The organism is Catenuloplanes sp. NPDC051500 (genome assembly GCF_044454585.1).
Classification (GTDB): Bacteria; Actinomycetota; Actinomycetes; order Mycobacteriales; family Micromonosporaceae; genus Catenuloplanes.
Map to the genome: position 1 here is coordinate 1 of NZ_JBITDX010000019.1, position 55,070 is coordinate 55,070.

Sequence of the window (55,070 nt, forward strand, 5' to 3'; positions counted from 1 at the left end):
CGTTCGTCCTGAGCCAGGATCAAACTCTCCAACGAAATCTAGAGAAAATCTGTCCCGGCAGTTAATCAAAACTGCCAAAGGAATCCCACCAGAAACCACGGACCCCGAAGAATCCGAAAGCCCTGGCCGGGTATCAATCATAAATTGGCACTGGCTTTTCAAGCACCCTGTTGAGTTCTCAAAGAACAACCACACACCGCGCCGTGATCGGCTAAGCCGTACCCCGGCGTGGGGTATTTCGTTCGCATTCGCACCCTTTGTTCCCGCCGGGCACTTGGTGTAACCTACCAGGTTGTTTCCGTATCGTCAACTTGATGTTTCCAAGTTGTAAACCCGAAAGCCACCCGCCCACGTCACTAGACACACCACGTTGTGATGTGATTTCGTTCAGTAGGTTTTCGACGAGCCGGCCGCGGCGAAGTATCGCCAGCGCGCCCGGTTCCCCGTCGCTCGTTCAACGTTACCCGGTCGTTCCCGCGGCGCCAAATCGGCCCGCCTCGCCCGGTGGAGCTGAACTACCCCTCGGCTCCGGCCTCCAGCGAGTGTCTCGCTGTCTCCGTCCGGTTCCCCGTGGGCAGAGAGAACGTTACGTGGTGGACATGTCGAGCGCCAAACCGGGGTGGCTTGACGCCCGTCACACCATCGACCCTAACTTATCCGAGCAGCTCAACGCCCGCGAACGATTTTTTCCCCCGGCGCAGCACCAGAAAACGTCCGTGCAGGAGCGCATCCGCGGGCACTGTCGCCTCGTTGTCTGTGACCCGCTCGTTGTTCACGTACGCGCCACCCTCGGAGATCGCCCGCCGGGCCTCGTTCAGCGAGGCGACCAGGCCGGCCTCCTTAAGCAGTGACGCGACCGGAGTCAGCGTCTTGACCTGCACCAACCCGGCCTCGGCCAGTGCGGCGCGAAGCGTCCCCTCCGGCAGGTCGCCGAGCGAGCCGCGGCCGAACAACGCGGCGGACGCCAGAATCGCCGCCGAAGCCTCGTCCGCGCCGTGCACAAGCGTGGTGAGCTCCAGTGCCAGTGCCTTCTGCGCCTCCCGCGCAAACGGACGTTCCGCCGTCGCCGTCTCAAGCGCGGTCAGCTCGTCCCGGCTCTTGAAGCTGAAGAACCGCAGGTACCTGTTCACGTCGCGGTCGTCCGCGTTGAGCCAGAACTGGTAGAACGCGTATGGGCTGGTCATGGTCGCGTCGAGCCAGATCGCGCCGCCCTCGGACTTGCCGAACTTGGTGCCGTCCGCCTTCGTCACAAGCGGTGTGGTGAACGCGAACACCGGCCCGGCCCCGCGGCGGCGGATGAAGTCGACGCCGGCCGTGATGTTTCCCCACTGGTCCGAGCCGCCGAACTGAAGCGTGCAGCCGTGCCGCTCGTGCAGCTGGTAGAAGTCGTTCGCCTGGAGCAGCTGGTAGCTGAACTCGGTGAAGCTGATCCCGGACTCGAGCCGCGACTTCACCACGTCGCGGGCGATCATCTTGCTGACCGGGAAGTGCTTGCCGACGTCGCGCAGGAAGTCGATGACCGACGTCGGGCCGGTCCAGTCCAGGTTGTTGACCATCCGCGCGGCGTTGTCACCGTCGAAGCTCATGAACGGGGACAGCTGGTCCCGGATCGAGCCGACCCAGCCGGCCACCACCTCCGGCGGGTTCAGCGCACGCTCGCTGCTCTGCCGGGGGTCGCCGATCTGGCCTGTCGCGCCGCCGACCAGCAGCAGCGGGTAGTGCCCGGCGAGCTGGAGACGGCGCGCGGTGAGCACCTGCACCAGGTGACCGACGTGCAGGCTTGCCGCGGTCGGGTCGAACCCGACGTAGTACGTCACCGGCCCGGCGGCCAGGCGGGCGCGCAGCTCGTCGATGTCGGTCGAGTCTTGAATCAGGCCCCGCCACCGCAGGTCGTCGAGGAGATCCTCGCCCACGGCCGGGACACCGTTGCCATCCGTCACGGGCCAATTCTATGGTCGTCGCTCCGCTCCTCCCGGCTCGGCGCCACTCCCGGCGAACGCGGGCCTCACGTGGGCGGTCCCGTCGGTGGGGGGACCAAGCAACAACCACGCCTATCGGTACGGCAGGAGCTCCGCCGGACCTGGCCGGGCGCGTTCCGTACCCCGTGATGGTGTGGGTGTTGAAGAATTCGGTCATGGAGTTCACGACGGAATTGCAGCTCAGCGGGAAGTCGGCGACCGGGCTGGTGGTGCCGGACGAGGTGATCGAGGGTTTCGGGGCGGGGCGGAAACCGCCGGTCAGCGTGACGATCAACGGATACACCTACCGGAGCACGGTCGGGGTGATGGGTGGTGTGTCGATGATTCCGGTGAGTGCGGAGCACCGGAAGGGCGCGGGCATCTCAGCCGGCGAATCGGTCACGGTGTCGGTGGAGTTGGACCAGGCGCCCCGCGAGGTCGAGGTGCCGGACGATCTGGCGGCGGCGCTGGCCGGCTCCCCGGGCGCGAAGACGGCGTTCGAGGCGCTGTCCTACAGCAGGAAGCGCGCGCTTGTCCTTCCGGTGACCGACGCGAAGACGGCCGAGACCCGGGCGAAACGGGTCGCCAAGGTCATCGAGACGCTTGCGGGGTGAGCCGCAGCCCGGCGCGGAGCACCTCGGTGGCCTCGTCCCTCTCCCGGCGGCTCACGGCGGCCGGGATCCTTGTCGAGCCGTGGAACGTGCCGGGGAACAGGTGCAGCACCGTGCCGGGTACTCCGAACGGGGTAATCTCCCACATCACCGCAAAGGGCCGAGATGCAATTTGCACATCCGAGGGCCATGGCGAGTTCCGTGCATTCACCCCGGCCGCTAGCATCGGCATTGGCGGGCACCCGCAAACCGATAGACGTCGAGCAATAGGTGGTTTCCCGTGGTCGACACCTACGAGTACCTCGACAGCAGCCCCGCTGAAGAGGCACGACGGCTGGCCGCAGTGCGTCGTTACCAGCTGGTGGACCGGCCCACCGAGGCCGCGTACGACCGGATCGCGTACATCGCCGCGACCATCGTGGACACCCCCATAGCGTCGGTGACCATGGTGGAGGAGAACCGGATCTGGCTGGCCGCCTGCTACGGACTGGCGGTGCGGCAGCTCGGAAACGAACCCGGGCTCTGCGCGTCCGCGATAGGGCAGGACGGCATCTACGTGGTCCGCAACGCGGCGAAGGATCCGCGGACCGTCGCACATCCGCTGGTCACCGGCGAGATGAAACTGCGGTTCTACGCGGCGGCCCCGATCCGTACCCGCGACGGTTTTCGCCTTGGCACGGTGAATGTGATCGACAGGAAGCCGCGCGATCCCGATCAGAAGCACCTGAAATCGCTTGAGTACCTGGCCGAGATCGTCGCGGACGAGTTGGAGCTGCGCCTGATGGCAATCCGTGGGGCGTTGAGTTAGCTGGTGGCGCGATGGTTCGCCCGGCGGTGGCCGAGCGCGGTGACCAGGTCCTCGCGCGCCCGGGCCACCCGGGAGCGGATCGTGCCGATCGGGCAGCCGCACACCTCGGCCGCCTCCTGATAGCTGAGCCCGAGCACCTGGGTGGCGACGAACGCCTCCCGCCGCTCCGGGTCGAGGCCGCGCAGCAGGTGATCGAGAACGACGCCGTCCGCCACGTCAGCGGCCGGGGCGGTGGCGTCCGCGGCCAGTTCCCAGTTCTCAAGCGCGGCGGTACGCGGCCGGGCCACGAGCGACCGGATGTGGTCGGCGGCAACGCGGCGGGCGATCGAGAGCAGCCAGGTGCGCGCTGACGAACGGGCCGCGAACGACGGCAGCGCGCGCATCGCCCGCAGATAGGTCTCCTGCGCGAGATCCTCCGCCTCACCAGGGCTGACCAGGTGTGCGAGGAACCGGTGCACGCCCTGCTGGGTGGCGCGGATGAACTCCGACGCGGCCGCCCGATCGCCCTTTCCGGCACGCAACGCCCAGGTCGTGAGCTCCGCCTCGTCCGGCCCGCTGGTATGCATGGGAGGCAGGCTACCCGGTCCGGCGGGAACTTTTCTCCCGGCATACGCGACCATAGGACCGGACGGGTGGGACCGGGTGTGCAGGGACGGTGGGGTAATGGGTGGCGGTTGCGAGACGTTCCGGGAGGCGGTCTCCGCGCGCCTCGACGGTGAGGACACCGGGCTGGGCGGCGCGCTGGACCGGCACCTCGACGGGTGCGCGGAGTGCAGGGCGTACGCGGACGACGCCGCGCTCGTCACCCGGATGGCCGGGCTGCTCGGCGGCGGCGCTCCCCCGTTCGCGGGCGTGGACGACTCGGTGCTTGACGCGCTGCCCGCGCCCCGGCGCCGTCTCCGCATGCCGGTGCTCCCCGCCGGCGCGCGGCGTTCGCTGGCGCTGACGCTTCGGGTGCTGCTCGGCGTGCTCGGCGCCGGCCAGTTCATCCTCGGCGTGGCACAGATCGCCGGGATCGCGGCCGTCGGGCACGCGCACACCGATCTGGCCGGCGCCAGCCCGAACCATCTGATCAACGAGTCCGCCGCGTGGAACCTCGCGGTCGGCGCCGGTTTCGCCTGGATCGCCATGCGCCGCAGCCGCCCGAGCGGCATCCTGCCCACGCTTACCGTGTTCGTGTCCGTGCTTGTGCTGCTCTCGGCCGGCGACCTGATCGCCGGCCGGGTGGAGACGGTCCGGCTGCTCAGCCACGCGCTGGTGCTGGCCGGCTACCTGGTGGTGGTCGTGCTGACCCGCCCCAGCATGGATCAGGGCGAGCCGCCGTCCGGCCACCGCGACGGCCGTTCCCGCTGGCGCCTCTCCCTGGACACCGAGACCGACCTGCCGTCCGTGCCGTCCGCCCGCCGCCTGCGCGCGATCCCGGGCGGCGCCGCCACCGCGGAGACACCCGCGGCCCGGCGCGCGGCGTAGGAGGGCCGGCTCCCGTCCGGCCGTGAGCACGAGCAGGCCGGTCACGCGGGTCGGCGTGGTGCGGGGAAAGCTGGTTAGCTGTCCCGCGTGGTAGGCGGGAAGTTGCTTGCGGACGCAGCGCTGGAGGCGTCGTCGGTGGTCGCGGACGACCGGGCGGGCGCCGGGTACACCGGGCAGCCGTCGGTGAGATCGCACTACGTGAGGACGTCATGACTCTGCCGGAGTTTCAGCGGCTGGAGGCGCCGGACGGGATCCGGTGCTGGGGGACGGAGGCGCCGGCCGTGCCGTGGGCCGGCGGACGGGAGGTGCGAATCTATGTGGTGCGGGAGCGCGACGAGCCGGACTTTCCGGACGGCCTCGATCAGGAGCTGATCCGGGACGTGGTGGCGGACCTTGAGCGGTACGTGCACGCGGCGCTCGGCTACCTGCGCGCCTCGTTGCTGTCCGACCCCGGGTTCTTCGGGTTGACCGACGACGACGTGGCCGCGTACGAGGCGCTGGAGGCGCATGAGCTGCCGCTCTCCGAGCCGGATCTGACGTTCCGCACCGGCGACGAGTGGGATCTGCGGTTCGCGGAGGGGAGCCTGCCGATCTGTGAGCCCTACGGCCTGATCGTCACGTTTGACCGGGACCGGCCGGTACGCGTCGAGAATCTCAGCGGGGCCGACGACGTCGATTACGAGAGCTGATCCTTCGCCCGCTTCAGTTCTGCGTCGGAGGCGCGGCGCTCGATGCCGACGCCGTTCGCGCCGTGGCCGGACACAAACCCCTGCTCAGGGCCTGTCGACGATGTGGACAGCCGCCTCTTCGGCCGAGGCCGCGCCGCCGTCGATGCCGACGTCCTCGCCCCACGACTCGGCCTCCTCGTCCTCGCCGAGGCCCTGGTCAGGCGCGACGAGACGGCCGGCCCGGCGGTCGCCGGACTCCTGCTCGTCGTAGAACTCGTCGGTCTCCTCGCCCTCGCCGTCGTCGAGCGCGTCGCGGGTCGGTGTGTCAGCGGACACGTCCGGAACCTCCTGGCGAAGGCGGTCCTCGATGCTCTCGCCCTGGAGCGCCTCCTCCGCGGTCACGCCGAACGCGGTCGCGCCCCGGTAGCGCTCCGGCGGGCTGTAACCCTCGTCGAGCGCGTCGTCCAGGCCGCGGTCGCTCAGCGTGTCGGCGGCGGACAGCTGGCCCTCGTCGTTCTCCGGCAGCCAGAACTCGCGGTCGGCCTGCTCCTGCGTGGGTCCATCGGTCATGGTGATCAGCCTACCCACGCCTGCCGGACGGGATGGCGCACGCCCGCGTGCGGGGGCAGACTTGGAGGGAATGTTCTTAGCAGCTGGGGAGTCTTCCTTGAAGTGTGAACACCTCGCCGAGGCCGGATCGCCGGCGCCACAGACCGGCGACGGCTGTCAGGACTGCCTGGCGAACGGCCGTCACGACTGGGTCCACCTGCGGGAGTGCCTGACGTGCGGGCACGTGGGGTGCTGCGACTCGTCGCCGGGCAAGCACGCGACAGCGCATTTCCACGAGACCACGCACCCGGTGATGAAGTCGATCGAGCCGGGCGAGACCTGGCTCTGGTGCTTCGTCGACGAGGTCGGGGCGCAAAAATGATCAAAATTCAGCGGGGGTACGGGCCATGGTGAACTCCGCGATCCTGACCGTGGACGATGATCCGGCCGTGTCCCGGTCCGTCGCGCGGGACATCAGGCGCCGCTACGGTGACCGCTACCGGGTGGTTCGTGCCGATTCGGGCGAGTCCGCGCTCGAGGCGCTCCGGGAGATCAAGCTGCGCGGCGAGCAGGTGGCCGTGCTGCTCGCCGACTACCGGATGCCGCACATGAACGGCATCCAGTTCCTCGAGCAGGCGATGGACCTGTTCCCGCGGGCACGGAGGGTGCTGCTCACCGCGTACGCGGACACGTCCGCCGCGATCGACGCGATCAACGTGGTGGACCTGGACCACTACCTGCTCAAGCCGTGGGACCCGCCGGAGGAGAAGCTCTACCCGGTGCTGGACAGCCTGCTGGAGGCGTGGCTGTCGACGCCGGAGGCCGCATCCACGGAGACGCGGGTGATCGGTCACCGCTGGTCCCAGCCGTCGTTCAAGGTGCGCGACTTCCTGGCACGGAACCTGGTGCCGTACCGCTGGCATCTCTCCGACGACCAGGAGGGCAAGCGGCTGCTGGCGGCCGCGGGCGCCACCGAGGACGACGTGCCGGTGGTGATCACGCCGGAGGGCAAGGCGCTGATCAAGCCGTCCACGGCGGAGCTGGCCGGGCACGTGGGCCTCTCCACCACGCCCGCGTCCGACTTCTACGACCTGGTGGTGGTCGGCGGCGGGCCGGCCGGGCTCGGTGCGGCGGTCTACGGCGCGTCCGAAGGGCTGCGCACAGTGCTGATCGAGCAGCGGGCGACCGGCGGCCAGGCAGGGCAGTCAAGCCGCATCGAGAACTACCTCGGCTTCCCGGACGGCGTGTCCGGCGCGCAGTTGACCGACCGGGCGCGGCGGCAGGCGCTCAAGTTCGGTGCGGAGCTGTTGAGCACGCGCGAGGTGACCGGGCTGGAGGCGGCCGGGCCGACAAGGGTGCTGCACTTCAACGACGGCACGAAGATCGCGGCGCACACAGTGGTGCTTGCCACAGGTGTGTCGTACCGGCTGCTCCAGGCACCAGGGCTCAGCGAGCTGGCCGGGCGCGGCGTGTTCTACGGCTCCGCGGCCACCGAGGCGCCGTCCTGCACGGACAGCGACGTCTACATTGTCGGCGGGGCGAACTCGGCAGGTCAGGCGGCGCTGTACTTCGCCAGGTACGCGTCCCGCGTACACATGATCATCCGGGCGCCGGACCTGACCAGTTCGATGTCCAGCTACCTGATCGACCAGATCGCGGAGAACGAGAAGGTCGTCGTCCACCCGTGCACCGAGGTGACCGCGGCCGAGGGCGACGAGCACCTCGAACGGCTCACGCTCCGCGACCTGCCGACCGGCGAGATGCGGACGGTGGAGACGTCCTGGCTGTTCATCTTCATCGGCGCGGAGCCGCGCACGGACTGGCTGGACGGCGCGGTCGCCCGCGACGGGCGCGGCTACATCGTGACCGGGCCGTCGCTGATCTCCGACGGGGAGCGGCCGCACGGCTGGACGCTGCCGCGCGACCCGTACCACCTGGAGTGCAGCATGCCGGGCGTGTTCGCGGCCGGTGACGTGCGTGCGGAGTCGGTGAAGCGGGTCGCGTCCGCGGTCGGCGAGGGCGCCATGGCGGTCTCGGTGATCCACCGCTATCTGGAGGCACAGTGAACGTCGGGGAGATCAGATGAAGCTGACCGTGGAGGAGCTGCGGGGGCTCTTCCTGTTCGAGAAGCTCGACGACGAGAAGCTGGCCTGGCTGGCCGAGCACGGAACGATCGAGACCGCGTCCGCGCGCGAGACCGTGTTCCGCGAGGGCGAGCCGGCCACCTGTTTCTACGTCCTGCTCGAGGGCACGGTCTCGCTGACCGCACTGGTCAACGGCGATCAGGTCGAGTTCACCCGCAGTGATCAGCGTGGCTCGTACGCGGGCGCCACCCGGGCGTACGTGGGCGAGACAAGCGAGCACACGTACCCGCACAGTATGCATGCGGTCACCGATCTGAAGCTGTGGGTGCTGCCCGCGGAGACGTTCGCCGGCATCATGCGCGACTGGTTCCCGATGGCCGTGCACCTGCTGGACGGCCTGTTCGTCGGCCAGCGCGCGGTGAGCACCGTGGTCAGCGAGCGGCAGCGGTTGCTCGCGCTCGGCGCACTCTCCGCCGGCCTGACCCACGAGCTGAACAATCCGGCCGCGGCCGCGGTCCGGGCGACCGAGGCGATGCGGGGCCGGATCGCCGGCATGCGGGACAAGCTCGCCAAGATCGCGGACGGCCGGATGGACGGCTCGCGCCTCCACGAGCTGGTCCGCTTCCAGGACGACGCGGTCAAGCGCGCCGCGCACGCGGAGGAACTGTCGCCGCTGGCCACCGCGGACGCGGAGGACGAGCTCGGCGACTGGCTCGAGGCGCACGGCGTCGAGGGCGGCTGGGACCTGGCGGGCGTGCTTGTCGCGGGCGGGATCGACGCGGACTGGCTGTCCCGGGTGACCGCGGCGGTCGGCGACGACTATGCGGAGCTGGCGGTCCGGTACATCACCTACACGGTCGACACCGAAATGCTGATGGGCGAGATCGACGACGCGGTACGGCGGATCTCCGGGCTGGTCACGGCCACGAAGCAGTACTCGCAGCTGGATCGGGCGCCGTACCAGACGGTGGACGTGCACGAGCTGCTGCACGCCACGCTCATCATGATCAAATCGAAGATCCCGCCGGGCGTGACGCTTGTGAAGGAGGTCGACAAGAGCCTGCCGCCGGTGCCGGCCTACGCGGCCGAGCTGAACCAGGTCTGGACGAACCTGATCGACAACGCGCTCGGCGCGATGGGCGACCACGGCACGCTCACCGTGCGGACCGAGCGCGAGGGCGACTGCGTGGTCGTGACGATCGGTGACACCGGCCACGGCATCCCGCCGGAGAACCTGAGCCGCATCTTCGAGCCGTTCTTCACCACCAAGCCGGTGGGCGAGGGCACCGGCCTGGGCCTGGACATCTCCTACCGGATCGTGGTCAACAAGCACGGCGGCGACATCCGGGTGACGTCGGAGCCGGGTGACACGCGGTTCCGCGTCTACCTGCCGCTGACCCCGCGGACGCTGCCGGAGTAGGGCGTCACGTGAGCATGCGGGTGACGTCCTCCGGCGGTACCGGCTGGGCGAAGCGGAAGCCCTGACCGAGGTCGCAGGCGAGGCGGCGGAGCACGGCCGCCTGCGCCTCGGTCTCCACCCCCTTCGCCGTGACCGTGAGGCCGAGGTCGTGGCAGAGGCGGATGACGCCGGCCAGCAGCGTCGGCTCGTCCAGGATCCGGTCACCGGGCCGGCCGTGGAGGAGCTGCGGGGCGAGCTTGACGCCGGTGACCGGCAGGTCCGCCAGGTAGGCGAGGCTCGAGAAGCCGGTGCCGAAGTCGTCTATCGCGATCCGCACGCCCAGGTCCGCGAGGCCGCGCAGCGTGTCGTGCCGGTCGTGGAGCGCGCTGGTCTCGGTCAGCTCCAGCTGAAGGCGGGACGGCAGCAGGCCGCTGCGGTCCAGCGCGGCCGCGACCATGGCGACCAGGCCCGGGTCGGCGAGCTGCACCGGGGACAGGTTGACGCTGACGAACGCACCGGACGGCTGCCACCGGGCGCCGTGCGCGCAGGCCTCGTCCAGCAGGCGCAGGCCCAGCTTGTGGATCAGGCCGGTCCGCTCGGCCAGGCGGATGAACTCGCCCGGCGGCAGCAGCCCGGTCACCGGCAGCCGCCAGCGGGCCAGCGCCTCCACCCCGGCCACCCGGTGATCGAGCAGGTCGACGAGCGGCTGGTAGTGCAGCAGGAACTGGCCGTCGTCGAGCGCACCGGGCATGGCCGCGGTCAGCTCGTGCCGGCGCACGTCGGCGCCGCCACGATCCGGGTCGTAGACAGCGATCGGGCCGGCCTCGTCACGCTTCGCCCAGCCGAGCGCGATCGTGGCGGAGCGCAACAGCGCCGCCGGGGTGAGGCCGGCGGCCGCGGCCTCCGCTATCCCGGCCCGGCCGGTGACCGGCATCGCGTGACCGTCCGCCACGAACGGGTTCGGCAGGGCGCGGAGCAGCAGGTCGGCCGCCTTGATCAGGTCGTTGCTGCCAGGGCTTCCGGTGATCACGGCGGCGAACCTGTCGTCGCCCAGATGGTGCAGGTAGTAGTGGTGGCGGTGGGCGACCGCACGCAACTTCCCCGCGACCAGCCGCAGCAACTCGTCGCCGCGCGCATGGCCCATCGTGTCGGTGACCGCGCTGAACCTGGTGATGTCGAGCAGGCAGAGGCCGACCCGCTCGCCGGGCAGCGCGCCGGTGGCGACCGACCGCAGGCCGTCGAGCAGCTTGGACCGGTTCGGCAGGCCGGTGAGGGGGTCGTAGAGCAGCGCGTTCTTCAAGCGGCGCTGGATGCCGGCCTCCTCCCGGCGGCGGGTGGTGTCGAGCGCGCGGCGCAGGCTCTCGGTGGCGTCCGCCCCGCGCTCGCGCAGCGTCTCGGTGAAGCCGGTCGCGAGCCGGCCGAGCAGCGCGCCGACCCGGACGCCGTCACCGAACCGGCTCAGTCCGGGAATGAGCACGCGCAGCGTCTCGCCGAGCGCGGCCGGGCCGGCGATCCGCGCGTCGACAAGCTCCTCACCCACCCGGTAGCCGGCCTCGGCGTCGAACGGCTCCTCGGCGAGCGCGCCGGTGAGCCGGACCGTGAACGACTCCAGCAGATCGAGCGCGCGCCGGCGTGGCCCGGGCACGAATGTCACCGCGGCGACCGCACGCATCCAGGCGTGCGCGAGACGGACCGCATCCGCCGTCTCGTCGGGCTGGCACATGAGTCGACCTTTCCGCGTGCGGATCTCATGAGGGGTGAGACCCAGCGACGACGATTATGGCCGTTGACGCATTCGGAAATCCACCTCGCTTATCCTTTCGGATGCTTATTCACGATTTTCGGGCCACCGCGACGAGTATGGCCGGCAGTGACGTCTCACCGGTCAGTGGCTCCGGATGCCAATCGGTCGCCGGCACCACGCCGGGCGGGACGAGCGCGAGACCGTCGAGCAACGCGGCGATCTCCGCGGCATCCCGCGCCACGGTCACGGCCTCGCCCGGCAGTGGCGGCGCGAACGCCCGGCCCTGGTCCGGCGCCGGGTGCGAGACCACCAGGTAGCTGCCGGAGACGCAGGCCTCGCCGAGCCGCCGGACGATCTCGCCGGGCCGTTCCAGGTCCGCGAGGAAGTGCAGCACGTCAAGCATCAGCACCGCGACCGGCTCCGAGAAGTCGAGCAGTTCCAGCACTTCAGGGTGGTAGAGGATGTCCTCGGGGCGGCGCAGATCGCCCTCCACCGCACGGGCGCGCGGCTCGCTCTCCAGCAGCGCGCGGCTCTGCACCACAGCGACCGGGTCGTTGTCCACGTAGACCACCCGGGCGGCCGGGTCCGCGTCGCCCGCCACCTCGTGCACGTTGCCGAGCGTGGGCAGGCCGGAGCCGATGTCCAGGAACTGGCGCACGCCGCGCCCGGCCAGCCACCGCACCGCACGGCCGAGGAAGCCCCGCCGGGCGTACGCGATCGGGCGCGCTTCCGGGGTGAGCGTCTCGGCGCGACGCCAGAACTCACGGTCTATCGCAAAGTTGTGATGACCGCCGAGCGCATAGTCGTGAATGCGTGCGGCGTTCGGCACGGAGACGTCGACGCCGGACGGGACCCAATCGGGAAGCTCACTCACGGAGATCCACCATTCCGTGCGTTCTCCCGTCGGTCAAGGCGCAATTAAGGTGAAAAAACGAATTGCACCGTAACCGCCGATGCTCTTATTCGTTGAACGTCTACCGTCGTTCGGTGACGGGGCGGTCGGGGCCGCACACGGGCGGGTCCTCCGTGCCCACGGCGGCACCGGCGGCCCGCGGGAGCGTGCGGGCCGGACCACCGCGGAAGCGGGAAGATCAAGGTTTTCAAGGACGGCCGGGGAACGCTGCCGGCGCGATCATGGCCCTCGCCGCTCGGAGCCGTCCGCACCGCGGCCGGTGCGGGCGCCGGACGGGTGGTGATCTCGGCCATGCGCCCTAGGGTAGGACGATGGCGATCGACTTCACGGATCGGGAGCTGATCAACGATCCCTATCCGGCTCTGGCCCGGCTGCGGGAGAGCGGCCCGGTGGTCTGGCACGCACCCTCGGAGATGTGGCTGGCCGCAAGCCACGCGACCGCGCAGACGGTGCTCCGGGACCGGCGTCTGGGCCGGATCTGGCGGGATCGGGAGCCTGCGGAGAGGTTTGCCCCGTTCAACCTGCTTCATCGGAATCAGATGATGGAGAACGAACCGCCGGCGCACACCAGGCTGCGGTCGCTTGTCGCGTCCGCGTTCGGGCGCGGGCACGTGGCGCGGCTCGGGCCGTCGATCACGGCGCGGGCGCGCGGGCTGCTTGAGGCGCGGGACGGCGAGTTCGACCTGCTTGCGGACTTCGCGGAGCCGCTGGCCGTGGACGTGATCGCGGAGCTGCTCGGCGTACCGGCGGAAGATCGTCATCTGTTGCGGCCGTGGTCGGCCGCGATCGTGCGGATGTACGAGCCGTCGCGGTCCGCCGAGGTCGAGACCGAGGCGCTGCGGGCCTCTGCCGAGTTCGCCGACTACCTTCGTGCACTGGCCGAGGAGCGCACGCGCCGACCCCGGGAAGACCTTGTGACCCATTTGACGGGGGTACGGGACGGGAGCGACAGGCTGACCGGGGACGAGCTTGTGGCGTCCGCGATCCTGCTTCTCAACGCCGGCCACGAGGCGTCGGTGAACGCGCTCGGCGGTGGGTGGGTGGCGCTGGCCCGGCACCCGGAGCAGCTGGCCAGGGTGCGCGCGGACCGGTCGCTGATCCCGTCCGCGGTGGAGGAGATGATCCGGTACGACCCGCCGCTGCACCTGTTCGTGCGGACCGCGACCGAGGAGGTGGAGGTCGGCGGCGTGACAGTGCCGGCCAGCGGGCAGATCGCCGCCCTGCTCGGCGCCGCGAACCGGGATCCGGCCGTGTTCACCGCACCGGACCGGTTCGACGTGGGCCGCGATCCGAATCCGCACGTGGGGTTCGGGGCCGGGTTGCACTTCTGCCTGGGTGCGCCGCTGGCCCGGCTGGAGTTGCAGGCGGGGCTGACGGCGTTGCTCGATTGTCCGGTGGAGTTGGTGGCGGAACCGGAACAGCGGCAGACGTTCGTGTTGCGAGCCTTCGAGAGGGTCGTCGTTCGTAGATCCACACACTTGAATATGCAGGTTAACGGATGTTAAGTTCCGCTTCATGCCGAGCGTCGCCATCATCGGGGCCGGACTGGGCGGGATCGCGGTCGCCGCGCTCTTGCGCCGGGCCGGGTTCACCGACGTCGTGCTGCTGGAACGCGCGGCGCAGATCGGCGGCGTCTGGCGGGACAACCGCTACCCCGGGTGCGCCTGCGACGTGCCGGCGCCGCTCTACTCGTACTCGTTCTTCCCGAACCCGCACTGGTCACGACGATTTCCCCCGCATCACGAGATCCTCGCCTACGTGCGCCGCTGCGCGGACGAGCTCGGCGTCACCCCGCACATCCGGCTGAACACCGAGGTCACGTCCGCGCGCTGGGAGTCCGGCGGATGGCTGCTGACCACCGCCACCGGCGAGGAGATCGCCGCGGACGTGCTGGTCCCGGCCGTCGGCCAGTTGACGAAACCGGTCGTACCGGTGCTGCCGGGCTCGGCCTCGTTCGCCGGCCGGGCCCTGCACACCGCCGCCTGGGACGACACGGTCACGGTCACCGGCCGGCGGGTCGCCGTGATCGGCACCGGCGCCAGCGCGATCCAACTCGTCCCCGCGATCGCCGGCGACGCCCTGCATGTCACGGTCTTCCAGCGCACCGCTCCCTGGACCATGCCCAAACCCGATCGCCGGTACGGCCGGGCGCGGCGGTTCCTCTACCGCCGGCTGCCAGGCGCGATGCGGCCGGCGCGCGCCGCCACGCTGGTGCTGGCCTGGTTCGCGACCCGGGCGATCACCGGGGACCCGGTCGCCCGCACGCTTGTAAGCGCGCTCTCCGCCGCGCAACGCCGCTGGCAGGTCCGCGACCCGGCACTCCGCGCCAAGGTCACGCCCACCATCCCGCTCGGCTGCAAACGCACGCTCTTCACGAACGCCTGGCTGCCCTCGCTCGCCCGGCCCGACGTCGACCTGGTCACCGAGAAGATCACCGCCGTCGAGCCGCGCGGCGTGCGGACCGCCGACGGCGCGCTGCACGAGGCCGACCTGCTCGTCTACGGCACCGGCTTCACCGCCACCGAGCTGATCGCCCCTCTGTGGGTGACCGGCCGCGACGGCGTGACGCTGCGGTCGGCCTGGCGCGACGGCGCCCACGCCTATCTCGGCATGACAGTCCCGGACTTCCCCAACATGTTCCTGGTCTACGGCCCGAACACGAACACCGGCACCACCTCTGTCGTCGTCTTCCACGAGGCCCAGGCCCGCTACATCGTCCAGGCCGTGCGTCACCTGTCCACCGGCGCCGCGCCGCTCGTGGTCTCCCCGGTGCGCGCCGCCGCCCACGACGCGGAGATGCAGCGGCGATTGTCCCGAAGCGTCTGGACCGGCTGCGAGAACTGGTACACCGGCCCCGGCGGCCGCATCGTCACCAACTGGCCCGGCTCCGGCGGCGAATACACCCGCCGCACCGCCCGCCTCGATCCGGCCGACTACGACAGCTAGCTCACCGGGAGCCGAAGGTGATGTCGAAATCGGCGAGGGTGAGCGTCAGGAGGGGGCGGTGGCCGGACAGGTAGGAGAGCGGGCCGTCCGGGGCCGGATCCCATTTTGCCCGGCCGAGGTGGATCGCTGTCGTTCCCCGTACCCCCGTGGTCTTGGGTTGGCCGTGGAGGAACTGGAGGAGGCGGAGGGCGACGGGCCAGCGGCCGGGGATCGTCCGGCCGGGGTGCAGGACGGCGCCGGCGATGCCGGGGGCGGACATGGGTGAGTCGGTGACCAGGGCGGACAGGTCTTTGGGGATGCCCCAGAGCTCGCGGCCGCCGTCGCGGGAGGCCTCGCTGTCGACCCAGATCTCGGTGATCGAGGCGCGCAACCGGCCCCGATCGCGGACCAGGCGGGCGGCGAGCAGCTCGCGGTAGCTGAGGACGCCGCCGGGCTCGTAGCTGACCCAGGCGGCGCCGACCGGGACGCGGCCACCGAGTCGCAGCGGCGGCGCGGTGAGGCCCTGCGGGTGCGGCGGCAGTGCGGCGGCGGGCAGGAGCCAGACCGAGACGTGCATGCGGCCGCGGAGGTGCCACGGCTCCGGCGGGTACGGCATGCGATTCACCGTGTCAGGTGGTTTCCGGGACTACAAGAGAACGTTGTGACCGATCGGGCGGTTTCCGGGTCCGCGGGGTCGGCCGCTGTCGGTGCGGGTCGGTAGAGTCGCCGCCGTGGACGAGGAGTGGCGCGACTGGCCGGTGGACGAAGAGCCCCCGGCCGACGAGTGGGCAGATGACGAGGATCTGGGCAGCTGGGAGGAGGCGACCCCGGCGGCCGGCACGACGGCGCCGCCACCGGATGCGCCTGATCTCACCGGCGCCGGCCCGGCCGAGGTGCTGCGCCGCATCTTCGGTTACGACTCGTTCCGCGGCAGCCAGCAGGACATCATCGAGACAGTTGTCGGCGGCGGTGACGCGCTTGTCCTGATGCCGACCGGCGGCGGGAAGTCGCTGTGTTACCAGATCCCGGCGCTGGTCCGGCCCGGCACCGGCGTGGTCATCTCCCCGCTGATCGCGCTGATGCAGAACCAGGTGGACGCGTTGCGGGCGCTCGGCGTGCGGGCCGACTTCCTCAACTCGACGCTGACGATGGATCAGCGGCGGATGGTGGAGCAGGAGTTCGTCGGCGGCCGGCTGGACATGCTCTACCTCGCGCCTGAGGCGCTCGGCACGGCCGGTGTGCAGCAGCTGCTCGACCGGGGCAAGATCTCGCTGTTCGCGATCGACGAGGCGCACTGCGTGTCGCAGTGGGGGCACGACTTCCGGCCTGACTACCTGCAGCTGTCGATGCTTCACGAGCGCTGGCCGGACGTGCCGCGCATCGCACTTACCGCGACCGCCACGACCGCGACGCACTCGGAGATCGCCACCCGGCTGAAGCTGACCGACGCGAAGCACTTCGTGGCCAGCTTCGACAGGCCGAACATCCAGTACCGGATCGTGGCGAAGGACGGGCCGCAGCAGCAGCTGCTCGAGCTGCTGCGCACCGAGCACCGGGGGGACGCCGGCATCGTCTACTGCCTGTCCCGGGCGTCGGTGGAGAAGACCGCGGAGTTCCTGTCCCGGGAGGGGATCCCGGCGCTGCCGTACCACGCGGGGCTCGACTCGGGCGTTCGCGCGCGCAACCAGTCCCGGTTCCTCCGCGAGGAAGGGCTGGTCATGGTGGCCACCGTCGCATTCGGCATGGGCATCGACAAACCCGACGTGCGGTTCGTCGCCCACCTGGACCTGCCGAAATCGGTGGAGGGCTACTACCAGGAGACGGGCAGGGCCGGGCGGGACGGGCAGCCGTCGACGGCCTGGCTGGCGTACGGGTACAACGACGTCGTGCAGCAGCGCCGGATGATCGAGCAGTCCGAGGGCGATCTGGCGCACAAGCGGTCGCTCTCCACCCACCTGGACGCCATGCTCGCGCTCTGCGAGACCGTGCAGTGCCGCCGCATCCAGCTGCTCAACTACTTCGGCGAGGACGCGACGAAGCCCTGCGGGAACTGTGACACCTGCCTGGCCCCGCCGGAGCAGTGGGACGGCACCGTGCCCGCACAGAAGCTGCTCTCCACAGTGCTGCGACTGCACCGGGAGCGCGGCAGGAAGTACGGCGTCGGCAAGGCGGTGGACGTGCTGCTCGCCCGCGAGACGGACGACACCCGCCGGGGCCGGCACCAGGAGCTGTCCGTGTGGGGCATCGGCGCGGACCTGTCCGAGGCGCAGTGGCGCAGCGTGGCCCGGCAGTTGATCGCGCAGGGGCTGCTCGCGGTCGAGGGCGACTACAGCGTGCTGGTCCTGACTGACGGCAGCCGGGAGGTGCTGGGCCGGCAGCGCACGGTCATGCTTCGCACCGAGCCGAAGAAGGCCTCCCGGTCGAGGTCGTCCAAGTCCACGTCGAGCGGCGCTCCCAAGGCCGCACCCGTCGACCTGGCTCCGGGCGATGCCGCGCTGTTCGAGAAGCTGCGGACCTGGCGTGGCGCCGAGGCGAAGGAGCAGGGCATGCCGGCGTACATCGTGTTCAACGACGCCACGCTCAAGCAGATCGCCGCCCGCAAGCCGACCTCGCTCGCCGAGCTGTCGTCGGTGAGCGGCGTCGGTGAGGCGAAGCTGGCCCGGTACGGCGAAGCGGTCCTGGAGGTCCTCGCGGCGAGCTGATTTTATTTTCTGTTCACCTGCCCCCACCTCGCCAGATACCCGCCGTTCACCCTCCGTTCTCAGCGATCCGCAGCTCGGCTCTGAGCCTGCTTCGAGCGACGACCGGTTTCCTCATGCCGCCGACGTACGGCAGAGGACGGAGGGTGGTCGATGCGCCTCAGGTGGCGGCGTGCGGAGAAACCGCGCGAGCCGGAGCAGCACCCGGACGAGCCGGGGCATTCGCTACGGGCACCGAGCCGGTTGCATGCGTTCAACCGGTACGAGATCAAATACCTGGTGCCGCAGTCCGCGGCGCCGGCGTTACGGGACGCCTTCGCGGCGCACCTGGACCGGGACTCGCACGCGGGCGAACGCGGCTATCCGGTGTGGAGCGTCTACTACGACACCCGGCAGCTGCGCTTCTACTGGGAGAAGATCGAGGGCCTGAAGTTCCGGCGCAAGATCCGGGTGCGGCACTACGGCGACCGGACCACGATCTCGGACGAGACACCGGTCTACGTCGAGATCAAGCAGCGGGTCAACCGGGTCACCCAGAAACGACGTGTGACGCTGCCGTACGCGCAGGCCCGCGAGTTGTGCGACGCGCGGCGGATGATCGACCACTCGCCGCGCGAGGGCGCGTTCCTCCAGGAGATCCTCGGCCTGGTGTCCGGGCTCGACCTGCGGCCGGTCGCGATGACCGGCTACCAGCGCGAGGCGTTCGTCGGCCGCGGCGCCGACCTGGGCCTGCGCGTCACGCTCGACCACCGGGTGCGCGGCCGGGACCGCGACCTGGAGCTCGGCGCGGAGGCGGAGAACCGGCTGATCGTGCCGGCCGGCCTCGCGGTGCTCGAGGTCAAGGCGAACGACCGCGTCCCGTACTGGATGACCGACCTCACCGCCCGGCACGGGCTCGGCGTCATCCGCATGTCCAAGTACTGCCAGGCCGTCGAGGCGTTCGGTCGCGCGCCGCGCTCGGTCTTCCACGTTCCCGTTGACGAGCCGCATGCGGTGGAGGTTTAGGTGTTCGAGGTACAGGATCTCACCGGCACGTTCAGCAGCGGTGACGTCGCCGTGGTGCTGGCGCTGTCATTCATCTTGAGCGCGTTCATCGGCTGGGTGTACCGGTTCACCCACCGCAACGTGTCCTACTCCCAGTCGTACGTGCAGACGCTTGTCATCCTCGGCATGCTCATCTCGCTGATCATGCTGGTCGTCGGTTCCAACATCGCCCGCGCGTTCGCCCTGGTCGGCGCGCTGTCGGTGATCCGGTTCCGGAACGCGATCAAGGAGACCCGGGACGTCGGTTTCATCTTCCTGGTGATGGGCGTCGGCATGGCCGCCGGCACCCGGTTCTACACGCTCGCGGTCATCGCCACGGTCGCGATCTGCCTGGTCATCGTGATCATGCAGCGCTTCAACTGGTACCACCTCGACGTACAGCGGCAGGTGGTCAAGGTGCAGGTGCCGCCGGAGGGCGACTACACCGAGGGCGTGCGGGACGTGCTGGTCCGGCTCACCACCGAGTTCGAGCTGGTCAGCATGGAGTCGATCCGCGGCGGCGCGCTGACCGAGCTGCTCTACACGGTCCGGCTGAAACGCGGCACCGAACCGTCCGAGCTGATCACCGCGCTCGGCGAGCGGACCGGCGGGCAGCGGGTGACCGTGCTTACCGGTTACGACCAGACGGATCTCTGATGCGGTCCCTGCGGCGGCACCTTCCGGTGCGATTGCGGCAGAACTGGCGGCTGGTCGGGGTGTCGCTGGCGTTCCTCGGCGTGGTCGGGCTGGTCTTCGGGTCGGAGCGGATCCGGCCGTACGTGTTCAGCGCGTCCGACGAGTCCGGCGCCGCGGTGACCGAGAACATCGCCGGGACCGTGGACGTGTTCGACTCCGCGGCCGCGCACGACCTGCGGCTCTCCTTCACCGACGACGACTACCAGCGCATGCTCGACGGCTACTTCGACGACGGCGAGAAGGAGTACGTCGAGGCGGACCTGACAATCGACGGGACCGTGGTGCCGAGCGTGGGCATCCGGCTGAAGGGCAACTCCACGCTCGGCGGGCTGATGCGCGACGGGGTGGCGCAGCAGAACCAGCGCGGGGGCGGTGGCGGTCCCGGCGGGGGCGCCCTCCCGGAGGGCTTCGAGGGCTTCCCCGGCGGCGCCGGCCCACAAGCCGGCCAGCAGGGTGGTCCTGGTGGCGGCGGGATGGGCGGGCGGGTCTCGCTTGACACCGCGCGGCCGGAGGAGCTGCCGTGGCTGATCAAGTTCGACGAGTTCGCCGAGGGACGCCGCTATCAAGGGCACCAGGAGATAGCGGTACGGGTGGGCAGCGGCTCGACGTCAAGCGTGATGAACGAGGCGCTCTCCCTGGACCTGATCGCCCTGACCGGTGAGCCGATCCAGCGGTACGCCTACTCGACGTTCGCCGTCAACGACCGGCCGGCCGTGACCCGGCTGCTGATCGAGCACCCGGACGAGCAGTTCGCGGACGAGATCGGCGGCTCGGTGCTCTACAAGGCGCTGTCCACCGGCTCGTTCACGTACAAGGGTGACGATCCGACCGGCTACACGGAGGACTTCAAGCAGATCAACATGATCGGCAGCCAGGACCTGGCACCTGTCATCGCGCTGATGAAGTGGGTCGGCGAGGCGAGCGCGGAGGAGTTCGACGCCGGGCTCGCCGAGCGGGTGGACGTGCGGTCGTTCGCGAGCTATGTGGCGCTGCAGAACCTGCTGCTCAACTTCGACGACATGAGCGGCCCGGGCCAGAACTACTACCTCCGGTACGACCTGACGACGCACAAGATCTCCGTCGTCACCTGGGACCTGAACCTGACGTTCCAGGGCTCGGCCACCCAGGGCCCGTTCGACGCCGGCGCCTTCGGCAGACGCCCGGCCGGCGCTCCGCAGGCCGCGCCGCAGGACGGTCAGCAGGCCGCGCCGCAGGGTGACCAGCAGGGCGCGCCGCAGGGTGACCAGCAGGGCGCCGCGCCGCAGGGCGGCCAGCAGGGGCAGATGCCGCAGTTCAATCAGCGCGGCGGCGGCCCGGACGGCCAGGGCGGGCCCGGTGGCGGACGGATGATGGGCGGCAACGCGCTCAAGGAGAAGGCGCTGGAGTCGGCCTCGTTCAAGGCCGTCTACCAGGAGGTCTACCGCGACCTCTACCAGCAGCTCTTCGCAAGTGGCGCCGCGCTGCGGCAGATCGATGTGATCGCTGCCCGGCTCGCCACCACCGACCCGGAGGCCGCCGCTACCGACCGGGCCACCCTGAAGGCGCTTGTCGAGCAGCGCACCACCGCGCTTGCCACCAACGAGGTGATCACCGGCTGAAACGCCGGCGGCTCCCCGGTCACCACCCGGGGAGCCGCCGGACAAGCCCGCATCAGCGCGTGTTGACGGGGATCAGGCCGGCGCGGTCGGCGCCTGCCTCGACAACCTGGAGGAGTAACCGACCCACGACCTCCGGCGATGCCCACGCCCCGGGGCCGGGTACCGAATCGACTCGCGGCCGCCACCGGGGTTTGCATGAAACCCACCGGACGCGGAAACGGAAGGGAGGCCCCCTGGGGGCCGACCGGGGCCCGCGGGAGCATGCGGGCAGCACCACCGCGAAGTGGGAAAGGACTTATGCCGTTGTGGGTTTCAGGCTGTACTACGAGATCGTCGTGAGGTCGAGTTTCCACTCGTTGCAGCGGATCGGCGTGCCGACCGGGAACTCGAAGTCGCACTCCCCCACGAGCGTCAGGCCGGCGTTGCGGCACACCCGGTTCGACGCCTCGTTGTCGGTCTTCGGGAACGCGTGCAGCCACTGCCGGCGCCCGTCCGCCGCGGCGCGCGCTACCACCTGGCGGGCGGCCGCGGACGCGATGCCGCGCCCCTGGAACTCGTTGAGCACGCTCCAGCCGGTCTCCCAGACCTTGGCGCCGTTCCACTCCCGGTCCCAGTAGCCGATGCTGCCGACCGGCTCACGGTCCGGCAGCAGCGCCACCCGGAACATCACGCCGGTGCCGGTGATGCTCATGTGCACGTACCGCCGGTGCCGGTCGACGATCTTCTCCTCCGGTTCCGGCCCGCCGAGGTGCCCCTTCATCGCGGGCACGTTGATCCGGCGCAGCAGACCGAGGTCCTCCTCGGCCCACGGGGTCAGCTCCAGTTCCATCGACCCATCCCACCACAGTCCGGCCATGCCTTCTTCGCTGGCCACGACCTTTCGGCAGCTTCACCACCCGGTCTTAGGACGATCACGAAGCGTTTCGGCGGACGCGGGGCGTATGACGCCGGTACGCGCTCACGGTGGGGTCGCCGGCGAGCCAGAATCGCCACGGTACGTCGTGGGCGGAGGCGACACCGACACGTGGCCCGGCGGCGATCTCGGCGGCCATCGGCGGGCGGGACGGCGGCAGCAGGCGGACCGGGCCGGCGCTGTCGACCGCGGAGAGCCCGGTGACAGTGCCGTCGACCGCGAGCGCGGAGCAGAGTTTCGCCGGGCCGCGGGCCAGGTCGGCGTCGTTGCGGGCGGCCGGGCGGCGGGTGCGCGCGACCTCCAGCCCGTCGAGCACGGCTCCGGCCCGGAACAGCACGGCGGCGGCCCGGCCCGGCTCGCCGCAGACGATGTTGAGGCACCAGTGCGTGCCGTAGATGAAGTACGCGTAGAGGTATCCGGCCGGGCCGAACATCACCTCGTTACGCTTGGTGACGCCGCGGTGCGCGTGGGAGGCCGGGTCCTCGCCCTGGCCGCTGTACGCCTCGACCTCGGTGAGCCGGATCCGTACCCCGTGGGCGTCGATCTCCCAGCCGAGCAGGCCGGCTGCGGTGCCGGCGATCTCGGACGCGGGCGCGGACAGCCACTCGTACCCCATGAATTCCTTGTCAGGTCTCTGGGCCGCTCGGGGATCGAGCGACCCAAAGACCATAAATCACCGCGGAACGACCGTCTCCTCGGCCCAGGCACGCCAGGTCACAAGCGTGTCCTCGGCGGCGGCCAGCTGGTCGCGGACCGGGCCGGGGCCGGTGGAGCCGTAGGTCTTGCGGGCCGCGAGTGCGGACTTCACGCTCAGCACGGACCGGACGTCCGGGTCGAGGTGGCCGGAGATCGCGACCAGGTCCTCGTCGGAGACCTCGTCGAGGGCGCAGTCGCGGGCCACGCAGAGCGCGACCAGCTTGCCGGTGATCTCGTGCGCCTCGCGGAACGGCACGTTCTTGCGCACCAGCCAGTCCGCGACCTCGGTGGCAAGCGTGTAGCCGACCGGCGCGGCCGCGGCCAGCCGGTCCACCCGGACGGTCATCGTGGAGATCATGCCGGCCAGCGCGGGCAGCACCAGCTGGAGCTGGTCGACCGCGTCGAACGCCGGCTCCTTGTCCTCCTGCATGTCCCGGTCGTAGGTGAGCGGCAGGCCCTTGAGCACCGTCAGCACAGTCATCAGCCCGCCGATCAGCCGGCCGGACTTGCCCCGGGCCAGCTCGGCGATGTCCGCGTTCTTCTTCTGCGGCATGATCGACGAGCCGGTGGCGAACGCGTCGTCAAGCTCGACCCAGCCGAACTCCTGCGACGTCCAGAGCACGACCTCCTCGCCGAGGCGGGAGAGGTGCACGCCGATCAGCGCGGTGACGAACAGGAACTCGGCAACGAAGTCCCGGTCCGCGACCGCGTCCATCGAGTTCGCCGCCGCGGTGGCGAAGCCGAGCTCCTTCGCGACCTGCATCGGGTCGAGCGGAAGCGACGAGCCGGCCAGCGCGCCGGAGCCGAGCGGGCTGACCGCGGCCCGCGCGTCCCAGTCGCGCAGCCGGGCGAGGTCGCGCAGCAGCGGCTGGACGTGCGCGAGCAGCCAGTGCCCGAACGTGACAGGCTGCGCGTGCTGCAGGTGGGTCATGCCGGGCGCGGGCGTCTCCACGTGCCGCTCGGCCTGCTCGGTGAGCGCGTCGGCCAGCTCGACAAGCCGCAGCGCCACGCCCCGGGCGTGATCGCGCAGGTAGAGGCGCAGGTCGGTGGCGACCTGGTCGTTGCGGGAACGGCCGGCGCGCAGCTTGCCGCCGAGCGTGCCGAGGCGTTCGAGCAGGCCGCGTTCGAGCGCGGTGTGCACGTCCTCGTCCTCGACCGTGGGCCGGAACGCGCCGGACGCGCACGCGGCCTCCAGGTCGTCGAGGGCGGCGAGCATCTTGCCGAGCTCCTCCGCGTCGAGCAGGCCCGCGTGCGCGAGCACCCGGGCGTGGGCGCGGGAGCCGGCCAGGTCGTAGGGGGCGAGCCGCCAGTCGAACTGCACACTGACGGAGAGGCGGGCAAGCGCCTCCGCGGGCCCGCCGGAGAAGCGGCCGCCCCAGAGGCTGGTCCGGTTACTAGTAGAGGAACTCACAGGCCCATTCTCAGCGATAGGAAATGACGGTCAGTCTCGGGCCCAGGCGGACAGCTTCTCCGCGAGGGCTGGTCCGCCGAACGGCTCCCGGGCGACGACAAGGATGGTGTCGTCGCCCGCGATCGTGCCGACCACGTCCGGCAGGCCGGACCGGTCGAGCGCGCTGGCCAGGAACTGCGCGGCCCCGGGCGGGGTGCGCAGCACGGCGATGTTGCCGCTGGCGTCCGAGCCGGTGAGCAGCTCGCGCAGCAGCCGCAGCAGCCGCGCCGGGGCCTGCTCGGCCTGCCGGATGACCGGCGTGCCGTCCTCGGGGATCAGATAGACGGCCGGGCCGCCCGCCGTGCCACGCACCTTCACCGCGCCGAGCTCCTCCAGGTCACGGGAGAGCGTGGCCTGGGTGACCTGCACGCCGTCGCCGGCCAGCAGTTCGGCCAGTTCGGTCTGTGACCGGACCGCCGTCTCGCGGATCAGCTCCACGATCCGGGCGTGCCGGGCGGTGCGGGTGGTGGGCGCGGTCATGCCGAGTACCCTGCCAGCCAGGCGAGCAGCGCCTTCTGGGCGTGCACCCGGTTCTCGGCCTCGTCGAAGATCGCGCTCTGCGGGCCGTCCATCACGTCGTCGGTGATCTCGTCACCGCGGTGCGCGGGCAGGCAGTGCAGCACTACCGCGTTCGGCTTGGCGGCCGCGACCAGGTCCTTGTTCACCTGGTACGGCCGGAACGGGGTGAGCCGGTCCTTCCCGTCCGACTCGTGCCCCATCGACGACCAGGTGTCAGTGGTGATCACGTCCGCCTGGTCGACCGCCTCGAACGGGTCGCGGAGCACGGAGACGGAGCCGCCGGTCCAGGCCGCGATCTCCGAGGCGCGGGCCACGATCGACGGGTCCGGGTCGTAGCCGGACGGGCCGGCGACCCGCACGTGCATGCCCGCGGTCGCGCCGGCCAGCAGGTACGAGTGGCTCATGTTGTTCGCCGCGTCGCCGACGTAGGCGAGCGTCCGCCCGGCCGTGCCGCCGCAGTGCTCGCGCACGGTGAGCAGGTCCGCGAGGAGTTGGCAGGGGTGGAAGCCGTCGGTGAGCGCGTTTACCACCGGCACTGTGGCGACCGAGGCGATCTCGGCGAGCCGCTCGTCGCCGTAGGTGCGCATGACTATCGCGGACACGTACCGGGAGAGCACGTGCGCGGCGTCGGCAAGCGTCTCACCGCGGCCGAAGTGGGTGGCCTGCGTGTCCACGATGATCGGGTTGCCGCCCAGCTCCGCGATGCCGACGTCGAACGACAGCCGGGTGCGCAGACTCGGCTTGTCGAACAGCACCGCGACCGACTTCGGGCCGGCGAACGGCTTGTGCGCGTACCGGTCCGCCTTCATCAGCTGGGCCAGGTCGAGCACCGCGGACTGCTCGGCCGGGGTGAGATCGTCGTCGCGGAGGAAATGCCGGGTCATGAGGTCACCGTGTCCAGGGCGTGGGGCAGCGCTGCGAGGAAGGAGTCGACCTGCTCGGCCGTGAGGATCAACGGCGGCGCCAGCCGTACGACGTGCGGCGCCACCGCGTTGACGAGGAATCCGGCGTCCTTGAGCACGCCGGCAAGCGCACCGGAGGCGGGCGCGGTGAGCACGATGCCGAGCAGCAGGCCGGCACCGCGCACCTCGCTGATCAGCGGGTGGCCGAGCGCCTCGACGCCGCGCCGCAGCCGCTCCCCCACCCGCTTGACGTGGTCGAGCAGGCCTTCGTTCGCGATCGTCTGGATGACCGCGAGCGCGGCCGCGCAGCTGACCGGGTTCCCGCCGAACGTGCTGGCGTGCATGCCGGGCTGGAACAGCGTGGCCGCCCGCCCGAACGCGAGGACCGCGCCGATCGGCAGCCCGCCGCCGAGCCCCTTGGCAAGCGTCACGATGTCCGGCTCGACGCCCTCGGCCTGGTGCGCGAACCAGTGCCCGGTGCGGCCGATGCCGGTCTGCACCTCGTCGAGCGCGAGCAGCGTGCCGTGCTCTTTCGTGATGGCGCGCGCCGCGGTGAGATAGCCGGCCGGCGGCACCAGCACGCCGCCCTCGCCCTGGATCGGCTCCAGGATGACCATCGCGGTCTCGTCCGTGACGGCCCTCTCGAGCGCTTCGACGTCACCGTAGGGGATGTGCGTCACCGTGCCCGGCAGCGGCAGGAACGGCGCGGCCTTCGACGGCTGCCCGGTCAGCGCGAGCGCGCCCATGGTCCGGCCGTGGAAACCGCCCTCGGTCGCCACCACGTGGGTACGCCCGGTGAGGCGGGACATCTTGAACGCGGCCTCGTTCGCCTCCGCGCCGGAGTTGCCGAAGTACACCCGCCCCGGCCGGCCGGCCAGCGCGAGCAGCAGCTCCGCAAGCTTGATCGTCGGCTCCGCGACGTAGAAGTTGGAGATGTGGCCGAGCGTGGAGATCTGCTTCGTCACGGCCGCGACCACGGCCGGGTGCGCGTGGCCGAGCGCGTTGACGGCGATCCCGCCGAGCAGGTCCACGTACGTCTTACCGGCCTCGTCGGTGAGCACCGCACCCTCGCCGGAGGCAAGCGCGATGCCGGGCGTGGCGTAGTTGTCCATCATGGACGACTGCCACCTGTCGATCAGGCTCATGCCGGGCTCCCAGTCACGCTGTGGTCCCGCGCGGTGCGGCACTGTGCTTCCGGTTCGCTCATGACCCCATCACCATCGTTCCGAATCCATCAGAGGTAAAGACTTCAAGCAGGGTCGAGTGCGCGACCCGGCCGTCGACGACGTGCGCGGCGGGAACTCCGCCCTCCACCGCGCGCAGGCAGGCCTCCATCTTGGGGACCATGCCCGACTCCAGGCCGGGCAGCAGCTCCGCCAGCTCAGACGTGGTGATCCGGGTGATCAGGCTGTCCGGGTCCGGCCAGTTGCGGTACAGGCCTGTCACGTCGGTGAGCACGACGAGCTTGCGCGCGCCGATCGCGACCGCGAGCGCGGCGGCCGCGGTGTCCGCGTTCACGTTGTGCAGCACGCCGTCCTCGTCCGGGGCCACAGTCGCGATCACCGGGATCCGGCCCGCCGCGATGATGTCCGCGACCGCGCTCGGGTTGACCGTGGCGACGTCGCCGACCAGGCCCACGTCGACCGGCTCGCCGTCGACCATGGCGGGGCGGCGGACCGCGGTGAACAACTTGGCGTCCTCGCCGGACAGGCCGACCGCGTAGGGCCCGTGCTCGTTGATCAGCCCGACCAGCTCGCGGCCGACCTGGCCGACAAGCACCATCCGGACCACGTCCATGGTCTCCGGCGTGGTGACGCGCAGGCCGCCGCGGAACTCGCTCGCCAGGCCGAGCCGGCCGAGCATCTTCGAGATCTGCGGGCCGCCGCCGTGCACCACGACCGGCCGGAGCCCGGCGTAGCGCAGGAACACCATGTCGGCCGCGAACGCGCGCTGCAGCTCCGGGTCGACCATGGCATTCCCGCCGTACTTGATCACCACGGTCTCGCCGGAGAACTCCCGCAGCCAGGGCAGCGCCTCGATCAGCGTCGCGGCCTTCTGCTGCGCGACCGCCAGGTCACGCGTGAGCGCGGCCGTCATGAGTTGATCCCTTCGGGGCATTTCAGGGGTGGGTCAGAACCACGATCACAGGCCGCCGGGGGTACGGATGCGCGCCCCGTTTCAGCGAGGTTCACGAGCTGTAGGCCGAGTTCTCGTGCACATATGCGTGGGAGAGATCATTCGTCCAGATCGTCGCGGTGGCGCCACCCGCGTTCAGATTGATGTGGATCTCTACGTCCCGGCCGGAGAGGTCCACCATGGACCTATCCTCCGCCGCCGCGCCGTTCTTGCACACCCACACGCCGTTGACCGCGACGTCCAGCCGGTCCGGCTCGAACGTGGCCGCAGTGGTGCCGACCGCGGCCAGGATCCGCCCCCAGTTCGGGTCGTTGCCGAACAGCGCGGTCTTCACCAGGTTGTTCCGGGCCACCGCACGGCCGGCCTCGACCGCGTCGTCCTCGGTGAGCGCGCCGGTGACCGCGATGGCGACCTCCTTGGTGGCGCCCTCCGCGTCCGCGATCAACTTCCGGGACAGCTGGCGGCAGATCTCGGTGACCGCCTCGGCCAGCTCCTCCGGCGTCGGCTCGATGCCCGAGGCGCCGGACGCCAGCAGCAGCACCGTGTCGTTTGTGGACATCGCGCCGTCCGAGTCGACCCGGTCGAGCGTGACGCGGGTGGCGTGGCGCAGCGCCGCGTCGAGGGCGTCCGGGCCGGCGACCGCATCGGTGGTCAGCACGCACAGCATGGTGGCCAGACCCGGCGCCAGCATGCCGGCGCCCTTGATCATGCCGCCGACGCTCCAGCCCGTACCCTCGACGACAGCTGTTTTTGAATGTGTGTCGGTCGTGATGATCGCCTCGGCGGCCGCGGGGCCGCCGTCCCGGGACAGACCGCGCACGGCCGCCTCGACGCCGGGCAGCAGCTTGCCCATCGGCAGGCGCTCGCCGATCAGGCCGGTCGAGCAGACCGCCACGTCACCGGCCCCGAGCAGCAGCGGCTTGACCGCACCACGCAGCGCGGCAGCGGTGTGCTCCGCCGTGGCGTGCGTGTCCTGGAAGCCGGCCGGGCCGGTGCACGCGTTCGCCCCGCCGGAGTTGAGGATGACCGCGCGCACCACGCCGCCCCGCAGCACCTGCTGGCTCCAGAGCACCGGTGCGGCCTTGACCCGGTTGCTCGTGAACACGCCGGCCGCGGTCGCGTCCGGGCCGTCGTTGACGACGAGCGCGACGTCGAGCTTTCCTGCCTTGAGCCCGGCGGCGACGCCTGACGCGCGGAAGCCCTTGGGTTTGGTGACGCTCATGGTGCTACTCCGTAGATCTGCAGGCCCGTGGTCTCGGGGAGCCCGAACATGAGGTTGGCGTTCTGGACGGCCTGACCGGCCGCGCCCTTACCGAGGTTGTCCGACGCGCTGACCGCGATGATCCGGCCGGAGTCGACGTCGCGCGTGGCCTGCAGGTGGACGGCGTTGGAGCCGCCGACGCTCGCGGTCTGCGGCCAGTGGTCCGCGGCCAGCACGTGCACGAAAGGATCGTTCGCGTAGGCGTTCTTCAGCACCTCGTGCGGGTCGTCGCCGGTGAGCGGCCGCGCCGTGACCGTCGCCAGGATGCCGCGCGGCATCGGCGCCAGGACCGGCGTGAACGACAGCGACCGCGCGCCCGTCGCCTGCTTGATCTCGGGCACGTGCTGGTGGCGGCCGGTCTTGTAGGTGGAGAGGCTGCCCATCACCTCGCTGCCCAACAGGTTGACCTTCGCCGACTTGCCCGCGCCCGAGGTGCCGGACGCGGCGACGACCACGACGTCCTCCGGATCCGCGAGGCCGGCCGCGATCAGCGGTGCGAGCGCCAGGATCGTGGTGACCGCGTAGCAGCCGGTGTTGGCCACCCGGGTGCTGTTCGCGATCTTCTCCCGCTGCCCCGGGAGCTCCGGCAGGCCGTAGGTCCAGGTGCCGGCGTGCGGGCCGCCGTAATAGCGCTCCCACTGCGCGCCGTCGCTGAGCCGGAAGTCAGCGCCGATGTCCACGATCCGCACGGATTCCGGCAACTGCTGCGCGAGCGCCGCGGACTGGCCGTGCGGCAGCGCCAGGAACACCAGGTCGGCGCCGTCGAACGCCTCCGGCGCCGTGGGCTTGGTGATCAGGTCCAGCCCGGTCAGATGCGGATGGATCTCACTTATCGCGCTGCCCGCTTGGCTGTGCGCGGTCGCGGCGACCAGGTCGAACTCGGGGTGCCCGGCGAGCAGGCGAAGCAACTCGCCCCCCGCATAACCACTGGCCCCGGCGACGCCGACCTTCACTCCCATGACCCCGTCCCTCCGCATCACTATGCGGTCGAATGTATCAACATCCACCGCACGGCGGCAAAGGGATAATCGCCACCCATCTTCAGTTTGGACCACTTCGCCACTTAAGCCGCATATGCTCGGTTGGCTCGGCCGTCCGTGCCGCCTCGAAAAGCCCGAGAAGGGAGCCCGCCATGGGCGACTCGATCCGCATCATCACCCCCCAGGCCTACCCGCTCTGGGCCGCCGAGGTCCCATCCCACTCCGACGAGCAGCCGCTGATGACAAGCGAGGGCGAGGTCGTCACCGAAGACCTCGTCGACTTCATCTTCCCGCACACGTACCGCGTCATCGCCTGGGAACACGTGGTCGGCCGCGACGGCGCCCAGCAGGCCCTCCCGGTCCTCCTCGGCACCCTCGCCACAAGCGACCAGACCTACCAGTTCGCCGAGGAACGCGAGGACGCGGAGAATCTGGCCCGCCTCCGCATCCGCGAACACCTCCGCCGCAAGAAGTCGATCAGCGCCTGACATTTGTCGTACCCCCGCCCTACGGTGGCCCGATGAGTGGAGACCTGCGGACCTTCTACCAGATCCTGATCAACACGCTGCTGGTGTCGGTCATCAACTTCACTGTGTGGTTCGCGGTCACGTTCTGGGTGTACCTGGAGACACGGTCGGTCTTCGCGACAGGCGTCATCTCCGGGATCTTCCTGGTGTTGACCGCGCTGACCGGCATCTGGTTCGGCAGCCTTGTCGACCACCACCGGCGCACGCTGATGATGCAGTTCTCCGCGGGCGCGTCGTTCACGCTCTACCTCGCCGCGCTCGGCGTCTGGGCCGTGACGCCGGCAGAGGCCTTTCAAGACCCGGCATCGGTACGGCTGTGGGCCTTCGTCGTCCTGCTCATGTCCGGCGTCATCGCGGGCAACATCCGCACGATCGCGCTGCCGACGCTTGTCACGATCCTGATCGACGAGAGCGGCCGGGATCGGGCTAACGGGCTTGTCGGCACCGTTTCCGGGGTGACCATGCTGACCACGTCGGTGATCAGCGGGCTGCTCGTCGCGATGGACGGCATGCGGTCGGTGCTGATCCTGGCGCTTGCCGTGCTCGGGCTGTCGATCGTCCACCTGGGCACCGTCACGGTCCGCGAGCCGGCGCCCTCGCCCGAGCACGTCGCGGAGGGCGGCCGGGTCGATCTGCGCGGTACGGTCCGGCTGGTCCAGGGCGTTCCCGGACTGATGGCGCTGGTCTTCTTCTCCGCGTTCAACAACCTGCTCGGCGGCGTGTTCATGGCGCTGATGGACGCATACGGGCTGTCGCTCGTCTCGGTGCGTGCCTGGGGTGTGCTGTGGGGCGTGCTGAGCACCGGGTTCATCGTCGGCGGCCTGCTCATCGCGCGGGTCGGCCTGGGCGCCAGGCCGGTGCGGCTGCTGCTGCTCGTCAACCTGGTGCTGTGGACCGTGGTGCTGCTGTTCCCGCTGAAATCCTCGATCATCCCGCTGGCGGCCGGCATGTACGTGTACATGCTGCTGGTCCCGTTCGCTGAGGCCGCCGAGCAGACCATTTTGCAGCGGGTCGTGCCGCTTGAGCGTCAGGGCCGCGTGTTCGGCTTCGCGCAGAGCGTCGAGCAGGCCGCGTCGCCTGCCACCGCGTTCCTGATCTCGCCGATCACCCAGTTCTTCTTCATCCCGTTCATGATTGACGGCGCCGGCGCCCGCGCGATCGGCGGCTGGTTCGGCACCGGCGCGGACCGCGGCATCGCGCTTGTCTTCGTGCTGACCGGCGTGCTCGGCGTCATCGCCACGGTGATCATGCTGAACAGCCGCCCGTACCGCCGCCTCAGCGCCCGGTACGCGGAGTCCACCCCGGACCGGGCGGACGGGCCCGCGACCATCGCCCGGGTCATGACCGCCGAGGCGCCGTGATCCGTTCGCCGGCGAGCGCCCAGTAGCCGAGTCCCCGCCGCATCCCCACGGCCGCGCTCAACGCCAGCATCGGCGCGTTCCGGTCGTCGTTCTCGCCGTGCATGGCGGTGCCGCCGCGTGCGGCCGCGGCGGCGAATGACGCCAGCTTCAGCGCGCGCGCCACACCCCGCCGCCGGCAACGCGTCACCACACCGGTGTAGCTGGTGTGCCAGCCGCCGGCCTCCCCGTCCGGCCGGATCAGGCACACACCTGCCGTACCCCCGGCATCGCTCGCGAAGAGGAGGACTGTCTCGTCCGGCATGCCCGCCGCGAACCGCTCCAGATCGATCGGCGTGTCCGTCGGCATCCCGGCCACCGAATCGGCGGCGGCCGCCACGAACCGGTCCCGGCTCTCCCCCATCGTGGTCTCGTCCAGCCGCACCCCGGACCGCGCCGCCGCCTCGCCCGCCGCCGCCCGCAGCGCCTGCGGATCCGCTAGCCGGATCGTCCAGCCGGTGCAGTGGTTGACCACCGCGAGCCCGGCCCGCTCGGCGAACCGCAGCCCGCCCGGCAGATCATCTCGCAGCGTCATGGCGAAGATGCCGCTCTGCCCGGACGCCAGCGCCGCCAGCTCCCCGGCCAGCGCCGTGCCGATCCCCCGGCCGCGGACCTCCGGGGCCACCGCGAGCCCGATCGGCGACTGCCCTCGGAAGTCCGGCACGGTCCCGACCAGCCCGGCGCCGACGACCCGCCCGCCGTCCACGGCCACCACGGCCCGCGTGCCCGGATCCTCAAGCGCCCGCCGCCACCGGAACCGCCCGTCCGCGGCGCTAGTCAATTCGAGCAGAAGCACGGCCTCGGGGATGTCCCGCTCTCGGCATGGCTGAATCACGCGACCGAGTCTAGATCCGCACGCCGCCTGCACCTTCCTAGGAGGCTGGATTGATGTCGCGACCAGCGCCGGTGACGCAGGAAACGCAAAAGCCCCGCCGGCCATCCGGGACCGGCGGGGCGAAATACCTGCTTACGCGCCGCGGAGCGTTGCGCCGAACTCGGAGGCGGCTGCCGTGACAGCCGCGTCGCGGGCCGCGATCGCCTCTTCCACGGTAAGGGTGCGGTCCGGGGCGCGGAACGTCAGTTTGAACGCCAGCGACCGCTTCCCCTCGCCGAGCGCCTCCGACTCGTACACGTCGAAGAGCCTGATGTTTTCGAGCAGTGGACCGGCCGCGCCGGCCAGCGTGGCCTGCACAGATGCGGCGGGCACGTCGGCGGCCACGACAAGCGCCACGTCGATCAGCGCGGCCGGGTACGTCGACAGCGGCCGCGCCTGGACGACCGGCGCGTCCGGGAGCGCGGTCAGGTTCAGCTCCATCGCGCACGTGCGGCGGGGCAGGTCGAGCGCGGAGATCGCGGCCGGGTGCAGTTCGCCTGCGAAGCCCACGATGGTGCCGTCGACAGCTATCGCCGCGCACCGGCCGGGGTGCCAGGGCGCCTCGTCGCCGGCCGCGATGGTGATGTCCGAGGCCGGGATGCCGGCGGCGGACAGCACGGTGCGGGCGGCCTCGACCGCGTCCGCCCAGGTGGCCTGGCGGCCCTCGCCCCACCAGCCGGCGGGGGAGACCTCGCCGGCCAGCACCACGGCGACGTGCCAGGGCTGTTTGGGCAGGGTGGCGTCCGCGGCGAACAGGTCGTCGTCGCTCGGGCGCTCGTCGATGCCCATGACCGGCGGGGCGGTCGCGCCCGGGCGGGGGTGGAAGACCGCGCCGACCTCGTAGAGTGCCAGGTCACGTGTGCCACGGCCGATGTTGCGGCGCAGCGTGGTGAACAGCGGCGGGAGCAGCGTGCTACGCAGCAGCGGCTCCTCCTCGGAGAGCGGGTTCGCCAGGCGTACGGCGGAGCGCCTGTTGTCCGACGACGGCATGCCGAACGCGTCGAACACGGACAGCGACATGAACGGGTAGTCGAGCACCTCGACGTAGCCGGCCTCGGCGAGCGCGCGCGCCACCGAGCGGCGCCGGCTCTGCGAGGCGGTGAGGCCGTTGCCGGGCGGCGCGGACGGAAGCACGCTCGGGATGACGTCGTAGCCGTCCAGCCGGACGACCTCCTCGACCAGGTCGGCCGGGTCGGTGAGGTCGGGGCGCCAGGTCGGCGGCGTCACGGTGAGCACGTCGCTTGACGTGGACGTGACCACGCCGCAGCCGACCTGCTGGAGCAGATCGATGACCTGGTCGCGTGAGTAGTCGACGCCGATCCGGCGGGCCGGCAGCGTCGCGTCCAGCTCGATCAGGGGCGCGGAGGCGCGGTAGTCGAGGTCGAGGATCTCCTCGGAGGCGACACCGCCTCCGTGCGTGAGGAGCAGATCGACCGCGCGGGACAGCGCCACAAGCGGCAGCGCCGGGTCGACGCCCCGCTCCCAGCGCTTCGCGGCCTCGCTGAACAGCTTGTGCCGGCGCGCGGTCCGCCCGACCATCACCGGGTCCCAGTGCGCGGCCTCGAACAGCACGTTTGTCGTGGACGGCTGCACCTCGGAGGTCTCGCCGCCCATCACGGCCGCGAGCGAGATCGGCGTGCCGGGCGCCTCGCCGGAGCAGATGACCATGTCCTCCGCGTCGAGCGAGCGGGTCACCCCGTCCAGCGTGGTGATCTTCTCGCCGGCGGTGGCGCGCCGTACCAGGAGCGGGCCGTCGAGCAGGTCCGCGTCGAACGCGTGCATCGGCTGGCCCAGCTCGAGCATCACATAGTTGGTGATGTCGACGGCCAGGCCGATCGAGCGCACACCGGCCACCGCGAGTCGCCGCTGGATGAAGTCCGGCGACGGCGCCGACGGGTCGATCCCGCGCACCAGCCGCGCGGCGAACCGGTCGCAGCCCACCTTGTCCTCGACGGTGACCGGCCACGGCACGTCGGAGGTGCCCGGCTCGAAGGAGCCACGACCGGCATCGCGGAACGGCACCTTGAGCGCGTGCGACAGCTCCCGGGCCAGACCGCGCACGCTCATCGCGTACCCCCGGTCCGGGGTGATCTCCAGCTCCAGAATGATGTCGTCCAGTCCGACGAGCGGGCGGGCATCGGTCCCCGGCACGAGATCGCCGGAGAGCACGATGATGCCGTCGTTGTCGCCGCTCAACCCCAGTTCGGAAGCCGAGCAGATCATGCCCGCGGACATCCGCCCGTAGGTCTTCCGGGCGCCGATCGTGAAGCCGCCGGGCAGTTCGCCGCCCGGCAGGATCACCACGACGAGGTCTCCCTCGGCGAAATTCCGCGCGCCGCAGACGATCTCCTGGGGCGTGTCGTTCCCGACGTCCACGGTGCAGTGCCGGATCGGCTTCTTGAAGCCGGTCAGTTCCTCGATGGTCAGCACGCGGCCGACCACGAGCGAGCCCTTGATGGTGGCCGCCTGGTCGACGACCGAGTCCACCTCGATGCCCAGCGAGATCAGGGCCTGCTCGACGTCGGCGCCGGTGATTCCGTCCGGCAGCTCGACGTGTTCGCGCAGCCAGGACACTCCGATGCGCACAATTCCTCCGCTCAGAAAAGCAAAAAGTCTTTAAACGGCCATGCCGTACGCGGTCGTGAAGCGCACATCGCCCTCGACCATCTCGCGCATGTCGGAAATGCCGTGCCGGAACATCAGCGTCCGCTCGATGCCCATGCCGAACGCGAACCCGGAGTAACGGTCGGGGTCGATGCCGCAGGCGATCAGCACGCGCGGGTTGACCATGCCGCAGCCGCCCCACTCGACCCAGCGCGGCCCGTCCCGGTGCTCCGGGAACCACACGTCGAACTCGCCGGACGGCTCGGTGAACGGGAAGTAGTGCGGCCGCCAGCGCGTCTTCGCACCCTCGCCGAACATCGCCTTGGCGAAGTGGTCGAGCGTGCCACGCAGGTGCGCCATCGTGATGCCCTCGTCCACGACCAGGCCCTCGACCTGGTGGAAGACAGGCGTGTGGGTGGCGTCCAGCTCATCGGTCCGGTACGTGCGCCCCGGGCAGACCACGTAGATCGGCGGCTTGCGGGTGAGCATCGTCCGCGCCTGCACCGGCGAGGTGTGCGTGCGCAGCACCTGACCGGGCGTGTCCAGGTAGAACGTGTCCATCAGCCCGCGCGACGGGTGGTCCGGCCGGATGTTGAGCGCGTCGAAGTTGGCCCACTCCAGCTCGACCTCGGGACCTTCCGCGATCTCGTAGCCCATGCCGACGAACAGGTCGCCGATCCGCTCCATCAGCGTGGTGAGCGGGTGCCGGGCGCCACGGGGGCGGCGGTCCCACGGCAGCGTGACGTCGACGCGCTCCTCGGCGAGCACGCGCGCGGCGCGCTCCACCTCGAGCACTGCCTGACGGGCCTCGTACAAAGCCTGCACGGCCTGCCGGGCGAGGTTGACCCGCTTGCCGGCGTCGGACTTCGCGGCCGGGGGCAGCGCACCGATCTCCCGGCGGGCCAGCGAGATCGGCGACTTGTCGCCGAGGTGCGCCGGCTTCAGCGCGACGAGCGCGTCCAGGTCGGCGGCGCCGTCGAAGGCCGCACCGGCCTCCGCGATCGCCCCGTCGAGGGCAGCCTGGTCCAGCAGGGCAACCTGCTTCGGGTCATACGGGTCATTGCGATAAGTCATGACTCTGCGTCTCCAACACCTGCGGGAACCGGGACAGTCTAGTGACGAGCGGCGACGCCGCAGCCCACCGGTATCCAGCGGTCGAGAGTGAGTGAGATCAGCCTCGTGGCCCGCGCGCACCGGCGGGCTGCATAAACGAGCGGATCACGGCCAACACTCCTAGAAGCAGGCACTCCTCACGACTGACGCAGTGCTCTGGCGGAAGCATACAGACACACCGCGGCGGCCGCTGCCAGATTAAGGCTCTCCGCCCGGCCGTACATCGGGGCCTTCACCCGGTGGTCGGCCGCGGACAGCACGTCAGCCGACAAGCCATGAGCCTCAGATCCGAAGATCCACATGGTACGGGTGGCGAGTGCGCCGCTGTCGGCCAATCCGTCGAGGTCGTCCTCGCCGTAACCGGTAGCCGCGAGCACTGTGAGTCCGGCCGCCTGCGCCGCCTTCACGACCTCCACCGGCCCGGGCCCGCGCACCACGTCCACGTGGAACAGGCTGCCGGCCGTCGCGCGCACGCACTTGCCGTTGTAGGGATCCACCGCGTCCCCGGCGAAGACCACCGCGCCGGCCCCGGCCGCGTCCGCGGTGCGCAGCACGGTCCCGGCGTTGCCCGGATCCCGGATCTCGGCGAGCGCGGCGACGAGCCGGGGCCCGCGCCCGAGCGCGTCGTCGAGTGACACGTCCGCCTGGTGGCAGAGCGCGACGATCCCCTGCGGCTGCACGGTCTCGGCAAGCACGGTCAGCGCCTCGTCGTCGACCTCGGAGACCGGGATCCCGGCGTCCGTGGCGGCGCGGCCGAGCACGGCGTACCGGTGCAGGGCCTCGGGGGTGCCGAACAACTCGATCACGGTGCCGGGCGCGCCGAGCGCCTCCGCGACCGCCTGCGGACCCTCCGCGAGGAAGCGGCGGGTGTCGTCCCGGTCGCGGCGACGGTGCAGTTTCCGGGCGGCGGCGATCCTTGGCGTACGCGGCGTGAACAGGGTCTTCGTCCTTACGCTGACAAAAGCCGAGGCGCCCCGCCCGTAACGATCACGGGAGCGGGACGCCTCGCCTCACGGAGATGACGCAGGTGGAACTCAGGCGGCCTGAGCGGACGCGCCGCCGATGCCCTCGGCCGCGACGGCGGCCCGGGCGATCTCGACGAGGCCGGCGAACGTGGCCTCATCGTGCACCGCGAGGTCCGCGAGGATCTTGCGGTCGACCTCGACACCGGCCAGGCGCAGGCCCTGGATCAGCCGGTTGTAGGTCATGCCGTTGGCCCGGGCGGCCGCGTTGATACGGGTGATCCACAGCTGGCGGAAGTCGCCCTTGCGGTCACGGCGGTCCCGGTATGCGTACTGCATCGAGTGCAGCACCTGCTCCTTGGCCTTGCGGTACAGCCGGGACCGCTGGCCCCGGTAGCCGCTGGCCTGCTCGAGCAGGGTACGACGCTTCTTCTGGGCGTTTACCGCCCGCTTGACGCGTGCCATTGAACTACTCCTAATAAAAAGTCAGTGGCGGGCGCGTCAGCGGCCCAGCAGCTTCTTAATACGCTTCACGTCGGCCTTGGCCACCTCGACGGTGCCGCTCAGCCGGCGCGTACGGGTGGAGGTCTTGCCCTCCAGCAGGTGACGCTTGCCGGCCTGCTCGGTACGGAGCTTGCCCGTGCCGGTGACCTTCACCCGCTTGCCCATGCCGCTGTGGCTCTTCATCTTCGGCATCGAACGCCTCTTCTTCCTGATACAGGCCGGGGGTTCCCGGCCGGTTGTGGCCGGGGGCCGGCCGCTACTGGCCGGGTGTTCCGGCCGTTCCACCCGCGTTGGCGCCCCCGGCAGCGGGAACCGCTGCGACGGGCGTCTCCTCGGCGGTCGCCTCGTCGGCGGTCACCTCTTCGGTGCTCGCCTCATCGGCGGTCACCTCGTCGGTGCTCACCTCGTCGGCGGCATCCTCAAGGTCCTCTTCCCGGGGCGGGCGAGGCGCCTTGGCACTGGCAGCGATACGTTCCGCCGCGGCCACCTTGGTGGCGCGGTGCGGGGCCAGCACCATGGTCATGTTTCGGCCGTCCTGCTTCGGAGAGGCCTCCACGTACCCAAGTTCCTGGATCTCGGACTCGAGCCGGCGCAGCAGGCGGTAGCCCAGCTCCGGACGGCTCTGCTCGCGACCACGGAACATGATCGTGACCTTGACCTTGTCGCCCGCCCGGAGGAACCGCACCACGTGACCCTTTTTGGTCTCGTAGTCGTGCGGGTCGATCTTCGGGCGGAGCTTCATCTCCTTGATGACGGTCTGCTGCTGGTTGCGCCGGGCCTCGCGCGCCTTGAGTGCAGACTCATACTTGAACTTGCCGAAGTCCATGAGCTTGCACACCGGCGGACGGGCCATTGGCGCCACCTCGACCAGGTCCAGATCGACATCCGCAGCCAGCTGCAGGGCGCGCTCGAGCGGGACGATGCCCACCTGCTCACCCTCTGGGCCGACCAGTCGGACCTCCCGCGCCCGGATCTGATCATTCACGCGTGGTTCGGCGCTGATGGGGCCTCCTCATAACTGCTTCCCGCACCCGCCGGCCGGCCGGCGCGGGTCTGGCGACGCCCGTCCGCCTGCCCCGGCGGTTCGAGCCTGCGCACGGCGTGCGCTGTCGGCCACAAGCAGAAAGGCCCCGGCATGAGTGCACGCCAGGGCCCGCTCGACCGGTCGCGGCATCTCACGAGCACGCTTACGCGCACCGCGACGCCACCGCGCTGCGGACGCGAACGCCCGAGGCGGTTGACCGGGACCCGGACGCTGACGCGACGCGGGTGGGAGCAGGCGCTCCGCTTCATCACCACCACGCAGATTCAGGATCTCGGCCATGACCGGAGAGGTCAGGAACCGAGCCGATCGTGAACAGGCGTGATGGTCAGGTCGACCCGGCGAGTCTATCAGGCGGTTCACCCACCCGCTAACCAGCCCGCCCGTGGACGCGGATCGCCCCCGGCACAGCACCGGGGGCGATCCTGAAATCAATTCAGCTCCGGTCGGAATCCGTCGCGGTCGCCACCCGGTCGGCGGAACTCTCAATGCCGTCCTCGGCACCCTCCGGGTTGACCACGCCGTCGGAGTTAAAGACGATCAGAGAATCCTGAGATTTACTCGTACGAATATAGCGGTGCACGAGACCGTCTTCTTCGATCTCGATCAGAGCGGCGTTTCCGGCATTCATCTTCTCACCGTCACGCACGCCCCCGACCAGCACGGAATCCATCTCGGACGGTGTATCCAGAGTGTCAGGCATGTGGCCGGATACCCGCTGCCGGAGGCGTTAAACGGTCGATTTTGTCGCAGATAAATTGACCCGCCCCGCTCGCATGAAATTTCACCGACCAGGGTAGCCAGTTATTCGAACGGCCCGGCAATCATGCTTATTCATCCCCCGCAGACCTCGATAGGAGGGCACTGAGATGACGGACATTTACGCGTCGCCCACAGCGTCCGAAAGCGACAGTTACACCTCCACCACCGAGAAGGCCAAGGAGCAGGCGCGCGAGCTCGGCCACACCGCGGCACAGGCCGGCGGCGGCGTCGCGGAGACCGCCAAGGAGGAGGGTCGCCGGGTCGCCGGTGAGACCACCCGCCAGGCCCGCACGCTGTACCACGCGACCCGCGAGGAGTTGCGCTCACAGGCCGGTGACCAGCAGAAGCGCGCGGTCGGCGGCATCCGCTCGGTCGGCAGCGAGCTGCGCTCGATGGCGGACCAGGGCGGTCAGGAGGGGCCGGCGAGCGGGTACGCACGCCAGGCCGCTTCCAAGATCGACCAGGTCGCGGACTGGCTGGAGAGCCGGGAGCCGGGCGCGCTGGTCACCGAGGTCAAGGAGTACGCGCGCCGGAACCCGGGCACGTTCCTGGCCGGCGCCGCGATCCTCGGCGTCATCGCCGGCCGGGTAACCCGCAGCGTCGCCGCGGAGGTCTCCGACGCCCGCCACGACGACACCCCGTCCTCGGCCACCCCATCTTCGGCCACCTCGAGCGCGGCCGGTTACGCGCCGGCCTACACCGCTCCGGCCGTGACCCCGGTCGCCGTCGTGCCGGTCGAGCCGCTGGCCGCCACGCCGGCCACCACCGCGCCGCTGCCGGTCGCCGACCCGGGCCCGGGCGTCGCCGTGGGCACCGCGCCGGTCACCGACCCGTTCTACGACCGCGAGGTCCGGCCGTGACCCAGGGTCCCGACGTCTCTCAGCGCTCCTTCGGCGAACTGATGGGCGAGGTCACCCAGGACCTCTCCACGCTCGTCCGGCAGGAGGTCGAACTGGCCAAGGCGGAGCTCCGCGAGGAGGGCAAGAAGGCAGGCAAGGCCGCGGGCTTCTTCGCGGGCGCCGGAGTCGCCGGCTTCCTGGTGCTCCTCTTCCTCTCCACCGCGCTCTGGCAGGGCCTGGCCAACGTGATGGATCCGGGCTGGGCCGCGTTGATCGTGGCCGTGCTCTGGGCCGCCATCGGTGGCGCGCTCTTCGTGCTGGCCCGTCGCAAGGCGCGCGAGATGCGCGGCCTGCCGCGGACCGCGGAGACCGCCAAGGAGATCCCGCACGCCCTCAAGCCCCACAGTGGAGGCCTCTCATGAGCAACGACCCCGACCAGATTCGCGCCGAGATCGAGCGGACCCGTGCCGGGCTCAGCTCCGACGTCGACGCGCTCGCCTACAAGGCCAGCCCTTCGCGCATCGTCGAGGAGCGCAAGCAGCGCGTGCGCACCGCCCTTCGCAGCACCCGGGAGAAGATCATGGGAACCGCCTCGGACACCGGATCGGCCGTCTCGGACAAGGCGTCGGGCGCCGCACACGCCGTCTCGGACAAGGCTTCCGGCGCGGCACACGCCGTCTCGGACAAGGCCTCCGACGCGGCCCACGCGGTCTCCGGCAAGGCCTCCGACGCGGCGGACGCGGTCCGTCAGGCTCCCGCCGCCGTGAAGGCCCGGGCCGAGGGCAACCCGCTCGCCGCCGGCCTGATCGCGTTCGGCGCCGGCTGGCTGATCTCGTCGCTGCTGCCGGCGAGCCAGAAGGAGCGCCAGCTGGCGGCGGACGCGAAGTCCGCGCTGCAGGAGCACGGCGGCGCACTGGCCGAGGAGGCCAAGAGCCTGGCCAGCGAGGTCGGCGAGCACCTGCGCGGCCCGGCTGAGGAGGCCGTCGGCCAGGTCCGCGAGACCGCGACCGGCGCGGCGCAGAACGTCCGCGACGAGGGCCGTTCCGCAGTCGGCGACGTCAAGGACCAGGCCGGCAAGGCGCGCGAAGAGGTCCGCTCCTAAACACCCCGCAGGCACCGGAAGCGCAGATCCCCACCCGGGTCTGCGCTTCCGGCATGTCCGGGCTTCGTGGCATATAGACCGCGCTCGGTCACACAACCGACACGCAACGGCCGACCCCGGCTCCTCCGAATGTGCGAGGCTTTCCGCATGACGGGCCGGAAGCCGCCGGGGGGCGGCACGGCACCACGTACCGCACGCGTCCCGCACGGCTGAGGACGAGCGGGCGCTGCGTTTCCCAGGGGGGGGGGTTGGGGACCCGTAGTGACCATTGTGGTTGGAACCATCGTGGAAGCGCCCGCGCAGTCGCGGGTGAGAGTGAGGGAAGACGACGACCTGGCAGGGCTCGTCACAGCCGCGTCCCGGGGGGATACGCGGGCGTGGGACACGATCGTCGCCCGGTACGGCCGGCTGGTGTCGTCGGTGTGCCGACAATGGCGGCTGAGCGACGCCGACACCGCGGACGTGAGCCAGACCGTCTGGCTGCGGCTGTTCGAACAGCTGGACCGGCTCCGTGATCCGCGTGCGCTGCCCGCCTGGCTGCTGACCACGACCCGGCGCGAGTGTCACCACCTGCACCGGGCCGCGAAACGGGAACTGCCGGGCGCGACAGCCGCGCGACTCGAGGGTGAGGCGGACGCCACCGCCGACTCCGTCGATGACGGGCTGCTGCGCCGGGAGCGCGGGGAGGCGGTGCGGGCGGCGTTCGACGAACTGCCTCCGCACTGCCGGGAGCTGCTGGAACTGTTGCTGAGCGACCCGCCCACGCCGTACGGGGAGATCAGCACGCGGCTCGGCATGCCGTGCGGCGGCATCGGGCCGAACCGGGCCCGCTGCCTGGACCGGATGCGGCGCAACCCACGGTTCCGGGCGTTCATGACCGACCCGGGCCCGCAGCACACCCGGTGACATTGGGCTGTATCAACCCTCCTTCCGGTCGCCTCTTACAGGAGAAGGCTGGTGAGGGCGCCGGCAAACCCCGTCCATCGCGGGACGGGAGCCCTCGACCGCGGGGCGGGGGTCGAGGGCAGGGCGGGGGTCGCCGAATCGGGCGGCGGCCCCTGTCGCATCCATCGACGTACACCCATTGACTTTCGCCATGTGAGCGCTAACACTCTCTCCCTAAGTAACGCACCCGTAATACGCGCGCCTCGATCGGCGCAGGGGAGGGATGCGGGCTATGAAACGACGACGACTGCTCATCGGTGCTGCCGGGGCGATGGCCGCCGCCGCGTGCGGCGTGCCGTCCGGCAGCGACCGGCTCCGCTACTGGAACCTGTTCGGCGGCGGGGACGGCGTGCGCATGGTTCAGCTGATCGACGCGTTCGCCGCCAGCCGGCCGGACCTCGACTTCCAGGCATCCACGCTCGCCTGGGGCCCGCCTTACTACACGAAGTTGTCGATGGCCGCGGCCGGCGGGCGTGCGCCGGACGTGGCGATCCTGCACCTGGCCCGGCTGCCCAGTTTCGCGCCCGGCCGGCTGCTCGACCCGTTCCCGCAGGAGCTGCTGACCGAGGCCGGCATCACGAAGGACCGCTTCCTGCCGGAGATCTGGGACCGCTGCGTGGTGGACGGGCAGGTCTACGCGATCCCGCTCGACACCCACCCGTTCGTCATGTACTACAACACGGACCTGTGCAGACAGCTCGGCCTCAGCGACGCGAACGGTGACCTGATCCCGTTGCGCGGCCCGGACGAGCTCGTCGCCGCGTGTTCAGAGGCGAAAAGACTGACAGGTGGGTACGGGGTGGTGCTCGACAACTTCGGCGTCTCCCCCTGGCGCCTGTGGTGGACGCTCTACCGCCAGCTGGACGGCGACCTGCTCAACGCGGACGCCACCGCGCTGGTCGTCGACGATGCGAAGGCGTTGCAGGCGCTTGACTTCATGCGCCGGCTCTCGGTCACCGACGAGGTCGCGCCGGGCCAGATGCTGCTCTCCGGCGCGGTCGCGCTCTTCGGCAGCAGCAAGGCCGCGTTCCTGTTCAACGGCGAGTGGGAGGTCACCACCTTCCAGACGCAGAAGACGCCGTTCTCGATGGTGCCGTTCCCGGAGGTCTTCCCTGGCACGTCCGGCCCGGGCGGCATCGCGCGCACCCAGGCGGACTGCCACACGTTCGTGCTCCCCCACCAGCGGGACCGTACGGTGGCGGGCACCCGGCCCGCGCTCGACTACGTGAAATTCATGCTTGAGCACAGCGTGGACTGGGCCGCGGGCGGGCACGTGCCGGCCTGGCTGCCGGCCACCCGGAGCCCGGACTATCTCGCGCTTGACCCGCAGTCGCGGTACCGGGACGCGGCCACCACTGCCCAGCTCGATCCGAAGGCCTGGTTCAGCGGTTCCGCGTCGAACATGGAGAACCTGGCCGGTGCCGCGTTCGGCGCCGTACAGGCCGGGACTGCCACCCCGGAGGCGGGACTGGCGCGCTTCAAGGCCGACATCAGGCGCCTCATCGACACCCCCGCACCGGTCTAGGGTCAGGGAGGACTCCGATGGCCGTCGACACCGCTCCCCCACCGGTGATCACCGCGCCCGCACGCAAGGACAGCGCGTTCACCGGGCTCTGGTTCGCGCTGCCGTTCCTGATCGTCTACGCGGTCTTCCTGATCTGGCCGATCCTGTCCGGCCTGTGGAGCAGCCTGTTCAACACCAGCCTGGCCGGCGGCGACGTCGAGTTCCTCGGGCTGGGCAACTATGCGGAGATGGCCCGGGACGGCGCGGTCTGGGACTCGTTGTGGAACACGCTCCTGTTCACCATCCTGAGCACGCCGCCGCTGGTGCTTGCCGGGCTGGGCATGGCGTTGCTCGCACATCGCGCGCGGCGTACCGGCTGGCTGTTGAGGTTTGCGTTCTTCATGCCCTTCCTGATGCCCGTGACGGTTGTCGCGCTGATCTGGTTGTGGATCTACCAGTCCGACTTCGGGCTGCTCAACGCGGTGGTGGAGTTCTTCGGCGGGGAGAAGGTCGCCTGGATCCAGGATGAGCGGACCGCGATGGCCGCCGTGGTGCTCTGCACGCTGTGGTGGACTGTCGGCTTCAACTTCCTGCTCTACCTGGCGGCGCTGCAGGGCATCCCGCGGGAACTGCACGAGGCGGCCGCGGTGGACGGCGCGGGCCCGGGTCAGCGGCTGTGGCGGATCACGCTGCCGCTGCTGCGCCGCACGACCGGGCTGATCCTGGTGCTGCAGCTGATCGCGTCGCTGAAGATCTTCGATCAGGTGTACCTGCTGAACGAGGGGGCGGCCGCGCCGGTCACCCGGCCGCTGATCCAGTACGTCTACGAGCAGGGCTTCACCAGCTACCGGATCGGCTACGCGAGCGCGATCTCCTACCTGCTCTTCCTGATCATCATTCTGGTGGCCTTCGCCCAGTTCAAGATCTTCCCGGCCGGAAGGGACGACTGATGCGTACCCGCGTGCCTCTGTCGCTGTTGGGTGTGGCCTTCGCCCTGCTCTGGCTGGTGCCGCTGGCCTGGGCGATCGACACCTCGGTCAAGCCGGAGGGCGAGACCACCCGGGTGCCTGTCACCTGGATTCCGGACGTGTTCACGCTTGACGCCTACCGGAGCGTGTTCACCGCCGGTGACCTGCCGCTCTGGCTGCTCAATAGCGCGCTTGTGGCGAGCGGCGTGACAGTGCTGACGCTTGCCGCGGCGAGTCTGGCCGCCTACGGCTTCTCGCGGCTCGACTTCCCCGGGCGGAACTGGCTGTTCGCACTGATCCTGGCCGGAATCATGGTGCCGCCGCAGGCACTGATCGTGCCGCTGTTCCACCAGATGCAGTCGCTCGGACTTGTCGACACCTACTGGGGCATGATCCTGCCGCAGCTGGCCGCGCCGGTGATGGTCTTCATCCTGAAGAAGTTCTTCGACGGCATCCCGCGCGAGTACGAGCAGGCCGCCGAGCTGGACGGCGCGAGCCGGCTGCGGATGTTCTGGAGCGTGGTGCTGCCGATGTCCCGGCCGGTGCTGGCCGCGGTCGGCGTGTTCACGTTCGTCACCGCGTGGAACAACTTCCTGTGGCCGTTCATCGTGGTCAGCGACCCGGACCTGATGACAGTGCCGGTCGGCCTGGGGACCGTGCAGAGCTCCTACGGCGTGCGGTACGCGCAGATCATGGCGTCCACAGTGATAGGCGGCCTTCCCCTGGTGATCGTGTACGCGTTCCTGCAACGTCACGTCATCCGCGGCGTGGGCGATGCGGGACTCAAGGGATAGAGAGGTTCACGTGCAGCACGCGACAGTCACGCTCGACCCCGCCTTCACGATCGCGCCGGTACGCCGGCGGACGTTCGGCTCGTTCGTCGAGCACCTCGGCCGCTGCGTCTACACCGGCATCTACGAGCCGGGCCATCCCACCGCGGACCCGGACGGCTTCCGGCAGGACGTGCTGGAGCTGACCCGGGAGCTGGGCGTCTCGATGGTCCGCTACCCGGGCGGCAATTTCGTCTCCGGCTACCGGTGGGAGGACGGGGTGGGGCCGCGCGCGTCCCGTAAGAAGCGGCCGGACCTCGCCTGGCACACCATTGAAACGAACCAATTCGGCACCGACGAGTTCCTGCGCTGGTGCGGCCGGGCCGGCGTGGAGCCGATGATGGCCGTCAACCTCGGCACCCGGGGCGTGGCGGAGGCCGTCGACCTGCTCGAATACACCAACCATCCGGGCGGCACGCACTTCTCCGACCTGCGCGCCCTGCACGGAACCCCGAAGCCCTACGACGTGAAGCTCTGGTGCCTCGGCAACGAACTGGACGGACCGTGGCAGGTCGGATTCAAGACCGCGCACGAGTACGGCCGGCTCGCCGCCCAGACCGCCCGCGCGATGCGGATGCTCAACCCGGACCTGACGTTCGTGGCAGTGGGCAGCTCCGGGTCGGCGATGCCTGAGTTCGGCGCCTGGGAGGCGGAGGTGCTTGCCGAGACGTACGAGGAGGTCGACATGATCTCCGCGCACGCGTACTACGAGGAGGTGGACGGCGACCTCGGCTCGTTCCTCGCGTCCAACCTGGACATGGAGCACGTGATCCGCGCGGTGACCGCGACCGCGGACCACATCGGCGCACGGCTGAAGTCGTCGCGGCGCATCAACATCTCCTTCGACGAGTGGAACGTCTGGTATCTCAGCCGCTTCCAGAACCAGCCGCCGATCACCAGCTGGGAGACCGCGCCGCGCCAGCTGGAGGACATCTACTCGGTCGCGGACGCGGTAGTGGTCGGCAGCCTGCTCATCTCGCTTCTGCGGCACAGCGACCGGGTCGAGGCCGCCTGCCAGGCCCAGCTGGCCAACGTGATCGGCCCGATCTTCACCGAGCCGGGCGGACGGGCGTGGCGGCAGACCATCTTCCACCCGTTCGCGCAGGCGTCCGCGCTGGCCCGGGGCGCGGTGCTGCACACCGCGGTCTCCTCGCCGGTGTACGAGACACGGAAGCACGGGGACGCGCCGCTGATCGACGCGGTGGCGACGCACTCCCCATCGGGCGAGGTGGCGTTGTTCCTGGTCAACCGCTCGATCGACGAACCGGTGCGGGTCACCGTCGACACCCGCGCGTTCGGCCGGGAGCTGCGGATCGGCGACGCGACAGTGCTCGCGGACGACGACGTCTACGCGGTCAACACCGCGGACGCGCCGGACCGGGTGGCGCCGCACCCGCACCCGGGCGTCACGGCCGGCTCGCTCGAGGTGGTGCTGCCCCCGGTGTCCTGGAACGTACTCACGCTTCATTGAGAAGCGCCTACCTAAAGCTATTAGGTTTTATGCGATATGCTTTAGGCATGATCACTGAAGACCTGCTGCGGGGTGCGGCCGAGATCGAGCGCACCCCGCACGGCCTGCTCCCCCACCGGCTGCCCGCCTGGGCCCGCGCACAGGCCGACGATCCGCAGCTCGCCCAGGTCGAGGCCCACCCCTCGGGGGTTCGAGTCGCGCTTCGCACCGCCGCCACCTGGATCGAGCTGGACACGCTGCCCACCCGCATGGTGCTCGCCGGCGTACCGCCCATGCCGGACGGCACCGTCTACGACCTGCTTGTCGACGGCGCGCTTGTCACGCGCGTGACCGCGGACGGCGGCGACACGGTCACCCTCGACATGGCGACCGGGACACAGTCGCTGACCCGCGGCCCGGTCGCCACGCTGCGCTTCGACGGGCTGCCCGCGCGCGAGAAGGACGTGGAGATCTGGCTGCCGTACCGGGAGCGGACCGAGCTGCGCGACCTCCGGGCGGACGCCCCGATCACGCCGATCCCGGACCGTGGCCGCCGGGTCTGGCTTCATCACGGCAGCTCGATCAGCCACGGCTCCAACGCGGACGGCCCGTCCACCACCTGGCCCGCGCTTGCCGCCGCGGCCGGAAACGTCGAGCTGATCAACCTGGGGCTTGGCGGGAGCGCGCTGCTCGACCCGTTCACCGCCCGCGTCATGCGGGACACGCCTGCAGCACTGATCAGCGTCAAGATCGGCATCAACCTGGTCAACGCGGATCTGCTGCGGAAGCGGGCGTTCGGACCTGCCGTACACGGCTTTCTGGACACGATCCGCGACGGGCATCCCGACGCGCCGCTGCTGGTGATGTCGCCGATCCTCTGCCCGATCCACGAGGACACACCGGGCCCGGGCGCGTTCGACATGGCGGCGCTGGCCGAGGGACGGCTGGCGTTCCGCGCCACCGGCTCGCCGGACGAGGTCGCGGCCGGCAAGCTCACGCTGCGCGTCATCCGCACCGAGCTGGCCCGCATCGTCGCCGCCCGCACGGCCACCGACCCGCATCTGTCCTATCTGGACGGCCTTGACCTCTACGGCGAGGCCGACACCGCCGCGCTGCCGCTGCCGGACGCGCTGCACCCGGACGCGGAGACCCACAGGCTGATCGGCCGCCGCTTCGCCGCACGCGCGTTCAGCGCGGACGGCCCGTTCGCGTCCTAAATGGGCGGACGGAATTGGCACGCATGATCTAACGTGGGTCGCGCCGGTGAGGAACCGCCTCATTCCGTGCAAACCTATAGAAAGTGCGTGATATATGACAATGCTGAAGCGGGTCGAGTTCACCTGTGTCAACTGCGCCGGCCCGTTCGACGGAGACGCCATGGTCAGTCAGACCACGTTCTCCGGACAGGCCTCGGATTTCCGGCCGCTGTACGACGATCTCCTCGCGACCCGGATGCACTCCTGCCCGGCCTGCGGCTTCGCCGGCTATGAGTCGGTGTTCTGGGAGCAGGAACAGGTACCGTCCGAGGTGTCCCGCCAGATCGCGGAACACCTGACACCGACAGCCGCGACCATCCGGCCGTCGGCCCCGCGCCGCTACGAGGCGGCCGCCCGGATCGCGGAGTGGAGCGGCGCTCCCGACTTCCTCGTCGGCGACCTCTACCTCAAGGCCTCCTGGTGCTGCGAGGCTCAGCTGGAGGTCGACGCGGACGACGACGAGGCCTCCTTCCGCAGGAAGGCCATCGCCCGGTTCGAACGGGCGCTCGCCACCGGCGACCTCGACCCGGGAAACGCGGCGGCGCTGACCTACCTCGTCGGCGAGCTGTACCGGCGGATCGGCGAGACCGCCACCGCCCACACCTGGTTCGACCGGACGATCGCCCTGACCGACGGCGACCCCGACTTCGCCGAACTCGCCGAACGGCAGAAGTCCGACCCCAGCAACGAGATGTGACGCCTGGGGCGTGACGCTGTCAGGCCGCGGCCGTGGCGGTGGAGTGCAGGGCGCGCAGTGCACGCACGCCCTGCACCGCGTAATCCTTGTCCGCCGTCTGCACCGCGAGCAGCGCCAGCGACTCGTCGTCCGCCAACTCCAGGAACGCCCACGCCGAGTGCTGATCGAACCGGATCCCCAGCACCACCGCCCACGGCACCTGATAACTGCCAAGCAGATTCCGCACCCTGATCCCCTCAGCGTCCGCCTCCACGCGCGGCCTGGTGAACCACAGCACCCCGATCGCGGCGAGCACCCCGAGCCCGATCATCGCGATCTGATCCCCGACCTTGAACACCACGGTCGACTGGTCATTGACCCGCCCCGACAGCCCGAGCCCGACAAGCGTGAACACCACCACCACCGCCACGGCCGCCACATAACAGACGATCCGCACCCGCTGCGGGCGCAGCCTCACGACCTCGGTCTCGCTCATCGCCCGAGTGTCCCAAAACCCAGATGCCGACAACCTTCAGGGGTACGCCGGCAGTCAGGCGCCAGGGCTGAAAATGGGACGGCCGGTCGACGACGGGGGCAGTTCGTCGACCGGGGCGGCGGTGTTCTGGCAGGCCGTCAGGAGCCAGCGGCCGTCCTCCTTGGCCATCACCCACAGCGGCGTGCCGGCGTCCGGGCCGGCCGCGGTCCGGTAGATCTGCCGCACCTTGACGGCCGCGACGTCCGGGCGGATGAACAGGAGATGCTCCAGCCGGAACGTCACTGTGGCGTCCGTCATCCCGCCCGGCAGCGTCTGCCGGGTAAAGGCCGCGATCGCGTCACGGCCGAAGAGCCGTCTGCCGCTCCCGGTGGTCCAGATCGCGTCCTCGCGGAACAGGCCGAGGAACTCGTCGGTCAACTCCTGGTTCTGGGCCCGTTCCACCGTGGCGATCACCTGCTCGATCGCCTCGACGTCCGGCGCCGCATATTCGCTCATGGCCGCGACGTTAGAACCTCGACCATGGTTGAGGTCAAGGTCACGACGACGGTGAAGGGCGCGCGGGACTCGGACCAGCGAGGACACGCCACACCGCAGTCAGAGGGACCTGAGGACGCGGATGCGGTCGGCGACGGCGCGGCGGGCGACGTCGGACGTGAAGGCGATCGAGTCGAACTCGTGGGGGGCGCCCGGGTGCAGGTGGAACTCGACCGGGACGCCGGCGCGGCTGAGCGTGGCCGCGTACGCGAGGTCCTCATCCCGGAACGCGTCGAGCTGCCCCACCTCGATGTACGCCGGTGGGAGCCCGGTCGCGTCGTCGAGCCGGGCCGGAGCGGCCGTGGGCGGCACACCTGGCCCGCCCGCGGCCTCCCCAAGCAGCGCGGGCCACGCGGTACGGCTGTCGTCGTAGGACCAGAGCAGGTACGGCGCGATGTGCGGGTCGGGCGTGCCGATGCGGTCGTCGAGCATCGGCATGATCAGCAGCTGCCGGGCGATCCGCGGGCCGCCGCGCTCGCGGGTCAGGATGGTCAGTGCCGCTGCCATGCCGCCGCCTGCGCTGTCGCCCATCACCCCGATCCTGTCCCGGTCGACGCCCAGCTCGGGGGCGCGCTCGTGCAGCCAGCGCAGTGCGGCGTAGGCGTCCTCGAGCGGCGTCGGGAACGGGAACTCGGGTGCGCGGCGGTATTCGACCGACAGCATCGGCACGCCGGAGGCCGACACATAGCGGGCGACCGGGCCGTCGAACAGGTCGATGTGGCCGAAGATGTATCCGCCGCCGTGGAAGAAGAGCGCGGCCGGGCCGGGCGCCGCGCCGTCCTTGACGTACCAGCGGACGGTGATCTGTGCGCCGTCGTCTGCGGTCACCGTGTGATCGGTGAGCGTGACGTCGGACGGCATCGGCTGGGCGTTGCCGGCGGCGCCGATGACCGGTTCCCAGAAGGCGCGACGCCCCGCGATGTCGCCGATCGCCGGTGGTGTCGCACCGGCCATCGGGGCCAGCGCGGCGGCGATCTCGGGGTCCAGGCTCAAAGACATGACGATCCCTCCCTGGTACGTGTCAGGCCGCGAGTACGATGATCTTGCCGGACAATTCGCCCGCGCCGGCCCGCGCGTGAAGTGCGGGCAGGTCGGCAAGCGCGACCCGCTCGGCGACCTCGACGCGCAGCTCACCGGTGCCGACCCGGGCGGCCAAATCGGCGAGCTGGTCGGCGTCGCTGCGGACGAACAGGTTGATGCCGCGCACGCCGCGCGCCTCGTCGGACGGGGCGGGCATCCAGACCGTGGTGTTGACCAGGGCGCCGCCGTCCCGGATCAGCGTGACGAGCGCGGCCAGCTGCTCCGGGGCGACCGGCGCGAGGTTGATCACGAGATCGACCGGCTCGGTCACCGCCGCGGCCACGTCCGTGCTTGTGTGGTCGATGATCTGGTCGGCGCCGGCGGCCTTGACCCGGTCGGCGCTGCGCGGGCCGGCCGTGGCGATCACCTGGGCGCCGGCCTCCTTGGCCAGCTGCACGGCGTATCCGCCGACCGCGCCGCCGGCGCCGTTGATCAGCACCCGCTGGCCGGCGGTAAGCGCGCCGTGGTCGAACAGCGCCTGCCACGCGGTCAGGCCCACGAGCGGGAACGCCGCCGCGTCGGCAAGCGGGATGTTCCTCGGCGCCCCGGTCAGGATCTCCGCCGGCGCGAGCACGTACTCCGCGGCTGCTCCGGTGCCGGTCATCGGCAGGAAGCCGATCACCTGGTCGCCGACCGCGATGTCGTCCACACCGTCTCCGAGCGCGTCGACAGTGCCCGCCACGTCGAGGCCGGGGGTGTGCGGCAGCACGACCGGGATCGGCCCCTGCATGAACCCGGCGCGGATGTTGCCGTCGACGCCGTTGAACGACGTCGCGGCGACCCGGATCCGGACCTGGCCGGCGCCGGGGGTGGGCTGCTCGACGTCCTCGTAGCGCAGGACCTCGGGGCCGCCGAACTCGTGGAAACGCACTGCCTTCATCGCTGAACCTGCTTCTGTGAGCGCCGCGATGTGCTGTGAACGGCGCGAACGACCTCCGCGTCACAGGGATCGCCCGGAGGCGGTCACTGGAGCCGCGGTGGCGGTGACGTCACTGAATCTCGCAGGATCCGGCGCGGTTAGCCTGGGCCGGCCCGGCCCACCTTGACGATGGCCGGCTCCCCGGCGCCGACGATCTCCGCGAGCCGCGCCGCATCGGCCGAGCCCGGCGCCGCCGTGAGCATCAGCGCCGTCAGGTCGTCGCCCGGGATGGCCAGCAGGCTGCCGACAAGCGTGACAGCGGCGCCGCCGTCGGGATGACTGAACGCGGCACTGCTCTCGTAGGCCGTCACCGGACGCGGCGCACGCCACAGGGTGTCGAACAGGCGGCTCCGGCTCCGCATCTCGTCCACGAGCGCGGCGAGCGACGTGTCGGCCGGGTATCGCAGCACCGCGCTCCGCAGGCGGGCGACCAGGACCGCCTCATGATCGGTCGCGTCGGTCGCGGACTGCTTGAAACCGTCGAACGGGTCGCAGAACGACCGCCAGGCGATGTTCCACTCCCAGGGGTCCCCGGTGAGCTGCCAGTGCCCAAGCGCCAGGAACGCGCTGTTCACGGCGACCAGGTTCATCGCCGCGTCGGAGACGAACATCGGCGTGTCCGCGAACCGCTCCAGCAGCCGCGTCGCACCCTGGCCCATCTCGGTCGGCACCCGGCCGTCCACGGCGGCGTACCCGGCAAGCGCGCAGAGCCGCTCGTAGTCCGACCGCCCGATCCGCAACGCGCGGGCGATCGCGTTCACCACCCCGGCCGACGGGTGGCTGCGGCCCTGCTCCAACCGGCGCACATAGTCCGCGGACATCCCGGCGAGCTCGCCGAGCTCCTCGCGCCGCAGCCCCTGGGTCCGCCGCCGGCCGACCGGCAGTCCGACAGCCGCCGGGGCCGTGTTCTCCCGCAACTGGCGTACCGCGGCACCGAACTCGTGACGTTCCACGGCCCAAGTGTGCCCGATAGTTGATCAGGAACTACAGACGTCCCGCCTCGATGATCCGGCGGAGGAACTGGCGGGTACGCGGGTGCTGCGGGCTGCCGAAGACCTGCTCCGGCGGGCCCTGCTCCAGGATTCTGCCACCGTCCAGGAAGCAGACCCGGTCGGCCACCTGACGGGCGAACGCCATCTCATGGGTGGCCAGGATCATTGTCATGCCCTCGGTCTTCAGGTCCTTGATCATGGAGAGGACCTCGCCGACCAGCTCCGGGTCGAGCGCGGACGTGACCTCGTCGAGCAGCAGCAGCCGCGGCGAGTTGACGAGCGCGCGGACGATCGCCACCCGCTGCTGCTGACCGCCGGAGAGCCGGTCCGGGTACTCGCGGGCCTTGTCGCCGAGGCCGACGCGTTCCAGCCAGGTGCTGGCCTCCGCCTCCACCTCGGCGCGGCGCCGCCGGTGCACGCGTTCCGGCGCGAGCGTGATGTTCTCCAGGACCGTCATGTGCGGGAACAGGTTGTAGGACTGGAACACCATGCCGATCTTGCGGCGTACCGTGTCAGGATTGATCCTCGGGTCGGTGATGTGCTCGCCGTCCAGCAGGATCGTGCCGTCGTCCAACTCCTCAAGCAGGTTGATGCAGCGCAGCAGCGTCGACTTGCCGGAGCCGGACGCGCCGATCAGCACCACCACCTCGTGCTCGGCCACGTCCAGATCGAGATCCTGCAGCACCAGCCCACCGCGGAACGACTTGCGCAACCCGGAACAGGTAAGCGCCGGAAGCGTCGGCACCGGCACGAACGCGACCTCGTCCATGTCGCCGAACGTGGGCAGCGCGCTCGGGTCGTCAGTCGTCCGGATCGGCCGCACCAGCCCGGCCGCGGTGTCGCTCAGCTCGTCGCGCTCCCGCTCCCGCCGCCGGCTGCGCCGGGTCGGCCGCCCGTCCTCCGCCGGTTCCGCCGACGCGGCATGACGCGAGCGCCGCGGCCGGTCACCCTGATCACGCGACTCCCGCTCCGCACTCTTCTCCAAAGGCATGCGGGGGTACGAAGAGGTGCCCTGCGGATCCGCTTCGTCAGAGGTCTTCGCGTCCCGCGTCACAAACCCTGGGTAGCTCCCGGAAGGCGACTCCGTCGCGTAACCACCGGAGGTCGCGTAACCACTGGAGGTCGCATAGCCGCCGGAGGTCGTGTAACCGTCAGAGGTCGTGTAACCGTCAGAGGTCGCGTAACCGCCTGAGGTCGCGTAGCCGCCGGAGGGTGAGTCCGGCAGGTAACCGCGCGACGGTAAACCCGCCGGATAGCCGCCCGAGGGCACGTCCACGGCGAAGGAGCCCGACGGCGAGTCCACCGCGTAACCGCCGGACGGCGAATCCGCCGGATAGCCCGGGTCCACCGCGAAGGTGCCGGACGGTGGATCCGCCGCGAACCGGCTCGCGCGCGGCTCCGCCGGATAGCCGCCCGACCGGGAACCGCCCGGCGGGGAGTCGTCCTGACCGCCCGCTGACGACTCCGCCGCGACCTGCCGGGACGTGCGACGGCGGCCACGACTCGGCAACTCCGGCGCGTCGTTGTAGAGGCTGCCGGTCGCCGCGCTCCCATCCGTACCCTCGGAGGGGCTTGAGGGGGTTGATGGTTCTGACACCGCGGGAAAGGTGCCTGTGGCGCGGCGGAGAGCGCGGTCCTTGGCCCGCTCGCGACGCTGCCGGGCCTTGTCGAAGTCGGCGACCTGCGCCTCCT

54 protein-coding genes and 1 pseudogene are annotated in these 55,070 nt (G+C 70.5%); 25 read left to right on the plus strand and 30 right to left on the minus strand.

What is annotated here, in order from left to right; all coding sequences use genetic code 11:
- Nucleotides 1–653: 653 nt before the first annotated feature.
- On the minus strand, nucleotides 654–1,940 hold the full coding sequence (gene tyrS / locus ACIA8K_RS30530) for a tyrosine--tRNA ligase (protein WP_396065451.1): 1,287 nt from the start codon (nucleotides 1,938–1,940) through the stop codon (nucleotides 654–656).
- Nucleotides 1,941–2,134: 194 nt separating this feature from the next.
- Between tyrS and ACIA8K_RS30535 the strand changes: the two genes are divergently transcribed.
- Entirely contained in the window at nucleotides 2,135–2,572 is a 438-nt protein-coding gene (locus ACIA8K_RS30535; RefSeq protein WP_396065453.1) for a YdeI/OmpD-associated family protein, read from the plus strand.
- Here ACIA8K_RS30535 and ACIA8K_RS30540 read toward each other — a convergent pair.
- Entirely contained in the window at nucleotides 2,550–2,717 is a 168-nt protein-coding gene (locus tag ACIA8K_RS30540; RefSeq protein WP_396065455.1) for a hypothetical protein, read from the minus strand. The genes ACIA8K_RS30535 and ACIA8K_RS30540 overlap by 23 nt on opposite strands.
- Nucleotides 2,718–2,849: 132 nt before the next feature.
- Between ACIA8K_RS30540 and ACIA8K_RS30545 the strand changes: the two genes are divergently transcribed.
- Nucleotides 2,850–3,377: a GAF domain-containing protein gene (locus tag ACIA8K_RS30545; protein ID WP_396065457.1), complete on the plus strand. Its 528-nt coding sequence runs from the start codon at nucleotides 2,850–2,852 to the stop codon at nucleotides 3,375–3,377.
- Here ACIA8K_RS30545 and ACIA8K_RS30550 read toward each other — a convergent pair.
- On the minus strand, nucleotides 3,374–3,943 hold the full coding sequence (locus tag ACIA8K_RS30550; RefSeq protein WP_396065459.1) for a sigma-70 family RNA polymerase sigma factor: 570 nt from the start codon (nucleotides 3,941–3,943) through the stop codon (nucleotides 3,374–3,376). The genes ACIA8K_RS30545 and ACIA8K_RS30550 overlap by 4 nt on opposite strands.
- A 97-nt stretch (nucleotides 3,944–4,040) precedes the next feature.
- On the opposite strand from ACIA8K_RS30550, the gene ACIA8K_RS30555 reads away from it, so the two are divergent.
- Nucleotides 4,041–4,847 (plus strand): zf-HC2 domain-containing protein, encoded by an 807-nt coding sequence (locus ACIA8K_RS30555; RefSeq protein ID WP_396065461.1) that lies wholly within the window; start codon nucleotides 4,041–4,043, stop codon nucleotides 4,845–4,847.
- A 209-nt stretch (nucleotides 4,848–5,056) separates the two neighbouring features.
- Complete coding sequence (locus ACIA8K_RS30560; protein ID WP_396065463.1) at nucleotides 5,057–5,536, plus strand: hypothetical protein; 480 nt, start codon at nucleotides 5,057–5,059, stop codon at nucleotides 5,534–5,536.
- A gap of 84 nt (nucleotides 5,537–5,620) precedes the next feature.
- Here the strand turns inward: ACIA8K_RS30560 and ACIA8K_RS30565 are convergent, their stop codons facing one another.
- Entirely contained in the window at nucleotides 5,621–6,085 is a 465-nt protein-coding gene (locus ACIA8K_RS30565; RefSeq protein ID WP_396065465.1) for a DUF5709 domain-containing protein, read from the minus strand.
- Nucleotides 6,086–6,182: 97 nt separating this feature from the next.
- On the opposite strand from ACIA8K_RS30565, the gene ACIA8K_RS30570 reads away from it, so the two are divergent.
- From ACIA8K_RS30570 to ACIA8K_RS30580, 3 genes are read left to right on the plus strand one after another with little or no spacing between them, the layout of a single operon-like run.
- Nucleotides 6,183–6,446, plus strand: coding sequence for a UBP-type zinc finger domain-containing protein (locus ACIA8K_RS30570; protein WP_396065467.1), 264 nt, complete (start codon nucleotides 6,183–6,185; stop codon nucleotides 6,444–6,446).
- A 25-nt stretch (nucleotides 6,447–6,471) separates the two neighbouring features.
- The gene (locus ACIA8K_RS30575; protein WP_396065469.1) at nucleotides 6,472–8,130 is read left to right on the plus strand and encodes an FAD-dependent oxidoreductase; all 1,659 of its coding nucleotides are present in this window, start codon (nucleotides 6,472–6,474) and stop codon (nucleotides 8,128–8,130) included.
- A 16-nt stretch (nucleotides 8,131–8,146) separates the two neighbouring features.
- The gene (locus ACIA8K_RS30580) at nucleotides 8,147–9,568 is read left to right on the plus strand and encodes an ATP-binding protein (protein WP_396065471.1); all 1,422 of its coding nucleotides are present in this window, start codon (nucleotides 8,147–8,149) and stop codon (nucleotides 9,566–9,568) included.
- A 4-nt stretch (nucleotides 9,569–9,572) separates the two neighbouring features.
- Here the strand turns inward: ACIA8K_RS30580 and ACIA8K_RS30585 are convergent, their stop codons facing one another.
- Nucleotides 9,573–11,270, minus strand: a complete 1,698-nt coding sequence (locus ACIA8K_RS30585) for a putative bifunctional diguanylate cyclase/phosphodiesterase (protein WP_396065473.1) — start codon at nucleotides 11,268–11,270, stop codon at nucleotides 9,573–9,575.
- Between the two features lie 109 nt (nucleotides 11,271–11,379).
- On the minus strand, nucleotides 11,380–12,165 hold the full coding sequence (locus ACIA8K_RS30590; RefSeq protein WP_396065475.1) for an SAM-dependent methyltransferase: 786 nt from the start codon (nucleotides 12,163–12,165) through the stop codon (nucleotides 11,380–11,382).
- A gap of 350 nt (nucleotides 12,166–12,515) precedes the next feature.
- Here ACIA8K_RS30590 and ACIA8K_RS30595 point away from each other — a divergent pair, with 350 nt between their 5' ends.
- A complete protein-coding gene (locus ACIA8K_RS30595) occupies nucleotides 12,516–13,709 on the plus strand; it encodes a cytochrome P450 (protein WP_396065477.1) in 1,194 nt (397 codons plus the stop codon).
- 10 nt (nucleotides 13,710–13,719) lie between these two features.
- Nucleotides 13,720–15,150 (plus strand): flavin-containing monooxygenase, encoded by a 1,431-nt coding sequence (locus ACIA8K_RS30600; protein ID WP_396065479.1) that lies wholly within the window; start codon nucleotides 13,720–13,722, stop codon nucleotides 15,148–15,150.
- 1 nt (nucleotide 15,151) lies between these two features.
- Here ACIA8K_RS30600 and ACIA8K_RS30605 read toward each other — a convergent pair whose 3' ends face one another.
- Nucleotides 15,152–15,745: an acetoacetate decarboxylase family protein gene (locus ACIA8K_RS30605; RefSeq protein WP_396065481.1), complete on the minus strand. Its 594-nt coding sequence runs from the start codon at nucleotides 15,743–15,745 to the stop codon at nucleotides 15,152–15,154.
- Nucleotides 15,746–16,022: 277 nt separating this feature from the next.
- Between ACIA8K_RS30605 and recQ the strand changes: the two genes are divergently transcribed.
- The 4 genes from recQ (at nucleotide 16,023) to ACIA8K_RS30625 (ending at nucleotide 21,145) form a co-directional block, all read left to right on the plus strand.
- Entirely contained in the window at nucleotides 16,023–17,831 is a 1,809-nt protein-coding gene (gene recQ / locus ACIA8K_RS30610) for a DNA helicase RecQ (protein WP_396065729.1), read from the plus strand.
- 150 nt (nucleotides 17,832–17,981) lie between these two features.
- Nucleotides 17,982–18,833 carry a polyphosphate polymerase domain-containing protein gene (locus ACIA8K_RS30615; RefSeq protein WP_396065483.1) on the plus strand — a complete coding sequence of 284 codons (852 nt, stop codon included), beginning with the start codon at nucleotides 17,982–17,984 and terminating at the stop codon, nucleotides 18,831–18,833.
- Entirely contained in the window at nucleotides 18,834–19,508 is a 675-nt protein-coding gene (locus ACIA8K_RS30620; RefSeq protein ID WP_396065485.1) for a DUF4956 domain-containing protein, read from the plus strand.
- Nucleotides 19,508–21,145 carry a CotH kinase family protein gene (locus ACIA8K_RS30625; protein WP_396065487.1) on the plus strand — a complete coding sequence of 546 codons (1,638 nt, stop codon included), beginning with the start codon at nucleotides 19,508–19,510 and terminating at the stop codon, nucleotides 21,143–21,145. Before ACIA8K_RS30620 ends, ACIA8K_RS30625 begins: the two co-directional genes overlap by 1 nt.
- A 322-nt stretch (nucleotides 21,146–21,467) precedes the next feature.
- Here the strand turns inward: ACIA8K_RS30625 and ACIA8K_RS30630 are convergent, their stop codons facing one another.
- From ACIA8K_RS30630 to argC, 9 genes are all read right to left on the minus strand, one after another.
- A complete protein-coding gene (locus ACIA8K_RS30630; protein ID WP_396065489.1) occupies nucleotides 21,468–21,974 on the minus strand; it encodes a GNAT family N-acetyltransferase in 507 nt (168 codons plus the stop codon).
- A gap of 82 nt (nucleotides 21,975–22,056) precedes the next feature.
- Nucleotides 22,057–22,674 (minus strand): DNA-3-methyladenine glycosylase, encoded by a 618-nt coding sequence (locus ACIA8K_RS30635; protein ID WP_396065491.1) that lies wholly within the window; start codon nucleotides 22,672–22,674, stop codon nucleotides 22,057–22,059.
- 57 nt (nucleotides 22,675–22,731) lie between these two features.
- The gene (argH, locus tag ACIA8K_RS30640; protein ID WP_396065493.1) at nucleotides 22,732–24,165 is read right to left on the minus strand and encodes an argininosuccinate lyase; all 1,434 of its coding nucleotides are present in this window, start codon (nucleotides 24,163–24,165) and stop codon (nucleotides 22,732–22,734) included.
- A gap of 30 nt (nucleotides 24,166–24,195) precedes the next feature.
- The gene (locus tag ACIA8K_RS30645; protein WP_396065495.1) at nucleotides 24,196–24,684 is read right to left on the minus strand and encodes an arginine repressor; all 489 of its coding nucleotides are present in this window, start codon (nucleotides 24,682–24,684) and stop codon (nucleotides 24,196–24,198) included.
- Nucleotides 24,681–25,607, minus strand: a complete 927-nt coding sequence (gene argF, locus ACIA8K_RS30650; RefSeq protein WP_396065497.1) for an ornithine carbamoyltransferase — start codon at nucleotides 25,605–25,607, stop codon at nucleotides 24,681–24,683. The genes ACIA8K_RS30645 and argF overlap by 4 nt, the downstream gene beginning before the upstream one ends.
- A complete protein-coding gene (locus ACIA8K_RS30655; RefSeq protein ID WP_396065499.1) occupies nucleotides 25,604–26,770 on the minus strand; it encodes an acetylornithine transaminase in 1,167 nt (388 codons plus the stop codon). Before ACIA8K_RS30655 ends, argF begins: the two co-directional genes overlap by 4 nt.
- A 58-nt stretch (nucleotides 26,771–26,828) precedes the next feature.
- The gene (gene argB / locus ACIA8K_RS30660; RefSeq protein WP_396065501.1) at nucleotides 26,829–27,722 is read right to left on the minus strand and encodes an acetylglutamate kinase; all 894 of its coding nucleotides are present in this window, start codon (nucleotides 27,720–27,722) and stop codon (nucleotides 26,829–26,831) included.
- Nucleotides 27,723–27,813: 91 nt separating this feature from the next.
- Nucleotides 27,814–28,983 (minus strand): bifunctional glutamate N-acetyltransferase/amino-acid acetyltransferase ArgJ, encoded by a 1,170-nt coding sequence (gene argJ / locus ACIA8K_RS30665; RefSeq protein ID WP_396065503.1) that lies wholly within the window; start codon nucleotides 28,981–28,983, stop codon nucleotides 27,814–27,816.
- A complete protein-coding gene (argC, locus tag ACIA8K_RS30670) occupies nucleotides 28,980–29,981 on the minus strand; it encodes an N-acetyl-gamma-glutamyl-phosphate reductase (protein WP_396065505.1) in 1,002 nt (333 codons plus the stop codon). The genes argJ and argC overlap by 4 nt, the downstream gene beginning before the upstream one ends.
- Before the next feature lie 173 nt (nucleotides 29,982–30,154).
- Here argC and ACIA8K_RS30675 point away from each other — a divergent pair, with 173 nt between their 5' ends.
- Nucleotides 30,155–30,490: a hypothetical protein gene (locus ACIA8K_RS30675; RefSeq protein WP_396065507.1), complete on the plus strand. Its 336-nt coding sequence runs from the start codon at nucleotides 30,155–30,157 to the stop codon at nucleotides 30,488–30,490.
- A gap of 32 nt (nucleotides 30,491–30,522) precedes the next feature.
- On the plus strand, nucleotides 30,523–31,890 hold the full coding sequence (locus tag ACIA8K_RS30680) for an MFS transporter (RefSeq protein WP_396065509.1): 1,368 nt from the start codon (nucleotides 30,523–30,525) through the stop codon (nucleotides 31,888–31,890).
- Here ACIA8K_RS30680 and ACIA8K_RS30685 read toward each other — a convergent pair.
- The 8 genes and pseudogenes from ACIA8K_RS30685 to ACIA8K_RS30720 all read right to left on the minus strand — a co-directional run bounded on the left by ACIA8K_RS30685 (nucleotide 31,868) and on the right by ACIA8K_RS30720 (nucleotide 39,698).
- Complete coding sequence (locus ACIA8K_RS30685; protein ID WP_396065511.1) at nucleotides 31,868–32,761, minus strand: GNAT family N-acetyltransferase; 894 nt, start codon at nucleotides 32,759–32,761, stop codon at nucleotides 31,868–31,870. The two genes, ACIA8K_RS30680 and ACIA8K_RS30685, sit on opposite strands and share 23 nt — an antisense overlap.
- A gap of 132 nt (nucleotides 32,762–32,893) precedes the next feature.
- A complete protein-coding gene (gene pheT, locus ACIA8K_RS30690) occupies nucleotides 32,894–35,386 on the minus strand; it encodes a phenylalanine--tRNA ligase subunit beta (protein ID WP_396065513.1) in 2,493 nt (830 codons plus the stop codon).
- A gap of 30 nt (nucleotides 35,387–35,416) precedes the next feature.
- Nucleotides 35,417–36,478 (minus strand): phenylalanine--tRNA ligase subunit alpha, encoded by a 1,062-nt coding sequence (pheS, locus tag ACIA8K_RS30695; protein WP_396065515.1) that lies wholly within the window; start codon nucleotides 36,476–36,478, stop codon nucleotides 35,417–35,419.
- Between the two features lie 176 nt (nucleotides 36,479–36,654).
- A complete protein-coding gene (locus ACIA8K_RS30700) occupies nucleotides 36,655–37,455 on the minus strand; it encodes a TrmH family RNA methyltransferase (RefSeq protein WP_396065731.1) in 801 nt (266 codons plus the stop codon).
- A gap of 96 nt (nucleotides 37,456–37,551) precedes the next feature.
- Nucleotides 37,552–37,944, minus strand: a complete 393-nt coding sequence (rplT, locus tag ACIA8K_RS30705; protein ID WP_396065517.1) for a 50S ribosomal protein L20 — start codon at nucleotides 37,942–37,944, stop codon at nucleotides 37,552–37,554.
- A gap of 36 nt (nucleotides 37,945–37,980) precedes the next feature.
- Nucleotides 37,981–38,175: a 50S ribosomal protein L35 gene (gene rpmI, locus ACIA8K_RS30710; protein ID WP_396065519.1), complete on the minus strand. Its 195-nt coding sequence runs from the start codon at nucleotides 38,173–38,175 to the stop codon at nucleotides 37,981–37,983.
- A gap of 217 nt (nucleotides 38,176–38,392) precedes the next feature.
- A pseudogene (gene infC, locus ACIA8K_RS30715) lies at nucleotides 38,393–38,968 on the minus strand (translation initiation factor IF-3); the annotation flags it as partial.
- A gap of 493 nt (nucleotides 38,969–39,461) precedes the next feature.
- Nucleotides 39,462–39,698 (minus strand): hypothetical protein, encoded by a 237-nt coding sequence (locus ACIA8K_RS30720; protein WP_396065521.1) that lies wholly within the window; start codon nucleotides 39,696–39,698, stop codon nucleotides 39,462–39,464.
- A 196-nt stretch (nucleotides 39,699–39,894) separates the two neighbouring features.
- Between ACIA8K_RS30720 and ACIA8K_RS30725 the strand changes: the two genes are divergently transcribed.
- The 10 genes from ACIA8K_RS30725 to ACIA8K_RS30770 all read left to right on the plus strand — a co-directional run bounded on the left by ACIA8K_RS30725 (nucleotide 39,895) and on the right by ACIA8K_RS30770 (nucleotide 49,378).
- On the plus strand, nucleotides 39,895–40,647 hold the full coding sequence (locus ACIA8K_RS30725) for a hypothetical protein (protein WP_396065523.1): 753 nt from the start codon (nucleotides 39,895–39,897) through the stop codon (nucleotides 40,645–40,647).
- Nucleotides 40,644–41,048 carry a phage holin family protein gene (locus tag ACIA8K_RS30730; protein WP_396065525.1) on the plus strand — a complete coding sequence of 135 codons (405 nt, stop codon included), beginning with the start codon at nucleotides 40,644–40,646 and terminating at the stop codon, nucleotides 41,046–41,048. Before ACIA8K_RS30725 ends, ACIA8K_RS30730 begins: the two co-directional genes overlap by 4 nt.
- Nucleotides 41,045–41,728 (plus strand): DUF3618 domain-containing protein, encoded by a 684-nt coding sequence (locus ACIA8K_RS30735; RefSeq protein WP_396065527.1) that lies wholly within the window; start codon nucleotides 41,045–41,047, stop codon nucleotides 41,726–41,728. Before ACIA8K_RS30730 ends, ACIA8K_RS30735 begins: the two co-directional genes overlap by 4 nt.
- Nucleotides 41,729–42,037: 309 nt before the next feature.
- Nucleotides 42,038–42,634 carry an RNA polymerase sigma factor gene (locus ACIA8K_RS30740; protein ID WP_396065529.1) on the plus strand — a complete coding sequence of 199 codons (597 nt, stop codon included), beginning with the start codon at nucleotides 42,038–42,040 and terminating at the stop codon, nucleotides 42,632–42,634.
- A 271-nt stretch (nucleotides 42,635–42,905) separates the two neighbouring features.
- Complete coding sequence (locus ACIA8K_RS30745; protein ID WP_396065531.1) at nucleotides 42,906–44,198, plus strand: extracellular solute-binding protein; 1,293 nt, start codon at nucleotides 42,906–42,908, stop codon at nucleotides 44,196–44,198.
- A 17-nt stretch (nucleotides 44,199–44,215) separates the two neighbouring features.
- Nucleotides 44,216–45,127, plus strand: coding sequence for a carbohydrate ABC transporter permease (locus tag ACIA8K_RS30750; protein ID WP_396065533.1), 912 nt, complete (start codon nucleotides 44,216–44,218; stop codon nucleotides 45,125–45,127).
- Nucleotides 45,127–45,939 carry a carbohydrate ABC transporter permease gene (locus ACIA8K_RS30755; protein ID WP_396065535.1) on the plus strand — a complete coding sequence of 271 codons (813 nt, stop codon included), beginning with the start codon at nucleotides 45,127–45,129 and terminating at the stop codon, nucleotides 45,937–45,939. The genes ACIA8K_RS30750 and ACIA8K_RS30755 overlap by 1 nt, the downstream gene beginning before the upstream one ends.
- Before the next feature lie 10 nt (nucleotides 45,940–45,949).
- The gene (locus ACIA8K_RS30760) at nucleotides 45,950–47,446 is read left to right on the plus strand and encodes an alpha-N-arabinofuranosidase (RefSeq protein ID WP_396065537.1); all 1,497 of its coding nucleotides are present in this window, start codon (nucleotides 45,950–45,952) and stop codon (nucleotides 47,444–47,446) included.
- Between the two features lie 47 nt (nucleotides 47,447–47,493).
- Nucleotides 47,494–48,642, plus strand: coding sequence for a GDSL-type esterase/lipase family protein (locus tag ACIA8K_RS30765; protein ID WP_396065539.1), 1,149 nt, complete (start codon nucleotides 47,494–47,496; stop codon nucleotides 48,640–48,642).
- A gap of 94 nt (nucleotides 48,643–48,736) precedes the next feature.
- Complete coding sequence (locus tag ACIA8K_RS30770; RefSeq protein WP_396065541.1) at nucleotides 48,737–49,378, plus strand: DUF2225 domain-containing protein; 642 nt, start codon at nucleotides 48,737–48,739, stop codon at nucleotides 49,376–49,378.
- Between the two features lie 19 nt (nucleotides 49,379–49,397).
- On the opposite strand, the gene ACIA8K_RS30775 is transcribed toward ACIA8K_RS30770, so the two are convergent.
- The 6 genes from ACIA8K_RS30775 to ACIA8K_RS30800 all read right to left on the minus strand — a co-directional run bounded on the left by ACIA8K_RS30775 (nucleotide 49,398) and on the right by ACIA8K_RS30800 (nucleotide 54,147).
- Complete coding sequence (locus ACIA8K_RS30775; RefSeq protein ID WP_396065544.1) at nucleotides 49,398–49,853, minus strand: PH domain-containing protein; 456 nt, start codon at nucleotides 49,851–49,853, stop codon at nucleotides 49,398–49,400.
- Nucleotides 49,854–49,907: 54 nt separating this feature from the next.
- Nucleotides 49,908–50,348 (minus strand): SgcJ/EcaC family oxidoreductase, encoded by a 441-nt coding sequence (locus ACIA8K_RS30780; RefSeq protein ID WP_396065546.1) that lies wholly within the window; start codon nucleotides 50,346–50,348, stop codon nucleotides 49,908–49,910.
- Nucleotides 50,349–50,447: 99 nt separating this feature from the next.
- Entirely contained in the window at nucleotides 50,448–51,386 is a 939-nt protein-coding gene (locus ACIA8K_RS30785; RefSeq protein WP_396065548.1) for an alpha/beta hydrolase, read from the minus strand.
- Between the two features lie 22 nt (nucleotides 51,387–51,408).
- Nucleotides 51,409–52,347: an NADP-dependent oxidoreductase gene (locus tag ACIA8K_RS30790; RefSeq protein WP_396065550.1), complete on the minus strand. Its 939-nt coding sequence runs from the start codon at nucleotides 52,345–52,347 to the stop codon at nucleotides 51,409–51,411.
- 137 nt (nucleotides 52,348–52,484) lie between these two features.
- Nucleotides 52,485–53,339 carry a helix-turn-helix domain-containing protein gene (locus ACIA8K_RS30795; RefSeq protein ID WP_396065552.1) on the minus strand — a complete coding sequence of 285 codons (855 nt, stop codon included), beginning with the start codon at nucleotides 53,337–53,339 and terminating at the stop codon, nucleotides 52,485–52,487.
- Nucleotides 53,340–53,370: 31 nt separating this feature from the next.
- Nucleotides 53,371–54,147, minus strand: coding sequence for an amino acid ABC transporter ATP-binding protein (locus tag ACIA8K_RS30800; RefSeq protein ID WP_396065733.1), 777 nt, complete (start codon nucleotides 54,145–54,147; stop codon nucleotides 53,371–53,373).
- Nucleotides 54,148–55,070: the final 923 nt, after the last annotated feature.

Excerpts from the sequence above, each read along its gene's own strand:
- argJ (WP_396065503.1), bottom strand. The coding sequence starts at position 28,983 with ATGAGCGTCACCAAACCCAAGGGCTTCCGCGCGTCAGGCGTCGCCGCC.
- ACIA8K_RS30540 (WP_396065455.1), bottom strand. The coding sequence starts at position 2,717 with ATGTGGGAGATTACCCCGTTCGGAGTACCCGGCACGGTGCTGCACCTG.
- ACIA8K_RS30655 (WP_396065499.1), bottom strand. The coding sequence starts at position 26,770 with ATGAGCCTGATCGACAGGTGGCAGTCGTCCATGATGGACAACTACGCC.
- rpmI (WP_396065519.1), bottom strand. The coding sequence starts at position 38,175 with ATGCCGAAGATGAAGAGCCACAGCGGCATGGGCAAGCGGGTGAAGGTC.
- argF (WP_396065497.1), bottom strand. The coding sequence starts at position 25,607 with ATGACCCGGCATTTCCTCCGCGACGACGATCTCACCCCGGCCGAGCAG.
- ACIA8K_RS30675 (WP_396065507.1), top strand. The coding sequence starts at position 30,155 with ATGGGCGACTCGATCCGCATCATCACCCCCCAGGCCTACCCGCTCTGG.
- ACIA8K_RS30745 (WP_396065531.1), top strand. The coding sequence starts at position 42,906 with ATGAAACGACGACGACTGCTCATCGGTGCTGCCGGGGCGATGGCCGCC.
- ACIA8K_RS30550 (WP_396065459.1), bottom strand. The coding sequence starts at position 3,943 with ATGCATACCAGCGGGCCGGACGAGGCGGAGCTCACGACCTGGGCGTTG.
- argC (WP_396065505.1), bottom strand. The coding sequence starts at position 29,981 with ATGGGAGTGAAGGTCGGCGTCGCCGGGGCCAGTGGTTATGCGGGGGGC.
- ACIA8K_RS30605 (WP_396065481.1), bottom strand. The coding sequence starts at position 15,745 with ATGCCGTACCCGCCGGAGCCGTGGCACCTCCGCGGCCGCATGCACGTC.
- ACIA8K_RS30750 (WP_396065533.1), top strand. The coding sequence starts at position 44,216 with ATGGCCGTCGACACCGCTCCCCCACCGGTGATCACCGCGCCCGCACGC.
- ACIA8K_RS30615 (WP_396065483.1), top strand. The coding sequence starts at position 17,982 with ATGCGCCTCAGGTGGCGGCGTGCGGAGAAACCGCGCGAGCCGGAGCAG.
- ACIA8K_RS30790 (WP_396065550.1), bottom strand. The coding sequence starts at position 52,347 with ATGAAGGCAGTGCGTTTCCACGAGTTCGGCGGCCCCGAGGTCCTGCGC.
- rplT (WP_396065517.1), bottom strand. The coding sequence starts at position 37,944 with ATGGCACGCGTCAAGCGGGCGGTAAACGCCCAGAAGAAGCGTCGTACC.
- ACIA8K_RS30600 (WP_396065479.1), top strand. The coding sequence starts at position 13,720 with ATGCCGAGCGTCGCCATCATCGGGGCCGGACTGGGCGGGATCGCGGTC.
- ACIA8K_RS30555 (WP_396065461.1), top strand. The coding sequence starts at position 4,041 with ATGGGTGGCGGTTGCGAGACGTTCCGGGAGGCGGTCTCCGCGCGCCTC.
- ACIA8K_RS30680 (WP_396065509.1), top strand. The coding sequence starts at position 30,523 with ATGAGTGGAGACCTGCGGACCTTCTACCAGATCCTGATCAACACGCTG.
- ACIA8K_RS30560 (WP_396065463.1), top strand. The coding sequence starts at position 5,057 with ATGACTCTGCCGGAGTTTCAGCGGCTGGAGGCGCCGGACGGGATCCGG.
- argB (WP_396065501.1), bottom strand. The coding sequence starts at position 27,722 with ATGACGGCCGCGCTCACGCGTGACCTGGCGGTCGCGCAGCAGAAGGCC.
- ACIA8K_RS30770 (WP_396065541.1), top strand. The coding sequence starts at position 48,737 with ATGACAATGCTGAAGCGGGTCGAGTTCACCTGTGTCAACTGCGCCGGC.
- ACIA8K_RS30780 (WP_396065546.1), bottom strand. The coding sequence starts at position 50,348 with ATGAGCGAATATGCGGCGCCGGACGTCGAGGCGATCGAGCAGGTGATC.
- ACIA8K_RS30775 (WP_396065544.1), bottom strand. The coding sequence starts at position 49,853 with ATGAGCGAGACCGAGGTCGTGAGGCTGCGCCCGCAGCGGGTGCGGATC.
- ACIA8K_RS30575 (WP_396065469.1), top strand. The coding sequence starts at position 6,472 with ATGGTGAACTCCGCGATCCTGACCGTGGACGATGATCCGGCCGTGTCC.
- ACIA8K_RS30800 (WP_396065733.1), bottom strand. The coding sequence starts at position 54,147 with ATGGACGAGGTCGCGTTCGTGCCGGTGCCGACGCTTCCGGCGCTTACC.
- ACIA8K_RS30755 (WP_396065535.1), top strand. The coding sequence starts at position 45,127 with ATGCGTACCCGCGTGCCTCTGTCGCTGTTGGGTGTGGCCTTCGCCCTG.
- ACIA8K_RS30765 (WP_396065539.1), top strand. The coding sequence starts at position 47,494 with ATGATCACTGAAGACCTGCTGCGGGGTGCGGCCGAGATCGAGCGCACC.
- ACIA8K_RS30725 (WP_396065523.1), top strand. The coding sequence starts at position 39,895 with ATGACGGACATTTACGCGTCGCCCACAGCGTCCGAAAGCGACAGTTAC.
- ACIA8K_RS30625 (WP_396065487.1), top strand. The coding sequence starts at position 19,508 with ATGCGGTCCCTGCGGCGGCACCTTCCGGTGCGATTGCGGCAGAACTGG.
- ACIA8K_RS30785 (WP_396065548.1), bottom strand. The coding sequence starts at position 51,386 with ATGTCTTTGAGCCTGGACCCCGAGATCGCCGCCGCGCTGGCCCCGATG.
- ACIA8K_RS30565 (WP_396065465.1), bottom strand. The coding sequence starts at position 6,085 with ATGACCGATGGACCCACGCAGGAGCAGGCCGACCGCGAGTTCTGGCTG.
- ACIA8K_RS30720 (WP_396065521.1), bottom strand. The coding sequence starts at position 39,698 with ATGGATTCCGTGCTGGTCGGGGGCGTGCGTGACGGTGAGAAGATGAAT.
- ACIA8K_RS30595 (WP_396065477.1), top strand. The coding sequence starts at position 12,516 with ATGGCGATCGACTTCACGGATCGGGAGCTGATCAACGATCCCTATCCG.
- ACIA8K_RS30645 (WP_396065495.1), bottom strand. The coding sequence starts at position 24,684 with ATGACCGCGCCCACCACCCGCACCGCCCGGCACGCCCGGATCGTGGAG.
- ACIA8K_RS30735 (WP_396065527.1), top strand. The coding sequence starts at position 41,045 with ATGAGCAACGACCCCGACCAGATTCGCGCCGAGATCGAGCGGACCCGT.
- ACIA8K_RS30630 (WP_396065489.1), bottom strand. The coding sequence starts at position 21,974 with ATGGAACTGGAGCTGACCCCGTGGGCCGAGGAGGACCTCGGTCTGCTG.
- pheS (WP_396065515.1), bottom strand. The coding sequence starts at position 36,478 with ATGACTTATCGCAATGACCCGTATGACCCGAAGCAGGTTGCCCTGCTG.
- ACIA8K_RS30585 (WP_396065473.1), bottom strand. The coding sequence starts at position 11,270 with ATGTGCCAGCCCGACGAGACGGCGGATGCGGTCCGTCTCGCGCACGCC.
- ACIA8K_RS30635 (WP_396065491.1), bottom strand. The coding sequence starts at position 22,674 with ATGGGGTACGAGTGGCTGTCCGCGCCCGCGTCCGAGATCGCCGGCACC.
- ACIA8K_RS30580 (WP_396065471.1), top strand. The coding sequence starts at position 8,147 with ATGAAGCTGACCGTGGAGGAGCTGCGGGGGCTCTTCCTGTTCGAGAAG.
- ACIA8K_RS30535 (WP_396065453.1), top strand. The coding sequence starts at position 2,135 with ATGGAGTTCACGACGGAATTGCAGCTCAGCGGGAAGTCGGCGACCGGG.